This is a genomic window from Halomonas sp. AOP13-D3-9, from assembly GCF_052379125.1.
Taxonomy (GTDB): domain Bacteria; phylum Pseudomonadota; class Gammaproteobacteria; order Pseudomonadales; family Halomonadaceae; genus Vreelandella.
The window spans coordinates 114845-171593 of record NZ_JBQSYH010000001.1 but is presented as its reverse complement, the minus strand read 5'-3'; the positions used below and the strand labels follow the sequence as shown (position 1 = coordinate 171593).

The window sequence follows — 56749 nt, the reverse complement described above, 5'->3', positions numbered from 1 at the left end:
TGCTCCATGGTGTGCCATATGCGGCGGTAGTCAGTGGAGTAGAAGTAGGCCGCCAGACCAAACGGCGTATCGTTGGCCATGGCGATGGCTTCTTCATCGCGCTGGAAGCGGAACACCGGTGCGACCGGGCCGAAGGTCTCTTCGTCGGCTACTGCCATATTTGTGGTCACATCGGCGAGCACCGTGGGGGTATAGAAGCGCTCGCCCGCGGCATGGAGCTTGCCGCCGCACAGCAGGCGCGCGCCTTGGTTTACCGCGTCGTCCACATGGCGCTGCACTTTATCCACAGCGGCTTGGTTGATCAGCGGGCCGATAATGCTGCCTTCGGCTAGGCCGTCGCCTACTTTTAGCGCGTTCACACGCTCGGTCAGCTTGCTGACAAATGCATCGTAAATGCCGTCCTGCACCAGGAAGCGGTTGGTGCATACGCAGGTTTGCCCGGCATTACGGAATTTGGAGGCGATGGCGCCATCCACAGCGGCGTCTACATCGGCGTCGTCAAAGACGATAAACGGCGCGTTCCCGCCCAATTCCATGGCGGTTTTCTTCACCGTACTGGCGCACTGAGCCAGCAGGTGTTTGCCGACAGGGGTCGAGCCGGTAAACGAGACTTTACGCACTCGGGGGTCGGTGGTGAGCACTTCGCCTACCGCAGCCGGTTTTGATGCAGTAATGACGTTAATGGTGCCCGCTGGCAGGCCCGCTTCTAATGCCAAATATGCAGCGGCCAAGGCGGTTAACGGCGTGGCCTCGGCGGGCTTGATGACCACGGTGCACCCAGCGGCCAGGGCCGGGGCGCACTTGCGAGTGATCATCGCCAGTGGGAAGTTCCACGGGGTAATCGCTGCGACGACGCCCACCGGCTCGCGCAGCACTAGTAGGCGTTTATCCGCGCCATGGCTGGGCAGGGTTTCCCCTGCCATGCGCTTGGCCTCTTCGGCGAAAAACTCAATAAACGATGCACCGTAGATCACTTCGCCTTTGGCTTCCGCCAGCGGCTTGCCCTGTTCCAGCGTCATCAGGCGGGCCAGGTCATCGGCGTGCTCAATAACCAGATCAAACCAGCGGCGCAGCAGCGCAGAGCGCTGTTTCACTGGCGTGGCTCGCCAGGCGGCACCGGCGTTGTAAGCCGCCGCCACGGCGTCACGGGTATCGTCGGCGTCCATATCGGCCACCCGGGCAATCGTTTCACCGGTGGCGGGGTTATCTACCGCAAAGCTCTGCTTGCCTGTACGCCATTCAGTGCCAATCAGGGCAGGGACGCCGTCGTTCAACCACTGTTCGATAAAGCTCATAAGAGGCTCCTTAAGTCTCGGTGGACAGCTTACAGGTCAACTTTCATATGACGGTCGCTGTAATCACGGCCATAAGTGCGCAGTGCGTGAACATATAACGCGAGGCCTAATGCGGCCCAACCGGCAAAGATGGTCCATTCAGCGCCGCTAAGAGCCGCCGGGCTACCGGGCAGGTAGAGGCACGCCATCGCGAAAGAGAGAATGATCGCCAGAGTGCCGCATAGCTTGCCGTTGCTAACCTTGAACGGGCGCGGCATGTCTGGCTCGCGCACCCGCAGCACCACAAAGGAGATCGCCACAAACAGGTAGGCCAACACGATGCCTAAACCACCGGCGTTTACGATCCACACCAGCGCAGGACGGCCAAAGAAAGGCGCCACACAGGAGAGAAAGCCCATCATAAAGATGGCGTTAGTGGGCGTTTTATAGCGAGGGTGCAGCTTGGCAAAGGGGGCTGGCAGCATGCCTGCTTTAGCAAGGGCATAAATCGCCCGGGAGCCGCCAATATAGAAGGCGTTCCAGCTAGTGATAATGCCCGCAATACCCGCCATCACCATTAAGTTACTGGCCCACGAGGCGTTAAACAGGCTGCCCATGGCATCCGGCACGCTAAGCGAACTTGCTGCCAGTTCATCGCTGTTCAGCGCCAGGCTGGTGGCCAGAATAATCAGCGCGTACCACACCACCGCCAGAATGACCGACATCATCAGTACTTTGCCGATGGCTTTATAGGGCAGGTTGATCTCTTCCGCCGCCTGGGGAATAACGTCAAAGCCCACAAACAGGAACGGCACCATCACCAGCACCGCCACAATGCCTGCGAACACGCCGGTATCGGCCTGAGTGAAGAGCGGCATCATATTGATGGTTTCGCCTTCAAACAACGAACCAGTGACAAACATCACCCCCACCAGCAGAATCAACCCGGTGACGACCTTCTGTAGCAGCGCAGCAGTGGTCACGCCGAAGTAGTTGATCACCATCATGGCCAGCGAGCCGCCTACGCCGACCGCCACCCAAGTGGCTTTCACTTCCCAACCGGCAATCGTCCATAGATGACCAACGGCGTAGTTAGGCGCCAGGTGCTCGATCACCGTGGGCAAGGCAACGGCTTCAAAGGCCACCACGCTCAAGTAGCCCAAAATAATCGCCCAGGTGCATAAGAAGGAGGGCAAGTGACCTAAAGCGCGGTAGCTGTAAACGTGCTCGCCACCCACTTTGGGCATCGCAGCGGCAAGCTCTGCATAGGTAAGCCCGACCAAGACAATCGCTAAGCCGCCGATAATAAACGCTATAATGGCGCCTAGACTGCCTGCGGATTGAATCGCGGTACCGGTAAGCACAATCCAGCCCCAGCCGATCATCGCGCCGAAAGCCAGCGCTAGTACATCGCCACGGGCCAATACCCGGACGAGCCCTTCCTGTTCTGATGAGGGTGTAGTCATTGTAAATGTCCTGCGAGTTATTGGATGTTGTCGTAGGCGCTCAGGGGCGCAGTATCCTGATCCTGTTTGAATGGCCTCGCTTTTTAAACGGGCTTGTTAAACAGAATAGCAACACGCTAGCAGGCGGGAGCGAAAACGCGAATGCACCACTTTTGCGTTCGACTAGACCACTTTTTAGGCGCACCGAGAGGGTGCACTATTTTCATACTGCTTTCGTCTAAGAGCCCGCCGCTAGCGGGTTAAGCGGGATTAAGGAGGCATCCAGATGGATCGAAAGGAGGTCGTGCACCAACTTGTACAACTTTATGCACTCCAACCCGAGCGGTTGAGTAAGCAGGTACGTATTGAGCAGGCCTTGCGCCAAGCCATTACCCAGCAGTGGCCTTCCGGACTGCGGCTCCCCTCTCACCGACAGTTGGCGGATGCCCTCGGAGTTGCCCGTCAAACCCTGGCGCTGGCGATTCATACCCTGCTCGAAGAAGCGCTGCTTAAAACCGCCCATGGCCAAGGCACCTGGACGTGCCGCCCCATTACGCCAAGCCCTCCCCTGCGTGGCAATGCACAGCTCTCCTCTCGCGCCCAACGGGTGCTGGATGGCCCCGGCGCGAGCATGATTCAAAGCGGTGCCTTCGTACCGGGTATTCCCGATATCGCCCAGTTCCCGATGCGTAAATGGCGGCAGCTCTATGCCAGCGTTACCGTGCCACAAAACGCCCTGCTGCTCTCCTATTCCACCGGTGGCTACGGGCCTTTAAAGCGCGCGATACGCGATTTTTTGGCGCGCTGGCGCAATATTAACTGCGACACTGAGCAGATCATCATCACCGATGGTACCCATAACGGTATTGAACTATGCGCCATGGCGCTGGCCGATGTGGGCGACACCGTGGCCATGGAGTCGCCCTGCTACTGGGGGGCGCGCAACGTATTTACCGCTGTAGGGTTGGAAATCGAACCGGTAGCGTGGCACCCCGACCAGGGGCATTCGCTGCCTTCATATCATGGTCCGGTCAAACTGGCCTACCTGACCGGCTCGCACCACTACCCGCTCAGCGTGCCCACCAGCGCGATGGATAAACAGCGCTTATGCGACGCCTTAGCACCCACTTATATCGTCGAGGATGATTACGAGTTCAACCGCGACGACCACGCTAACCTGCTCTTCGACCCAAACTCCGAGCGCCACTTGCTGGTGGGCTCGTTTTCCAAGATGATGTTTCCTGGGCTGCGCTTAGGCTATCTAGTCGTCCCCCACCATTTAGCCGGGCCGATGAACCGTCTGCGCAGTGAGCTTTTCCGCGAAGGCCGTATGCTGGATCAAGCCGTGCTGGCGCAGTTTATTTTTGATGGCGATTTGGATGCCTGGTGTCGACGCATTCAGCGCGATTACTTAGGGCGCCAGCAGGTGATGCATGGCCAGCTAAGCTCGCTGCCTCAGGTGCGCAGCGTCTCGCCGCCCAGCAGCGCCATTAGCCTATGCGTGGAGTTTGAGTCGCCTATCAACGACGTACAGATTGCTCACACGCTGTTAAAAGAGCATTTGATTGTCCGCCCACTAAGTCCGGTATGCGCGAAGGGTGACTCACGTTCGGGGCTCGTGATGGGCGTTGGCATGCTCTCAGGTGAAACCTTGGTGCGTGAGGCACAGCGGCTACGTCGCTGCCTGGAGGCACTGCTGCGATAGGCGTGAGGGGGGGTTGCGTCACCTCTTTTGTTCAATAATAAAACTCACAGCTTATCCACAGGCTATCAATAACTTATTCATAGGCTCTTGTTTAGAAGGGCTTATCCACAAGGACATTTTATGCGTCACCCTGTTGATGGTTTTACTGCTGCTTTAACCGCTAGCCCCTCACCTCTCATCTCGTCGTCTGTCGCTAAGCTACGCCTGTGGGTAACGCTGAGCTTCGTGCTCCTCCTCTCTGGCTGCGCCACCTTTGCCCCCAACCCGCCCCAGGATCAAAGCAATATCTGCGAGATATTCCGCGAGCAGCCCAGCTGGTACGACTACGCACGGGAGTCTGAGGAAAAATGGGGCACACCCATCGCCACCCAGATGTCTTTTATTCAGCAGGAGTCATCGTTTCGCAGTCATATCCGCCCTGATCGCAAATACTATCTAGGCTTTATTCCCGGCCCCCGCCCCTCTTCTGCCAAAGGCTACGCCCAGGCCCAAGACCCGGTTTGGGAGGAGTACGAGGATCAAGCGGGCAGCCTGTTTGCCCGGCGTACCCATATGAAGCACGCCACCGATTTTATTGGCTGGTACAACCGCCGCTCCCAACAGCAGGCGGGGATATCGCTAAGCAACCCTGAGCACCTTTATTATGCTTACCACGAAGGCGCGGGCGGTTACCAACGAGGCACTTACCGTGGCAAGCCTCAGGTATTGAGTGCAGGCAGGCAAGTAGCGTCCCGCGCTAACCGCTATCAATCACAGCTCAACAGCTGTGAAGCAGAGTTTCAGTGCCGCAAGTTTTATCAGGTCTGGCCGTTTTGTCGTAGTTAAGAACGAGTAAGCAAGAGCAAGGAAGAGCGTTATGAGCTTATGGATAGGCATTGCTTTTGTTAGCGTGGTGTTTTTCACCTCGATGCTGTCGGGTGTGTTTGGCATGGCGGGCGGTTTGGTACTGCTGTGGTTTCTGCTGCTGATCTTTCCCGCAGGCACGGCGATGGCGGTACACGGCGTTATCCAGCTCACCGCGAATGGATCACGAGCATGGCTATCGCGGCGCTACATTGTCTGGCGTATTGTCGCCTTTATGACGCTGGGTGTACTAAGCGCCGCAGGCCTGCTTCTACTGTTCAACTACAGCCCCAATGCCGCCAGCGTATCGCTGTTGATTGGCCTAATGCCGATTCTGGTATGGACACCCAAGCGCTGGTTTCACCTGGATGCCAACCGCGCCAGTCACGCCCTTTGCTGTGGCATCGCCTCCGGTGGTTTAACCATTGCTGCGGGGGTTTCCGGGCCGCTGATTGATATTTTCTTTGTGCGCTCGCATATGGATCGCCGCCAAGTCGTGGCGACCAAGGCAATGATTCAGGTGGTGGCCCACAGTATTAAAATCATCTTTTATCTTGGTTCCGCGCTAGCGCTAAGCGCTGGGGAGTGGAGCATTATCTTGCTGGCCGCGCCATTCGCGATATTCGGCACCCACACCGGCAACCGCATTTTACACCGCCTCACCGATGCCAACTTCCGCACCTGGACACGCTGGATCGTCACCGGTATTGGGGCCTTCTACTTACTGCAAGGGGTGTTTCTAATCACTCGTTAGCGTTGAGGAAGAGCAAAGCGAGCTTCCGGCAGATGCCTATACTGTCCATAGCCATCAACGGAGGTCGCTATGGATTATCACCACTACCGCAAAGCCCTTGCGGAAACACTTGCTCAGAGTGAACTGCCCTTTCCCGCGGCTGAGTACGAAGCGCGCTTGGCAAAGGTTCGTCAGGCCATGGCACAGCAAACGCTAGACGCGCTGCTACTCACCGACCCCGCCGATATCAATTACCTCACCGGCTATCACACCTTTGAGGTTTCGGTTCACGCCTGCCTGGTCTGCACCCAAGAGCGGTTAGTACTGCAAGTCGCCTCGATTGAAACCGGTGCCGCAGTGGTCACCGCCCGGGTGGATGAGATCATCGGCTATCGCTGGGAAAACCTGGATGAAATCATCACCCCATTGGCAGATCTGCTTACCCCCTGCCAAAAAATCGGTATAGACGGTTGGAACAGCGGGTTACGCTTTGGCGTCATTGATGCGCTGATGCAGACTATGGGCCGTGAACGCTTTAGCGAGGCAGGCGCGTTAGTCGATGCCATCAGAATTGTTAAAAGCCCTGCTGAACTGGAGATGTTGCAAGAGAGCGCACGCATCACCGCTCTAGGATTAGAGATCGCCATACAGAGCATTCGCCCCGGCATGACCGATAACGCAATTGCCGCCGCGGGTGCCAAGGCGCTGCTTGAAAATGGCAGCGAATTTATGAGCCTGCAGCCCATTGTGACCAGCGGGCACCGCATTGGCGTGATTCACGTCAACCATAAACGGCGTGTTATCCAGGCCAATGAGCCGGTTTTCTTAGAGTTTGGCGCCGCTTATCAACGTTACACCGCCCCCATGATGCGCACCGCCGTTACGGGCCAAGCCAGCAACGAATTATCGTCTACGCGTGATCTGTGTCGCTCACTGTTTGAGTCGTTATGCGACAGCATGCGCCCTGGGAACACCTTCGACCAAGCGGCACAAGCCGCCGATGCCCTTCTCTCCCCGTATCGTGACCAGTATTTCTTCTCCGGAGTCTTTGGCTACGCCGTGGGCGCTCAGTTCCCGCCCAGCTGGGTAGAGGGCACCGGCTTTATCGCCAAAGGACAGGCGCGTACTTTTGAAACAAATATGGTTTTCCACCTTCCGCTCTGCCTACGTGTGCCCGGCCAGTGGGGCGTGGGCATTAGCGATACGGTGGTGGTGACAGAGCAAGGCGCCAAGCCACTGACCAATAACGACTGGCGTTTGTTTGAGGCATGCTGATAGTCACAGCATTGACAGCTCGATGGAGTAGCGCTATCGTCAACATAGATGCAAATGAGAAACACTATTTTTAGCTCTCTCATCTATATGAGGTGACGATCATTTGAGGTAAAGGTAAGCACTATGACCAGTGAGCAGCGCCAACTTCGTCAAACGTTGATATTTCTGCGCACCTCTTTTGAAGCGGTTCAGCACTCTATTGCTGGCCGCCTGGAAGACCCGCTGCCCTGCTGGATGGATACCAGCATGCTTTCCATGCTGGCGCGGGAGCTCACTCGCTGCTGCCAACAAGCCAAACCGCTGTTCGCCCCAGCCGTCACCGAACAGCTCTATATCGCCTCGCAACAGTGCGAGCTGCTACTCAAACAGTGCCCAGGGGTACTCAGCAGCGCGGTCTGCTATCGCCAGTTAGGTGCCATTATGTTGCCGCTTTCAAGCGCACTGCAGCAGATCGACACTCCCGCCAAACGGCGTTGGCCTTGGGCAAAGTGGCATTGAGCGAGCATTGGAGGGCCAGAAGAAGTATCTATTGGCGATTGCCAGCATGCCCCCGGTGTCAAGATAGCAGTCAATAGAGAAGCTCCAGACCCTGGAAGTGATAAGGGCGGTGTTTATTGATGCGTATTCTTGGTGGCAAGCACTTGCTTACCTAGGTCTGTTAATCGATATTTTTGGGTTGGACTACGCGGCGAGTCAGGTTGCGTCATTTCAATCAACCCTAAATCAAGCAGGGGATTCAGTACAGCCGCTCGAAACTTAGTTCTGTTGGAACGCCCAGTAACTTTCATCAAATGTGTAATTGGGGCTTCTTCAACACAGCATTGTAGCAGATCTACTTGTTCCTTACTTAGTCCCTGCTTAGTCCCTACTTGTTCGGTGACTTCGGGGGTGACTTCAGCCACGGCTTCTTTGTCGACCGAAAACCCTTGATGAACAGGTAAGCGAATTAAAAAGAAACTGCGCTCATCGTCGGTTTCGAACACTGGCTCTGGAGAGCCGTTCGCCTTCATTACCCGAAGTATTTTTGGTACACCCGTTGAACGGCCTTCGGTTAAATCCAACTCTTTCAGAAACTCGCCGATACGCCGGTTGCGTTAGCGACGGCTGGTCGAAGCTCGCCCTGCTTCTAAAAAAATAGCTCTCGCTTGACCCTGCTATTTATCATGATAAATTCAAGATGAGGCGCCAACGAGCGTCAACGCTGAGACACATCACAAGAAAGGGTATCCTCATGGCTGAACAACACACCGCGACAGCCTCTGGCTCGCGTAAAAAGTGGTATCAGGCGGTTCCCGACCCCATGGTGCTAATCTTTATTATTCTGGTTGCTACCTATTTTCTGACCTTTATTATCCCCGCCGGTGAATTTGAACGAGTTACCCAAGATGGCCGAACGGTGGTGGTGCCGGGCTCTTTTGCCTATTTAGAAGACGTTGCCAACATCCCACTATTCAATATTTTTGTGGCGATTCCTGAAGGGCTTATCTCCGCCTCGCAGTATCTATTTATCGTCTTTATCGCCGGTGGTCTGTTTCATATTTTGCAAAAGACCGGTGCGCTAGAGAACGCGATCGGCGTAGCGGTTAACCGTGTTGGCGTTGAGCGGCGTAACGTGATTATTGTCGTCGGTACCTTTATCTACGGCTTTTTTGGTGTCGCCGTCGGGTTTGAAAACAACATTGCATTAGTCCCCATTGCGGTTCTCATCGCCAGCGCCATTGGCTGCTCCAGTTTGGTGGGTACCGCTATGGCCGTTGGTGGTATTGGGATCGGTTTTGCGCTCTCGCCCATCAATCCCTATACCGTGGGGGTTGCGCAAGGTATTGCGGAGCTGCCGACCTTCTCTGGCGCTTGGCTGCGTACGTTGCTGGTGCTTTCGTCACTGGCACTGCTCTCGCTGTATATCTGCAAACGCGTCGTCAAAATGGAGTTTGAAGAGCCGGATAACGCGGAAGCACTGAGCAAACCGCTTAGCGAATACTCTCTCACCAAGCGCAACATTCTGACCATGCTCGTGTTCGTGGGTGGCCTGATCGCCATGCTCATTGGCGTGTTCACTCGCGGTTGGTATATCAATGAAATAGCAGGCACTTTCCTGCTCCTGGCGATCATCATTGGCGCCTTAAACGGCCTATCGGCCAACGGTATTGTTAAACAGATGATGGAGGGTGCTGCCAGCGTAACCGCAGGCGCGCTGGTGATCGGGGTGGCGGCCTCAATTCAGGTCATCCTTGAGCAAGCAGTGATTATTGACACTATCGTTAACTCGCTGAGCGCCATGATCGACGGCATTCCGTCAATATTTTCCGCGATTATGGCCAGTGTAGTGCAGGGTATTATCAACCTCTTCATACCTTCCGGTTCCGGTCAGGCACTGGTGACAATGCCCATTCTGATTCCAGTGGCGGATCTTGTGGGTATGAGCCGTCAACTGATGATCACTGCATTCCAAGTCGGCGACGGTTTAACGAACCTGATTGTTCCCACGTCTGGCGGCACACTCGCCATGCTGGCGCTGGGTCGCGTGTCATACGCCCAGTGGTTGAAGGCGATTATGCCCTTTATGGCGTTGGTGTATGTATTAGCCTGGGTAGGGTTGGTGATTGGCCACTTGGTGGGTTACTGAACAATAGAGGAAACCGCGATGACGCTTTCTCTCGTTCATTGCAATCCTGCCACAGGCACCGTTGCGGCCATCACCGCTACAGGCGGAGTGGCGGTGGGAGGCTATGTGCATCACTGTTGGCGAGGCACTGGGGCATGCGTCACCCAAGGGCGCTTTACCAACCCGTGGTACCCAGCTCGGATATATGAAGCACTTGCCGCGGGCGCCAGCGCCCGGCAGGCGCTTCGCGCCGCCATTAGCGAAGACAACGACTCGGGATCGCGCCAATGTTTGGTGATGGATTCTCACGGCCGCACATCAGCACATTCAGGTGCAGAGAATGTGCCGGAAGTGGCTGAAACCTGCTTCCCTAGCGTCGCTGCCGCTGGGAATATGCTGCAGAGCACCGAGGTCGTGAGGATTTTTGCAGAGCAATTTTTACGCCTTAGCGCCACTAATAGCAGCGCTGCCATTCAGCGCGACGAGTCGCCCCGCTTCCCTATTCATCACGACCAACATCTGCTTACGCATCTGATTGACGCTCTTGATGCTGCTCTATCAGCGGGTGGCGATAAGCGCGGTGCACGCTCGGCCGCGCTGCGTATCGAATCTTTTCATCAAGCGCCTATCGATTTGCGCATCGACTGGTCGGAGGACGTCGTAGGCGCATTGCGGGCGTTAGTCGATGAGTTTATGGCCGAGAACTTTCAAGCCTTTTGGCGTCAACTGCCGCTGCGCTAAAAGCATTTCTACTCTTTTGCTGGCCCCTCTGCCAGCGCCTATTGGAGAGTTTATGACCAACACGGTTGCTCACACTGCTTTTAACCAAGGCGAACTGGGAACGGCATTGATTGAACGCCTGGACGAAGCTGCCCAATACTCTGAGCCAGGCCCCGGCGTCACGCGTCTGTTCTGCTCCCAGGCGCATCGTCAGGTACTGCCGTTAATCAGTCGCTGGATGGAACACGCGGGGCTTACTCCCCAACTGGATGCCGCTGGCAATCTTGTGGGTCGCTGCCCCAAAGCTCAAGCGGGTGAGAAAACCTTCATTATGGGATCTCATCAAGATTCAGTAATAGAAGGGGGCAAATACGACGGCATGCTAGGCGTGGCCCTACCGCTATTGGCCTTGGAGGCGCTTAAACGCGAAGGCGTGACGCTGACATTCGGGGTAGAAGTAGTCGCGTTTGGCGACGAAGAGGGCGTTCGCTTCCCAACCACACTGGTCGGCAGTAAAGCGCTGGCTGGGAGCGTGACACCCGACCAACTGGAAACCCAGGATGCCGAGGGAATCTCTTTGCGAGAGGCATTAATAGCCTTCGGTTGCACGCCTGAGGACATTCCCGCTACTGCCCGAGAACCTGCCAACACGCTGGGTTTTTTAGAAGTACATATTGAACAAGGGCCAATCCTGGAACAGCGTGATCATGCAGTGGGGATTGTTACGGCTTTAACAGGCATTGAACGCCACAAGGTCACGCTAAGCGGCAAGGCCGGTCATGCCGGTACTACGCCGATGAACATGCGTCATGACGCACTAGTCGGCGCGGCGGAAATGGTGCTTGCTATCGATAGCGTACTGCAGAATACCGATGAGTTGGTCGGCGTGGTGGGCAGACTCGATGTCCATCCCAACGCGGTCAATGTGATTCCCGCCCAGGTAACGTTCACGGTAGAGCTACGCTCTCCAGAGTCGGCGACTCGCCAATATGGAAGGGAAGCCGTAACAGCTGCATTGGAGGCAGTGGCGAAACGCCGCGGATTACCCATTAATATTGAAAACACCTACAGCGCCGATGCGGTGGCCTGTGCCGACTGGATGATGACCGCCCTCGAGCAGGCGTGCACCCAGGTTGGCCAACCGGCAGAGCGAATGTTTAGCGGCGCTGGGCATGATGGCTTAGCGATGCAGGCATTAACCGATATCGGCATGCTGTTTGTACGCTGTAAAGAAGGGCTTAGCCACCATCCCGACGAAGCTATTACCGCCGAAGACGGCGAAGTCGCGACACGAGTGATCATGGCATTTTTACAGCAGCTGCCACGTTCATAGCGTTTTCCGCCCTTAGCCCGCTACGCTAGTGGCTCAGGTAAAAAGCCTCGGCGTACCTGAGCCTCCTGCTGATTCATCACTTGTTGGGCATCAAGCATATGCTCGCGCATGATGTTATAGGCGCTTTCAGCATCGCCAAGCTCAATGGCATCCAAAATTTCTGCATGATAGCGACAGCCAGTTTGGCCTAAATCGTGGGTAACGGGCTCATAGAGACGGTGATAAATCGTCAGATCTGAGAGAACTTGTATGGTGAAGCGGATAATAAATGTCAGCAACTGATTTCCACCAGCTAACTCGGCAAGCATTAGGTGAAAATGCAGCGAATCAAGATGCTGCTGACGCTCCGTCTCGCTATCGTCCGCTGGGTCTGCGTAGCTATGCAGGCTTTCACGTAAGCGTGCCATATCACTGTCGGCCACTTTCCCTGCCAAAGAAGCGGCTAGCTCAGGTTCTAACGCCAGCCGTATTTGATAAATATCCTTGATCGATATCTCTTTGAAAAACAGGTAATTGCTTAATAGCGATACGGCTTTGGCCTCGCTCATCTCACGCACAAAAGCACCGCCACCAGGCCCTGTGCGAGTTTCGACCAAACCCTGGGCTTCCAGTACCCGCGTACTCTCACGCACCGTCCCTTTCGACACCTGCAGGGTCTCCATCAGCTCCGACTCGCTAGGTAGTCGGTCACCTGGCTTTAGGTGCCTATCCACGATCCAGCATTTAATGGTTTCCGCCACCTGATAAGGGCGGCGCTGAGGGGCGTTTTTTAACATGCTATCAACAACATCCTTGGTAATAAGCAGCAAGAGTACCAGAGAGATCGCGAGTTTGGATGCCACATAAAAGGTTATCTAGCGCATAAATACGTTTAAAAATATCTGGCTGGCACTAACTAGTAAACTGGTCTATTCTAGGCCGTACGAATTAATCAAAGCATTCAAAAGGAGCTTAATTGATGGCTTTCGAAACACTGTTTACTCCCCTCCAACTGGGCAGCCTATCGATTCCTAACCGGGTTGTTATGGCGCCACTGACACGTGCGCGTACGCCCGATAGCGTACCGGGTGAAATTCAGGAAGCTTACTATGGCCAGCGCGCAGGAGCGGGGCTAATCATCAGCGAAGCCACCAATATTTCTCCCACTGCCCGTGGCTATGTGTATACACCCGGTATTTGGACGGATGCGCAGGAAGCGGGATGGAAAGGCGTCGTCAACGCGGTACACGCAAAGGGTGGCCGTATTGCCTTGCAGCTGTGGCACGTTGGGCGTGTTTCCCACGAAATGGTTCAACCTGATGGCCAACAGCCCGTTGCGCCGAGTGCGCTGAAAGGTGAAGGCGCCCAGTGTTTCGTCGAGTTTGAAGATGGCACCGCGGGTCAGCACCCCACCAGCACACCGCGTGCGCTGGAGACCGACGAGATCCCCGGCATTGTCGAAGACTACCGCCAGGCGGCTGAGCGCGCCAAGCGTGCTGATTTCGATATGGTCGAAGTGCACGCGGCGAACGCTTACCTGCTTAACCAGTTCCTGGCGACCGGCACCAACAAGCGTACCGACCAGTACGGCGGTTCACTGGAAAACCGTGCTCGCTTCCCGCTGGAAGTGGTCGATGCGGTGGTTGATGTCTATGGCGCTGATCGGGTTGGCATCCGCATGACGCCGTTTATCGAGCTATTTGGCCTGACCGACGATGAGCCGGAAGCGATGGCGTTCTATATGGCCGAGCAGCTCTCCAAGCGCGGCCTGGCTTACCTGCACCTGAACGAGCCTAACTGGGCCGGTGGCGATATCACCTTCCCTGACGGTTTCCGTGAGCAGATGCGTGAGCGCTTTAGCGGTAGCCTGATCTACTGCGGTAACTACGATGCAGAGCGCGCTGAGGCCCGCATTAGCGAAAACACTACCGATGCAGTGGCTTTCGGCCGCCCCTACATTGCTAACCCCGATCTACCCGAGCGCTTCCGCGTTAACGCACCGCTCACCGAGCCGAACCACGAAACGTTCTATGGCGGTGATGAGAAGGGTTACACCGACTATTCGTTTATGGATAATGGCTACGACCGTATGAGTTAAAACAGCACACTACTATTGCTGTTACTCCCTTACGTTGGAAAAGCATCACTTCGGTGATGCTTTTTTTATATCTGCCCATTGTAAAACACTGCTAGGCTATTGATTCTTTCGTATGAAAAGACAGGTGATCAATGTTTGGTTCGCTATTAGCGCTGCTGGTCTCTCTACTGCTTGTTGGCCTTACGGCCAGCACCGGCGCGCGTTTTCGGCCGGATGGCTGGTACCGTGCGCTGCGTAAACCCACCTGGACTCCGCCGGATATCGCCTTCCCTATTGCTTGGGGCATACTGTACTTATTAATGGCGATCGCCGCATGGCGGATATATATGGCCGACGAATCGGTATGGCGTACGGCAAGCTTAGCGGTTTACGCGTTGCAACTTTTAGTCAATGCAGCCTGGTCGTGGCTGTTCTTTGGCCGCAAGCAGATTGTCGCTGCGCTGGTAGATATTGTGGTGTTACTGGCGTTAATTACTATCGCCATCACACTGTTTTACCAAGTAAGCACGCTAGCCGCATGGTTAATGGTGCCTTACTGGCTCTGGGTAGCACTTGCACTGGCGCTCAATGCCAGCATTTTTCGCTTAAATAACGCCTGAGTGCTAATTAAAAAACAAAGGGTTTTGAGACTATGGATCGCACCACCACCATAATACTATTAGCCTTCGCGTCGCTGGTATTGGCCGCCATGGCAACGGCAATATTTATTTATGTCATTGTGCCTTGGCGCAGGAGGCGACGCGCAGCGAAAGCAGCAGCCTCTCGCCCGGCACAAGTAGATAGCTCTGAGAAAGAGCTGGAACCTGATATTCCCGCACCATCAAAGCAAACTAAAAAAGTTAAGCAGCATTCGCTTTTTATAATTTTTGATCAGCCTAATGAAGATTCAGACGAGCGCCTTACCCATTGGCTGCGGGAGAAAGGCGCCCACTACGACGCTCTCAAGAAGATATTTTTAATCGACGGTCAGCAGCCATCTAACCCCGTCACGGTCGCCAACGCCTTTCCACCTGGGGAAATGCCCGACCTGCTGCGTGGGGAAACCCATGAGCCTATTAAAGGTATTAGCCTGTTAGTGAAACCACCGCTACGTAAGCGGCGTAATCAACAGATGCACGTCTACGTAGAACTCGCCAAAGAGATGCAGACGGTGTTTAGCGGCAAAATGCTCAATGCCGAGCGCGAACCCGCCACTGACAGTACCTTTGAGCAAATTATTGGCGAATAGAATTGCAAAGCTATATTGGCATAAACAGGGTTGGCATAAACAGGGTTGGCATAAACAGCGTCACACCACTCCCTGGCTGCGCAGGTAGTCGTCATAACTACCGCTGAAATCGACAATGCCTTCCGGCTGCATATCAATAATGCGCGTGGCTAGCGATGACACGAACTCGCGGTCGTGGCTCACAAACAGCAGCGTGCCGGGGTAGTTTTCCAAGGCTAAGTTAAGCGCCTCAATAGACTCCATATCCAGATGGTTAGTCGGCTCATCCATCAGCATTACGTTGGGTTGAGTGAGGATTAGCTTACCGAACAGCATGCGCCCCTGCTCGCCACCGGAAATCACCTTCACCGACTTGCCAATATCATCGCTGGAAAACAGCATTCGCCCCAGAGCACCGCGAACTACCTGTTCGCCCCCCTGCGTCCACGCTGACATCCACTCAAACAGTGTAGCGTCGACGGCAAAATCATCGCTGTGATCCTGGGCAAAAACACCTACCTCAGCGGCTTCGGTCCACTTCACTTCGCCCGCATCCGGGTGCAACTCGCCCGCCAGGGTCTTCAGCAGCGTGGTTTTGCCAATGCCGTTGGGGCCGATAATCGCAATCCGCTCACCGGCTTCTACTGTCATGGAGAGACGCTCAAACAACGGCGGGCCGTCATAAGCTTTGGTAATCGCATCCACGTTAACGGCGTTACGGTGGATCTTCTTGGCCTGATCAAAGCGGATAAAGGGGCTAACCCGACTGGATGGCTTAATATCTTCCAGCTTGATCTTATCGATTTGACGCGCCCTAGACGTGGCCTGCTTAGCCTTCGAGGCGTTAGCGGAGAAGCGGCTAACGAACTGCTGCAGCTCGGCAATCTGGGCCTTTTTCTTGGCGTTATCCGAGTGCTGACGCTCACGAACCGCGGTAGCGGCGGTCATGTAATCATCGTAGTTACCTGGGAACAGGGTAATTTCGCCGTAGTCCAGATCCGCCATATGGGTGCAGACGCTGTTCAGGAAGTGACGGTCGTGTGAGATGATGATCATGGTGCTGTTGCGCGCTTTAAGAATATCTTCCAGCCAGCGGATAGTGTTGATATCCAGGTGGTTGGTAGGCTCATCCAGTAGCAGCACGTCCGGGTCTGAGAACAGCGCCTGAGCTAGCAGCACCCGCAGCTTCCAACCCGGTGAGACTTCGCTCATCGGGCCGGTATGTTGCTCAATGGGAATCCCCAGGCCCAGTAACAGCTCCCCCGCGCGGGGTTCAGCCGTATAACCGTCGAGCTCGGCAAAGCGTACTTCCAGATCGGCGACGGCCATGCCGTCCTCTTCGCTCATCTCTGCCAGTGAATAAATACGCTCGCGCTCAGCCGCGATCGACCAGAGTTCTACGTTACCCATGATAACGGTATCGATCACCCGCTCATTTTCAAACGCGAACTGATCCTGGCGCAGCTTACCCAGCCGGGTACTGCTATCCAGCATCACCTGGCCGGAAGAGGGCTCCAAATCGCCACCGAGAATTTTCATAAAGGTGGATTTGCCGCAGCCGTTCGCACCGATCAGGCCGTAACGGTTGCCGTTATTGAATTTAACGGAGACATTTTCAAACAGGGGCTTAGCCCCAAACTGCATGGTGATATTGGCGGTTGCGATCACAAAAAGGAGCCCGGTTAGCGTGTCATTAACAATAATAGAAAGGCTCGCGATTCTACGCGCTATTTGGCCTGTATTCACCCATCAGACTTTAGTCACATCAGCTGATTGCCGGGATATCGAGTAGAAAGCGTTCATCATCAATCGCTTGACGCAATCGCGTGTGTAAAATATCGACGATCCCTGGATGCTCCCCCACCAGCTTCGTGGTGGTAACAGTAAGGCCAGGATACAGCTGTTCAGCAGTGGCGCATATTTCTGCAATATCACCGCCCTCACCAGCATGGCGTCCCGGTGAAAGAAACAGCATCGCCAATATAACGGGACCTGTCTTAAACTCAGGTAGCGCCAGCAAGTTTTCCAGCAGCGGTTCGTTAAAGCGGTACTCATCGCCCGCGCGGCGCTCCATAGAGGCAGCGGCAACACAGGCGACGTCATCGCCAAGTAGTACGCTAAGTTGCCCTGCCAGGCGGCTTCGTACGGCGGTGACTTCGGGAATCGGGCTACCGTGATCCACCAACGCCACGTGAGGCTTGGAACCTGATCGAAGCTGGTCGCGCACGTTGTCGGCCAGCAGGTGGGCCAAACGCAGGTCATTACCCCCGAACTCATCCACCAAGGGCTGGGCCACCCGCACCTTCACATGGGGGAAACGCTCCTGCATAGTTGCCATGCGCTCTGGCAGGTAACCCGTCAGCGCTTTGCTGGGGCCGAAAAAGAACGGCAGGACAATGATCTCCGCTGCCCCCTGCTCGGCGCTGCGCTCAGCGGCGGGGCCAAGCGTTGTCGCGGGAATCCCACCCACCTCTTCTGCGGGAATCTTATTGGAGTGCAGCAGCGAAGCCGCCTGCACGGCTTCGCCAATCAGCTCGCTAAGCGAAGCCGCCAAGCGGCGTAAATTGAGCGTTGCCTGGGGCCGCAGGGAGCCATTATCGACCAAAAAAATCGCGCGCATGTCTGTCTCCCAAGTGATCGTCAATGACATGATAAGATGGACGTTGGAACAAATACGCCGAGAACATGATGCTTGATACTGATGTTTGACACCACTGCCTTAAATCAGCAAAGAAACTTCTTCGAGGGCCAGGCGGCTATATGGCTGTTTGGCTACGGCTCCCTGATTTGGAAGGCTGACTTTGCCTACTTGGAGCGCCGCCCGGCTTATATTCACGGCTGGGAGCGTCGATTTTGGCAAGCCTCCCACGACCACCGCGGCACCCCTGACGCACCTGGCCGCGTGGCGACGCTGGTTCGCGCCAAGGATTCGATTTGCCACGGCATGGCCTACCGCATTACCCCAGAAGTTCTGGCACCGCTGGATGTGCGGGAGAAAAACGGCTATTTGCGGGAAAAAGTACCGCTGACCTTTGTTGATCACAATGGCAACGGGACGGAACAGAGTGAAGGGCTTATTTACTTGGCCAGTGATGATAACCCCGCCTTTCTGGGCGAGGCGCCGCTTGCCGAGATCGCTCAGCAAATTGCCAACGCCCATGGCCCCAGCGGCCCCAACCGCGAGTACCTAGTGAATCTAGCCATCGCGCTACGCGAGATGGGCGTGGAAGATGCGCATATTTTTGCGCTAGAGCAGCAACTGAGGCGTTGTTGAACTCACTAGGCAGTTTTTTTAGCTATTAACCATTTTTTTATAACAATTTTATAAACAAATCCCAGGCTCGCTCGTCTTATTAGACAGGAAGACTTAATCCTCTCTGTGTGCCTACATCATCAGCCAGGAAAGAATAAACAGCCCTAACACGGTACGCACAATACCGCCTAACAGCGAGCCGCGCATAAACGCGCGCAAACCGCCCCACAGGATCAACAGCCCGATCACCAAGACGGCAATGCTGAAAAACGAATCGTTAATTCCCAAAGACCTAGTTAGGCCATCAATAAAATCGCCGAACGCACCGAAAAAATTGGTGAAAATACCTAACAAGAAATCCACTACTACGCGGATAGCTTCGCCGATAGTCTGGCCGATTTCGTCAAAAAAGCCGTTTGCCTGCATCGCGTTTGCTTGCATTGATAGTACTCAATAATGAGAAAGATAAGCAGCATTGTCGGTTAAATACGCTGACTGAGCAAAGCAGTACAACATCTCGCTACCCTTCGCCTTCAATTTTTAGCGTCTTTCCTGCCAAGCAACTACTATAAGAACTATAAAACGTTCGTTTAAATAAACACAATTATCGTCTTTACGCGCTAGGTTATTGCTATGACTCACCACTATCCGCTTGCCGAACAACTCCAAGCCAGCACCCATCAAGTGGAAAACCAGCCACCTTCGCTGGAAAACTACAACAGCTACACAACTGATCGCGCGCTTCAGGAAGGCGTTAAACGGGAAGGCGGATCTGACGACGACGCCCGACTCAAAACGTTTGGCCAATGGGCGGGCTCCGGCGAAGCAATTGCCCTGGGGTTTGACGCCAACCGCCATTCCCCCCAGCTGGTGACCCACGACCGACAAGGCCATCGGGTTGATTTAATCGAGTTTCATCCCGCCTATCATCAGCTTATGCAAACGGCGATAGAGCACGGCTTGCATGCTAGTCCTTGGCGAAACCCTCAGCCGGGTGCCCATGTTACGCGCGCCGCCAACTACTATCTCAACACTCAGGTGGAAGCGGCCCACGGCTGCCCGATCACCATGACCTTTGCCGCCCTGCCCGCCCTTCGCCACCAACCCAGCCTTTTTGAGAGCTGGGGCGATAAAATCACCGCACTCCGTTACGACCCGCACAACGTACCCTATTTTGAAAAACAGGGCGTCACTCTCGGCATGGCAATGACCGAGAAACAGGGCGGTTCCGATGTGCGCCTGAACACCACCCGCGCTTACCCGATTGACCAAGGCGGGCCCGGCGAAGCTTACGAGTTGGTGGGGCATAAATGGTTTGTCTCCGCGCCGATGTGCGATGCTTTTCTGGTGCTTGCCCAGGCGCCCGGCGGCTTGAGCTGTTTTTTGCTGCCTCGCTGGCGACCCGATGGCAGTAAGAACCCACTCCGCATCCAGCAGCTAAAGCGCAAAATGGGCAACGTGGCGAACGCATCCAGTGAAACGGAACTGCGGGGCGCCTTTGCCTGGATGGTGGGCGATGAAGGCCGCGGTGTGCGCACCATTATTGAGATGGTGGCCATGACCCGCTACGACTGCATGATTGGCTCCGCGGCGGGGATGCGCCAGGCCACTGCCCAGGCAATTCACCATGCCTCTCATCGCCATGCCTTCGGAGCACGTTTGAGCGAGCAGCCACTGATGCAAAACGTGCTCGCCGACCTGGCCATTGAGAGCGAAGCCGCGACTACCCTGATGCTGCGCATGGCCCGAGCAATGGATCAGCAAGACAACGAGCACGAGCGCTTGCTTGCTCGCATTGCCACGCCGGTCGGCAAGTACTGGATCTGTAAGCGCACGCCTCATCACGCCTATGAAGCGATGGAAGTCATCGGCGGTAGCGGCGTCATGGAAACCCATATGATGCCGCGCCTATTTCGCGAATCGCCCATCAACGCCATTTGGGAAGGCAGTGGCAACGTTCAGTGCCTGGATATCCTACGCGCGATTGAAAAGCAGCCTGAAGTGCTCGATGCCTACTTCGCCGAACTTGCCAAAGCGCAAGGCGCCGACGGGCATCTTGACCGCTTTATTCACCAATTACAGCGTTCAATGCAGGATACCCAAGCCCTTCAATACCGCGCCCGCCAGTTGGCGGACAGCATGGCCCTGGCGTTACAGGGCGCTCTGCTGGTACAGCACGCTCCCACCTATGTGGCCGATGCATTTTGCGCTGGGCGACTAGCTGAGCGCAGTGGTCTCAATACAGGCACGCTGCCCACCGGGCTGGATTGCGCGGCGATCATCCAGCGTGCCCGACCTGTGGAATAAAGCCCTTGGAATGAGCCCCGTGGAATAAGCGTTCACGACCTTAGTCGACTTCTATGCTAAAACTAGTCACGTTACAACTGACAGTGTTAAAGACAATAAGTAACAAGGTAATAGCGGGAGAGCTTGACGCATCTGACAGCAATCACGATGACGCCAGCGCCGAAGGAGCAACTGCCCCGGAAACTCTCAGGCAACCGGACCGCTATCACCCTCGCTTTCCGAAGAGCGGCTGATGACTGCGTCACTCAGCCCACCGAAGGAGCAAGCGCACCCAACGGGTGCGTGAATCTCTCAGGTTCCATGACGGAAGGGGTACGCCCAGCAGCTTACGCCGTTAGGTGGGATTCCCGACGCTCATACAATCTGGAGAGAGTTATGCAACGCATTGCCGTTATCGGTGGTGGTATCACCGGTATTACCAGCGCCTACGCCCTGGCTAAACGTGGCTTCGACGTCACCGTGTTTGAAAAGCACCGCTATGCAGCGATGGAAACCTCGTTTGCCAACGGAGGTCAGCTTTCGGCGTCTAACGCCGAGGTGTGGAACCACTGGCCGACGGTGGTCAAAGGGCTCCGCTGGATGCTTAGAAACGACGCTCCGCTGCTGGTTAACCCCCGCCCGAGCTGGCACAAGCTCAGTTGGTTTGGCGAGTTTATCGCCTCAATCCCCCGCTACTCCGCCAACACCACGGAGACCGCACGGCTGGCCATTGCCGCCCGCGAGCACCTGTTTCAGTGGGCGCAGGATGAGCAGATCGATTTCGATTTAAAGCAGAAAGGTATCCTGCATATCTACCGTGACAAGGCGGGCTATGAGCATGCCGCGCAGGTCTCCAAGCTGCTTAGCAAAGGCGGCCTGGAGCGTCGCGCAGTAACGCCTGAAGAGATGCGCGCCATTGAGCCCACCCTGGCGGGCAACTACTACGGTGGTTTCTATACCGAAAGCGATGCCACCGGTGATATTCATAAGTTTACCCACGGCTTGGCCCAAGCCGCCGAACGCCGCGGCGTCACGCTTAAATATGGCCACAGCGTGCAGGATATCGGCGCGGACGAACAGCACGCCTGGATCACTGCCGATGATATGACCGATCTCGGCAGTGAACCGGTGCGCGAAACCTTCGATAGCGTGGTGGTATGCGCCGGGGTGGGCAGCCGCGCCTTAGCGACCAAGCTAGGCGATCGGGTCAATATCTATCCGGTCAAAGGCTACTCGATTACCGTACAGCTTGATGATGCCGCCTCCCAACAGGCCGCCCCCACTGTTAGCTTGCTAGACGATGAAACCAAGCTGGTCACGAGTCGTCTGGGCGATGAGCGTTTTCGTATTGCCGGCACTGCCGAGTTTAACGGCTTTAATCGCGATATCCGCGATAACCGCATCCGCCCGCTGATTCGCTGGGTGGAAGAGTGCTTCCCCGGCGTAAGCACCCGCCGCGTGGTGCCCTGGGCGGGTCTGCGCCCGATGCTGCCCAATATGTTGCCCAAAGTTGGCCCCGGCAAACTGCCCACCGTGTTCTACAACACCGGCCACGGCCACCTGGGCTGGACACTCTCCGCCATCACCGCTGATATGTTGGCGGATGCGGTGGAAGATAAAAACGCCCGCATTCAGCAAGCAAGTCAACCGCTCACCTAGCCATAACCCACCATGACAACCGCACCTGAACGCTCCCCAGCATGGTTCGTTCAGGTGAGCCTTTAGGTATTGCGTAGTTAACACCTGCATACCTATTCTTATAGTAGGCACTCCTTATAAATCTAATAACGCGCCTTTAGCGCCCCGTAGCTCACGACAATAAACCAGGAGACTTACGATGTTTACTCAGCACTTTTTACCCAAACGACTCATCTCGGCTTGCCTGATTGGCTCTGCTTTTATGGCAGGAAACGCCCTTGCAGCCACCACCGTTAATCTGAGTTACAACGGTGCCCCAGATCCCGAAAAGAATGCTGTCCACGTCTTTGCAGAGAATCTTAAAACGTTGGTAGACGAAAAAACCGACGGTGGGATCCAGCTTCAGCTCTACCCCAACAGCATGCTGGGCGAAGAGCAGGAGCGCATGGAGCAGACCATGAGCACGCCGATGCTCAACGTGGCGTCATTTGCGGGTGTCTCGCCTCTCGTTGATGAGATCTTTGTCAGCGCTATTCCGTTTCTGTTCGACGATTTTTCTGCAGCCCGCACATTCTTCGATGAGGGTGAGTATTGGCAGGAAGTCAGTAATGCTCTGCAGGAGCGTGCGGGTATCGATATGCTGGCGGTTGTCGAAGAAGGCGGCTTTTTGGCGTTCACCAATAACGAAAGGCCGATCAGCCACCCTGACGACTTCGAAGGTCTCCGCTTCCGCGCCATGGATCCTAGCCAGGTCGCTCTCTATGAGGCCTTCGGCGCCTCAGGCACGCCCATTCCTTGGACAGAAACCTACATGGCACTGCGCACCGGGGTGGCTGACGGCCAAATGAACCCGCCGATGTATATCATTCTAGGCAGCCTTTACGAAGTGCAGGACTACCTGACCCTCGCCAATATCCAGTACTCCGACCAATTCCTGGTAGGCAACAGCGAAATGATCGCGGGTTGGGATGATGAGCTTCGTAGCGCCTTTATGGAGGCCGTCGCCGAAGCCAATCACAATGCCCGCGAGCATAACGAAGAGCAGGTCGAGGCGCGCATTGCCTATCTGGAAGAACAAGGAATGGAAGTGATTCGTCCTTCTGAAGAGGAGCTCACCGCTTTCCGCGAAATCGGTCAGCCTGCTTACCTTGAATGGCTCGGAGAGCGTGATATCGAGCAACGCTGGATCGATATGGCGTTGGAAGATGCAGGCATGAGCGAACTGCTCGACTAACGGCTGTTAACAACAGGGGCTGGTACCTTACCGGCCCCCTATTTTCCGTACTTAATATCCCAGTACTTAATGTTCTAGTGCTTAATGTTCTAGTGCTTAACGTTTCTGTGCTTCATGGAAGGCTGCCATGCTCAATACGCTTCGATCCCGTCTTTTAGCGATCAGCCGCCCTGTTACCCTTACGCTTGCGGGCGCGCTGTTATCTCTCAATGTTGCGGCCATTCTATTTGGGGTGTTTTCCCGCTATATCGCCGGTGGCGCCCCCATCTGGACAGATGAACTGTCGCGTTTCTTAATTATCGCCACGGTGATGCTTGCAGCTGGGGCCGTCTGGTCGGAAGGAGGGCATATGCGCGTTGGGCTGTTGGAGAAACTGCTGCCTACCCCCTTCGCTCGTTTGCTCAATGTGTACCAGTGGGTACTCACTCTGCTGATTGCCGCAGGGGGAGCATGGGTAAGCTACCGCTATGCACTCTCGGTCAGCATGTTTACCACTTCTGGGCTTGGCATTAGCCGCACGGTGCCACTGCTCTCGCTACCCTTGGGCTTTTTACTACTCGCTTGGCACGTGCTTCTTTATGGCCCTGCGCCGCTCAAGACCGTTGAGGGCTCTTTATGAAGACCGTTGAGGACTCTTTATGCAAAGCCGTTGAGGACTCCCTATGATTGTGACCATGCTGGCGGTGTTCCTAGGCCACGTTTTGCTTGGGCTGCCTCTGTTTATCGCGCTGCTGACCACCGCGATAGTAGGCTTTCTGTTTGTCGACCCTTCGATGATTCCGCGTATGTTGCCCCAGCAATTCTTTAGCGGTATCAATGTTTTCTCCCTGATGGCTATTCCGTTATTTATCTTCGCTGGCAACCTGATGAACGTCAGCGGCTTAACCGAACGCTTGATGGGGCTCGCCCGCCTGATGGTAGGGCATTTGCGGGGCGGCATGGGTCATGTCAATGTGGTTTCAAGCGTATTCTTCGCAGGCGTCAACGGCTCAGCTGTGGCCGACACCTCGGCGCTAGGGTCGCTGTTAGTACCCGCCATGGAGAAGGAGGGCTACTCACGGGCCTTTGCCGCTGGGTTGACCGCTGGCAGTTCGCTGATCGGCCCAATTATTCCCCCCAGTATCTTTATGATCCTCTACGCCTCACTGACAAACACCTCGGTAGGCGATCTATTTCTGGCGGGCGTCGTACCGGGGTTGCTACTGGGCGTTGCCTTTATGGGCATGAACGCTTGGTATGCCTGGCGCCACCGGTTACCCATAAGTGGCCAACTGCCTTCGCTCGGCCAACTTGGCATAGCCTTCTTAGCCGCCCTGCCTGCACTTATCGCCCCCTTCATTATCGTTGCGGGCATCGTGCTGGGCTTTGTAACGCCGACCGAGTCGGGCGCATTAACAGCGCTGTACGTAGCCCTGTGTGGCTTTGTGTTGGGTGGTTTACGCATTCAACAGTGTTGGCAAGCCATCGTCGATACGGCTCGCTTAACCTCAGCGATCTTTTTGATCATGGCAGCCTCGGCCACGATTAGCTGGCTGCTCTCCTATGCGCAGCTGCCCGCGCAATTTGTCTCGCTGTTATCTCCTTACATAGACAACGCAGTATTGATTCTACTGTTACTGAGTGCCATTACCTTTATAACGGGCATGTTTATGGAAGAGGTGTCGGCGTTGATGCTACTGACGCCTATCTTTGCGCCGGTGGCCATGATGGCGGGTATCGACCCCATTCACCTGGGCGTCATCATTACGCTGAACATTACCATTGCGTTGATCACGCCACCGCTGGGCGCCTGTGTATTCGTGGCTGCCGCGGTCAGTCGGCTTGAGATAGTGTCGCTATTTAGAACCATTTGGCCCTTTGTACTGACGGCGATTGCGGTGCTTATTCTATTAATCCTTTTTCCATCGCTGACGTTATGGCTGCCGACTCAATTTTGATAACCCCCTCTTTGGATAACATGATGCCTTTGAACACACTCTTGAAGGCTTTGCCGCCGATACCCAGCCACCCAGCCCCCTGCTGGGAGCAGTTACGCCGTGCGCCTATTGAAGATAACGGCGAGCGCCTGGTACCAATGAGCCTAGCCCCGGCACCGGTCAGCGTATTCCCCGCCTATGCACGGCTGGGCATTCCGGGTGCAGTACCGGAGTGTTTTGTACGTGAGGGGGTTTATCGGGCGCTACTCGCTGCGGCTCGCAGTTTACCCGACGGCATCGGTTTAATCGTACTGGATGGCTGGCGGCCATGGCGGGTACAACAGTACTTGTTTAATACCCTGCATGAGGCTATTCATCACCATCAACCTAACCTCAGTGAAGCGGAGTTACTGGAGCGCACCAGGGAGTTTGTCTCGGTACCCAGCCGCGACCCTTTAGCCCCCAGCCCGCACCTCACCGGTGGCGCCGTGGATGTCACGCTTTGTGATGCCGACGGCCTGCCGCTGGATATGGGCACCCTGTTTGATGAGGCGATACCCGCCTCCCATAGCGACTATTTCGAGCATCTGGAGACGCTTACCCCGCAGCAACATAAGGCGCGGGATAACCGCCGCTTGCTGTATCACATCATGAGCGAGCAAAGCTTCACCAACCTACCCAGCGAGTGGTGGCACTTCGATTATGGCGATCAACTATGGGCCTACTACGGGCCCCATGATCATGCCCTTTACGGCCCAGCAGAGCTGGATACCATAGAGAGCCGCTGGCGCAGGCAGTTGGGGTAATGATTTGCTAAGGGTATTCCTGGCGTGCATGCAGAACGTTAACTATCTCAATACAACCTGTCGCTATGCGGTAAACCACAATGTAGTTGGGGTGCACCACAGCTTCTCGGGTACCCACAACGCGACCTGGGCGATACAGGTAGGGATGCTGGGGTAGCGCCTCAGTGGCTTCTTCAATGGCTTGATAAAGCGCTTCGGCAGCAAAGGGGTTACGTTGGCTGAGATAGTCGAGTATCGCCCACAGCGATTCGCGAGCCTGGGGGCGCCATTCAACTAGCAGCATTACGACGCTTAGCGATAAGTTCGCGCATCTCTCCCATGACGTCGTCGTGAGGGATTGAAGGCCTTGGATCATCCAAGCTGGCTTGCACACGCTCGCGGAACCAGCGTTGGTAGCTGTCTGCCTGCTCCTGAGTTTCAAATTCGCTGACAATCGGATCCAGTGGGGTGCTCATAACGCGCCTCCTGTGTATATTTTCTTCAGTCTAGTGCAATGCCCCCTCTCTGTCAGCCTGGATGACTCCGTTGAAGCTGCTCACACCACCGGCGCCTCAAGCTCCAAAAAGCGCCGTACCCGGTCGGTTTTAGGGTTCTCAAAGAACTCGCTTGGGTGAGATTTTTCAATAATGATGCCTTTATCGAGGAACACCACTTGATCGGAGACCGCCCGAGCAAACTCCATCTCGTGTGTCACCAGCACCATGGTGTAGCCCTCTTTGGAGAGGTCTTTGATGACCCCTAGCACTTCGCCGACCAGCTCCGGATCTAACGCTGAAGTGGGCTCATCAAACAGCATCACCTTGGGCTGCATGGCGAGCGCCCGGGCAATCGCGACCCGCTGCTTCTGCCCGCCCGAAAGCGTGTAAGGGTACTGCTCGCGTTTGTCGGCCATACCGACTTTTTCGAGCAGCGCCATGGCCCGCTCTTCAGCCTCGGCTTTACTTAAGCCCTGAACGTGAATTGGCGCCTCGGTGACATTGCGCAGCACGCTTAAGTGGGGCCAGAGGTTAAAGCCCTGAAACACCATGCCTAAGCGCGCGCGCATACCCGCCAGCTCACGGCGCGACATCGATTTGCCGGTATCGCTAACGCCGATGCGGTCACCGTCGATACGAATATCGCCGCGGTCGGGCTGCTCGAGCCAGTTAATGCAGCGTAGCAGGGTAGATTTACCCGAGCCCGAGGAGCCTAAAATACTCACCACTTCACCGGGCTGCACTTCCAGCGATACATCACGCAGCACCTCAGTGCCATCAAAGCTTTTGGAGAGGTTACGAATACTAACAGCGGCGGTCTCAGGCATTTTCGAATCCTCGCTTGGCGCCAAAACGGCCAATCATTTTGATAAACAGTTCTAAACCAATACTGATCAGCCAGTAGAAGCCAATCACCACAATGAACGCTTCCATGGGAATGAAATAGGTACTCGACAGGCTGCTCGCCGCCGCGGTGAGTTCGCGCACGGTGATAATCACCAGAAAGGCGGTGTCTTTGAGCAGGATAATCAGTTGATTGCCCAACAAGCCGCGGGTTTTTAATATCAGTTGCGGCAAGATAATGCGCATAAACATTTTAGGCTGAGAAAACCCTTGGGCGACGGCTGCTTCTACTTGCCCTTGGGCAAAAGTAGCACGGCAACCACGTAGAATTTCTGCAAAGTAAGCGCCGTGGTAAATCACCAGGGCAATAATCCCGGCCGTCCAGGCACTCATGCGGATGCCTGCGCTGGGTAAACCGTAATAGAGCAGATACGCTAGTATCAAAAACGGCAACATGCGCATGCCATCAATAAAGATCCGCAGCGGAATCTTCATACGCGGGCGAGATCCTTCCAACAAGAACACCATGCTGCTGCCCATTAAAAAAGCTAGCACGGCGGATAAACCAAACAGTTTTAAGGTGTTATAAAAACCACTTAAAAACACATCGTAAGATGACCAAAGAATTTCCCAGTTGCTCATAGAGACTCCCTAAACGACCACCTTAGACGGCCAGCCGGCTGGCTTTGCGCTCAGCCACACGTTGAAACCACACCAACAGACTGATAATCAGCATATACAGCGCCGCAGCCGCTAAAATGGGTGGCAGTGGGTCGTAGGTAACCGCTGAAATACGGTTGGTCACACGGGTCAGGTCGACCACGCCGATGACGGCAATGGCGGGGCTGCCTTTGATTAGGAACGACATCTCGTTGACCAGGCCCGGCAGGCTAGTAATGGTAATTTGTGGCAGCATGATGCGGCGGAAATAGACCCATGGGGTCATGCCAATCGCCAGCGCAGCTTCGCGCTGCTCTTTGGAGAAGTTGTTGAACGCAGAGCGCCAAATTTCGGCGTTAAAGGCAGTGGTATTGAGGGTTAGCGCAATAATACCGGCCACATTGCGGTTGAGGTTAACACCCATGGTCGGCGCGGTTAAGAAGATAAACAGCACCAGCGTCACCAGTGGCGTTGCCCGCGCCAGGCTAATGTAGACGCCTAGCAATTGATGCAAAACGGGGATTTTTGCCACCCTAAGCAATGCAATCAAAAGCCCCATTACCACACCGATGGCAATGGAGATGCCGGATATCCACAGCGTTGTCCAGGCACCCTGAATGAGAAGTCCCCATGCGCTACTGTCCATGCTCACTCACCCCCCTGATTCGCTTGATTGGATAGCAGCCGCCCGGCTAATGCCCAGGCGGCTGGCGAAGGTGATGGCTTACATACCGGCCATTTCGTGGAACTCTTCCACTGAGGTGATCGGCGTTGTCGGTAGGTCGTCAAAGGACTCGCCAAACCACTTTTCCTGCAGCTCGGCCAAGCGGCCAGAATCACGCAGGTGGCTCATAAAGTCAGTGATATAGGCCAGCAGTTCGGGGCTATCTTTACGCATCGGCCAAGCCACATAGCCTGGGCCGGAGACGGCTTGGCCTGCTTCGAATACGTCAGGGCGCTCACTGATCAGATCATTTACCGGCACGATGGAGTTGATAACGTAATCAACACGGCCATTGGCGAGATCAGCGTAGATTTCTGGATAGGCTTCATACTGCATGACGTCGCCCAGTTCGCCACCGCTCTCTTCCAGCATGACTTCCAGCTCTGGCAGGCGCGATAGCAGTGCGCTACCCGCTTGAACGCCTAGCGTCATACCGCTTAAATCTGCAACGCTATTGATACGGTCATCGCCCGCCCGCTTGATGTAAAAGTGCTGGGCAGAGGCAAACGGCGGCGCGTAGTTAAACACCCGCAGGCGCTCATCGGTCACCGAGGCGCCGGTCAGTGCCATGTCGTACTGGCCCGACGAGACCGACGCGAGCAGTCCTGTCCAGGGCAGAATATCCTGGCGGATTTCGAAGTCAGCGTACTCCTCCAGTTCAATCAATATATCTTTGATAAAGCCGTCCGGGTCGCTGCCACTCATAAAGTTAAACGGCGCGTAATTATCTTCAGTGGCCACGGTCATGTAGCCACGGCTCTCGATTTCCTCTAAATCCGCAGCGGTAACGGTAAGCGGAACGCTTAGCGCCAGTACTCCAATACTCAACACTGAAGCCAATGCCGTTATTTTTTTCATCGTCCGATACTCCCAGAGTGTTCAAAAAAACAGGTCAAAACATCACTCGCCTGTCGTCATCAGCCATGCCGCTGCGAACATTTCGGTGATGTGAAGAAGCTGATTCACCCTAGATTTTTATCATCGCCGGGATTAGAGCCAGTTAGCGTAAATTAAAAGGACAGCTGCGAATCAGAAAACTGGCATGAAAGATGCAGTGCAGTGATGGTTTACCGCCTATTGATAAGGCAAGAGATCATAGGAGTGCTGGATGACAACGCTGTGTCTTGAGGTCGACCCTAACGCTGCCCCCTGCCTGCAAGAACAGCTGCGTAAAACGCTGTTAGAAGCCATTCGCATGGGCAGCTTACCCACCGATGACGCACTCCCCTCCTGCCGCAAGCTTTCCCAACAGCTGGGTATTTCGCGCAATACGGTCGCGATTGTTTACGAAAAACTGGTCGAAGACGGCTATCTGATCAGTCGCCCTCGTAGCGGTTATTACTTACACCCTGATTATAATGAGCCTCAATCAGCGCTTAATGCCTCTTTAACCGCGATCACTGAGAGCAGTAGCGCCTCAACCGCTGCACCAAACTGGCACAAACGCATTTCCCAGCGCCCTACTAACTACCAAGGCATTCTCAAACCCGGCAATTGGTCAGAGTATGCCTATCCGTTTATTTATGGTCAGTTAGATACGCGCCTCTTCCCACTCGCTCAATGGCGCGATGTGTCCCGGCGTTTATTAAGCTCCCAGCGTGATAAACCGTGGCTGCGCGACCGCATTGATCAGGATGACCCTTTACTCATTGAGCAACTGCGTAAGCGTATTTTGCCGCGGCGAGGTATTTTTGCCCGACCGGAAGAGATACTGATCACCATGGGAACGCAAAATGCGCTCTATTTGATTGCGCAACTGCTTTGCCATCGGGGCACGAGCGTGGCCCTGGAGTCTCCGGGTTATCGCGAGGCGATGAACGTATTTGCCCAGCGCGGCGCCAGCCTGCAGTTCCAAACTGTGGATGCAGACGGCATGCGCCTGGAAGGGTCTCAGCAGTGTGACTATCTGTATGTGATGCCCAGCCACCAAGTTCCCACGGGCGTGACCATGAGCCGCGAGCGACGCGAGGCGCTATTGGCCCAACTCCCCTACCGCGACCAAATCGTGATTGAGGATGACTACGACGCCGAGATTCACGGCGACCAGTTTGCACTGCCAGCGCTTAAAGCCAGTGCGCAGAGCGCGCGGATTATCTACATGGGCAGCTTATCCAAGGCGCTTTCGCCTGGGCTGCGCATGGGTTACGTAGTGGCAGATGCAGAGTTAATTGACGAGCTGCGGGCGCTACGCCGCATGATGTATCGCCACCCGCCCGCGGCGTTGCAGCACCAACTGGCGCAGTTTATTTCTCAAGGTTATTACGAGCGCTATCTCAAACTGCATGTGGAAGAGATAGACCAGCGCCGGGATGCCATGCGACTCGCCATTGAACAGGCCTTGCCTGGCTGCCAGAGCCACAGCAGCAATCGTTCAAGCGCCTTCTGGATGGAAGCAGACGCCAGCATCGATACTCAGCGGCTGGCCTGGCATGCCGCTCAACGTGGTGTGTTGATTGAACCCGGTTTTCAACACTTCTTCGATGCCGCCCCGCCACGGCGCTTTTTCCGCTTGGGGTTTGGCGCCATCGAAAGGGAGCGTATTGACCCAGGCATACAGCGCCTGGGCCTCGCTTACGATAACGCTTTAAGTACTTAAGCAATTATTATCAGCTAGATAAAGCGTAGCTTTCAAAAACACGTTCAAGAATTGCCAAGCCCTCTTCGATCTCCGCTGCTGACACAATGCACGGCGGCACAACATGAATGCGGTTTTCGACGGTAAACACCAGCAAGCCTTGCTCCATCAGCTGTTGTTTTAGTTTTAGCACTTCCGCTCCAGGCAGGGGCGTTTTGCGTACTGGGTCGCTGACCAGCTCCAAAGCGTGAAATACGCCCAAGCCACGCCAATCGCCGATCACCGCATGGCGCTCGGCAAGCTGCTGTAACCCTTCCGCTAACAGGCCGTTCCCGATCTTATCGGCATTTTCAACGATGCCCTCTTCTTCCATGGCGTCCAGGGTCGCGACTATCGCCGCCATTGCCAACGGATGACCGGAATAGGTTAGGCCGCCGACAAAAAAGTGGTCATCGAAGTAGTCTGAAATAGGTGCTGAAATAATCACCCCACCGGCAGGTACGTAGCCTGAGTTGACCCCTTTGGCAAAAACAATCAAATCCGGCGCCATATCGTAATGCTCAAAGGCGAACCAGCGCCCCGTACGCCCGAAACCCGCCATCACTTCATCGAGAATCAACACAATGCCAAACTCATCGGCCAGCTTTCTAACGCCCTGTAGGTAGGCCTTGGGAGGTAATAACACCCCTGCGGTACCGGGAATGGTTTCGAGCAGAATGGCCGCGACGGCGTTGGCGCCTTCGCACTCAATCACCCGACGCAAATGGGTCAATGCCCGCTCACACTCTTCATCCTCGTCCCGCGCCCAGAACTCACTGCGATAGAGGTAAGGGTTAAAGAAGTGTACGTGCCCGCTGGCATACTCATTGGGCACACGCCGCCAGTCACCGGTGGCGGCAATCGCTGAGCCGGTATTGCCATGATAGGAGCGGTAGGCAGAGAGTATTTTGCTGCGCCCGGTATAAAGGCGCGCCATGCGAATGGCATTTTCATTGGCATCGGCCCCGGCATTAGTGAAAAACACCTTACTGAAACCAGCAGGTGCTTTGGCAATAATCCGTTTGGCGGCCTCACCGCGGGCTAAATTGGCATGTGCCGGGGCAATTGTACATAGGCTAGCGGCCTGGGCTTGAATCGCACTCACCACTTTAGGATGCTGATGGCCGATGTTGGTATTAACGAGCTGGCTACTAAAATCCAAATACGAATGTCCCGCATAGTCCCAAACGCGGCAACCTTCAGCACCCGCAATGACCATGGGGTCTAAACTGCCTTGCTGGGCCCAGGAATGGAACACATACTGGCGATCCAAGCCGTGTACATAGCGGTTATCTACATCACGGGTGGGTGGATAAGAAGCAGCAATAGTGGCATTCATAGCAGGCACCCTGTTTTAATCCATTAGGAAATAGTGTGCTTGCCAGCCTAGTGAGTTTGATCCTTGAGGCTGTAGGGCCAGTCGCAACACATCAACGGGACAGACAATGTCACATCGGCTGTTGTTAACTGGCCCTAATGGCTTGGGCCAACGTTGCTTACAGTGAAACAAGCACGGGCAATGTCGCCCTATTAAGCATTAACTAACATGGAGATAGTGCAATGCCTAGCGTACTTATCACGGGAGCTACTTCGGGGTTTGGTAAAGCGGCAGCGCAGCGCTTTGCCAAAGCAGGTTGGTCGTTAATTCTAACGGGCCGTCGTGAAGAGCGCCTAAAAGCACTAGAGGAGGAGCTTTCCAAACAAGTGCCTGTGCTAACGTTGGCCCTTGATGTACGCGATAGTGATGCAGTCACTGACGCCATTAGCCACCTGCCGGAAAGCTTCCTACCACTGACGTGTTTGATCAATAATGCGGGCTTGGCCCTGGCACCGGAACCGGCGCAAAAGGTGGCGCTAGAGGATTGGCACACCATGATCGACACCAATATTACCGGGTTGGTCAATGTGACACACGCGGCGCTGCCACTGCTGCTGAAAACGGGTAAAGGCGCGAGCATTCTCAATCTCGGCTCGGTGGCGGGACAGTGGCCGTACCCAGGCGGGCATGTGTATGGCGCATCGAAAGCCTTTGTGCAGCAGTTCAGCTATAACCTGCGCTGCGACCTGTTAGGTACTGGCGTTCGCGTCACCGATCTTGCCCCCGGCATGGCCGAAACCGAGTTTACGCTGGTCAGAACCAAAGGCGACCAGGCCGCTTCGGATGCGCTTTACCGAGGCACAACGCCACTTCAAGCAGAAGATATCGCCGAGCAGCTTTACTACCTAGCGACGCTGCCCGACCATATCAACATCAATCGCTTGGAAATTATGACCGTTCGTCAGGCATGGTCATCGTTTGCTGTAGATCGCGACCCGGCTTAAGCCTGCTTCGCCGATTTTAATAGGCCACCCGTTGAAACGCGATCGCGCCCTTTCTCTTTGGCTAGATAAAGGGCGTTATCCACTCGTTTCATTACGCTTTTGACCGACTCTTGTGAATGCACCTCGACAACACCAAAACTTGCCGTGACGCTGCCTTGAATAGGGAAAGCGGTGTGCTTAATCGCACCTCGAATTTTGTCAGCAAGGCGCACCGCCTGTTCAAGAGAGGTTTCAGGCGCTAGCAGCATAAACTCTTCACCACCCCACCGTGCGCAACAATCCGATTTACGTAGATTGCACTTAAGTAAACCGGCAAGCGCTACCAGCACCTGATCACCGACATCGTGCCCGTGGCAATCATTGATCTGTTTAAAATAATCGATATCCAACATGATCAATGAGAGCGGGCGGGCGTAGCGGTTTCGGCGACTGATCTCACTTTTCAGTAACGCATCAAACTGTGACCTATTCACTAGCCCCGTTAGCATATCGGTGGTGGCTAGCCGCTCAAGCTGCGCCTCTTTTTCCATCTGCTCGGTCACATTGCGCTGGGTTAACACGAGTGTAATGCTGTCATTGTGGCGCACACCCATCGCCGTAATTCGCCATTCAACATAGCGACGCGACCCATCATGGCGGCGATTTAATTCCAGCCCACCAATACCCTCAAAAAAATTTTCCGCATCATTGAGCAAGGGATTCAGCGCATCGTGCAACTGATCAAAAATTTGCCGGTTGGCTGCCTCTTGCTGAACGATAATCGGCGCTGCTCCCAGCCAATCTTCACGACTGCCACCCCATAACCGCTGATAGTCGGTATTAACGTCGACAATATGTATTCCAGGCGAGCTTCCTTGAACGCTGAGAATGGCCACCGCATGGCCTGGCTCCTCACCATCGGCGTCCTGCCCTGGTCTCGCATAGTGCTGATACATGCTATTTACTCATCCTTGTAAAATAGTCGTGAGGTCATGGAGCTAAACGTTAACTGGCCGCGATACCCAAAGCCGATATAGCGCTGGGGTAAAGAAAAACGACACTAGCGTCGCTAAGAGTAGTCCAAAACCCACCGTTTGCGCGAATGGTGGCCAAAGGCCTCCAGAAGCCACCATCAGCGGTATTAAACCAGCAAAGGTGGTAATCGTGGTCGACACGATATGTCGGCTGGTGGGGCCGCTGATCACCGCCAGCATGGCATCGATATCGCCTCGGCGGGCGGCTTCATCGTCATCCAAGGCGGCAATAATGATAATGGTGGCATTAATCGCTACCCCCACCAGCCCCATGATGCCGACAATAATCACAAAGCCAAAAGCATGCCCACTTAGCAGTAGCGCCACAATGCCCATGCCCATCGCTTGCGCTCCGGCAATAAACACAATGGCGGCCCGCCGGAAAGAGTTAAAGGCCAGCACCACGGTGGCCACCATGGCGATAACCAGCAACACCACCGAGGCAAGCAACTGGCCCACGGCTTCATCACGCTCGGCGGCTTCGCCGCCGGTTTCGATTCGGTAACCTGGGGGCAATTGAAACGCCCCCGACGCCAGCGCCGCCTGAAGTTTGTCATCCAACTGGGCCATGGAGACCGCTGGCAGAGCGTCAGCCACCAGGTACCCTTGCACCAGCTGTACCCGTTCCGCGTTACGGCGGGTAATAACGCTCCAGGCAGGCGTGAGCGACACCTCTGCCACCGCCGCCAGTGGCAGACCCTCAGCCACCTGATCGCTGACCAGGCGCAGCGCCGCCAGTTGTTCAGCGTTAGTGCGCCACTCATCGGCGTAGCGCACCCGCACAGGCAGTTGCTGGGTATCCTCCAGCAGCATGCCTGCCGACTGTCCCGAGAGCGCGGCGCCCACCTGCTCCGCTAACTGCTGCGGCGTTAGTCCCACATCACTCAGTGCCGTATGGTCGATATCCAGGGTTAACCTGGGCAAATCACGCTGCATGCCAGCGCGTACATGAGTCACCTGAGGCAGTTGGTGCATTAGACCCGCCAATTCAAGCCCCAGCGAAGAGAGCACCTCTAGATCATCACCATAGACACGAAGTTCAATCGGGGCTTTAAACGGTGGCCCCTGTTCATACTTGCGCACCACGCTTTGGGCCTGTGGGAAACGCTGATCAAGCGCCTGCTGCAAGGCGGGCACTCGTTGATTCGTGGTCTGTAAAGACGCCGTGTCCACCACCAAGTGCAAAAACGCGGGGTTGTTATCCTCATTAGTGAGCACGTTGTAATACATCATCGGTGCACTTTCCCCCACAAACGCCGAGACGCGGGTGACGCCTGGCAGCTCACGAATCATCGCCTCGACCTCATGGGCCAGGGCTTCGCTGTTGGCCATACTGCTAGCAGGGGGCAGGCGCACCTCGATGTGAAATTGGTCGCGGTCGGCGGGTGGGAAGAACGCCACGTCCAGGGTGGGCATCAACGCCATGCCGCCCACCGGCACACATAGGGTGATGATCATCGCAGCCCAGGGGTGACGCAGCGCGCTGCGTACCGTTCGGCGAAAGCCGCGCTTAACCATCCCACTGACACCTTTATTTCGAGGCGTTGGTGGTTTATCAGCGACTCTGGCTAACAGCATGGGAGAGAGTGCCGGCACCAGCAGCAACGAGACCAGATAAGAGCTTACCAACGCGACCATCACCGCCATGGCCAGGGGCCCCACGAACTCCCCCGCAGGGCCGGGCATCAGCACAATCGGCATAAACGCCAGAATGGTGGTTAAGGTGCTGGCCAGCAGTGGCACCGCTAAGTGGCGCAGTGTGTCCCGGGTAGCGGCAAGCGCTGAATCGCCTTTTAAAAAGCGCTCGCGTAGGGCGTTGGTCATCACAATGGCGTTATCGACCATCAGCCCCAGCGCCACGATAATGCCGGTGATGCTCATCTGGTGGATATCGATACCCAGCGGCCTGAAGAGCGCCAGGGTGAGCAGGGCCGTGGCGGGAATCGCTAACCCCACCGTCACCGCCGAGCGCCACCCCATGGTGAGGAACAAGATCGCCACCACCAGCACCAGCCCCATCAATAGGCTGCCTGCCACGTCACTTAAGCGTTGGTTGGTGTAACTGGCCTGCTCAAAAACCTCTTCAACCGCGATACCGACAGGCAACTCATCGGCGAACACCGCCAACTGCTCTTGTGCTTTTTCCACCCAGCTATCAATACGCTGGCCGGGTACCATACGTGCGCCCACAAACACCGCACGTTCGCCGTTTAGCAGTGCCACCGCGGCGGGCGGGTCTTGCACGCCGCGGCGTAGCTCAGCCAACTCGCCAAGCCTGACGGTTTGCCCTTGACGAGTCGCTACTTCTATTTCGCGTAGCCTGTCGAGCGCATCGAACTCCCCGCTTAGCCCTACCGTTAGCCGGTGGCCATCGGTGACCACTTCACCTGCGGTACGTCGGCCATCACTTGCCTCAATGGTGGCCGCTAACTGCCCGACGGAGAGCCCCAAGGCGTTCAGCTCAAGCGGGTCAACTTTTACTTCTATCTGCTCCCCCGCCACGCCAAAGCGGTGGGTATACTCCGTGCCCGGGACGTTTCGAAACGTTGCTTCCAAGCGCTCGGCGTAGCGCTCCATCAGTTGGGGGTTGGGTGGGGAGTCCAGCGTCCAGCGCAGTGCGGCCACGATGCTAAACGCGTAACCGCGATCATCCAGCAGCTCCGGCGTTTGCACGCCATCAGGCAGTGAAGGGACGACATCAGCCAGCTTGTCGCGCACGCGGCTCCACACCGGCGTTACATTGGTCACGGCATCCTCAAGCTCAAGGCTAATCACAGCAATGCCCTGGCGTGAGGTGGATTCCAGCACGTTAATCTCGGCGATGGTGCGTAGTTCATCCTCAATGGGTCGCGCCACCAAGGCTTCGACCTGCTCGGGAGTGGCACCAGGGAAAGGCGCAAGCACTGTGGCCATGCGGGCTACCAAGTGAGGATCCTCTGCACGTGGCAACGTTTGAATGGCCGACAGCCCAGCAACCACGAGAAGGCCCAGAGCGAGCGCTAACAGTCGCCGGTTAAATAACCACTCAAGGCGCTTCATCGGCCACTCCTTCGCTTAGCGTGACCTGCTGACCTGGCGTAATTCGGTGGGTGCCGCTGGTAATCAGCCGCATACCTGGCGCCAGCGTGCCGCGCACAAAGGCTTGGTCGCCTTCACTATGCAGCAGCTCCACGCTGGCCTGGGCTACACGGTAGTGATCGTTCTCTAACGGCTCGGCCACCAGTACGTTCCACAGACCACGGTCAGCGGCTTGTAGGGAATCCAACGGCACCCAGTAACCCTTTGCGGGCTCTGTGATCCTGTAGCGCAGCTCTGCCAGATCGCCGGGCACGGCGTGATCTGGGGCTTCCAGCGACACCACCAGCGTCTGGGTACGGCTGTCGCTATCAACCTGGGGGAGCCGGGCACGCACCACCCCGTTGACCTCCTCGCCATTGACGTTCAGCTCAACGGCCTCATTTGGAGTAAACGTCGCGGCCAGCGCTGCGGGTAGGCCAAGATGCGCTTCTAACTGCTCGATATCGATAAGATCGAAAGCGGTAGTACCGCTACTCACCAGGCTACCGACACTGACGTGGCGCTCAATCACTCGTCCGGCAAAGGGCGCTTTCAACGTACTGTCATCCAAATCGGCGGTAAGGCTATCGCGCTCGGCTGCCAGCGCCGCAAGGCGAGCCTGAAGGGTCAATCGATCTGTCCGGGCCTGATCCAGCGCCGTGCGGCTGGCAAAGTTATTCTGGTTTAGCTGCGCTTCACGCTCCTCCTGGCGCTGAGCCAGGTTGAGGCTGGCACGGGCTTCTTCACTGCGCGCGGCTACCTCCGCTAAGCGGCTTTCCAAGCGACGGGTATCCAGTGTGGCAAGTACATCCCCTTGCTCAACCGCATCGCCTCTGTCTGCTGCTACAGCGCTTACTCGGCCAGCAGGCTCAAAGGCCAGCGATACCGACTGGCGCGCCACCACGCGACCGGTTAAGCGCACATCGCGCTGCAGTTGTTCGGCTTGCTCCAGGGCCTGGGTCGCCACCTGTAGCAGAGCGTTATCAGCGCCTTGCTGGCGGGCCTGCTGAGCACTGCTGTGCTGACTGGATAGAAAAAACACCGTCGCCAGTGTGGCACCTACCATCAACAGCGCTGCCAGCATGCCGCGAAACCGGTGGTTCCAGGAAGTTTTTAGAGGAGTGCCCATGTTGGCCTCGAAATGGTTTATTCTTGAACGATACCGTTCACTATAATATCTGTACGCTCACGTTCAAATATTTATTTACTCCAATGGGCATGGATTGCACCGAATGACAGAGCCACAACCTACATCGCCTGAACCAAAGCGCCGCGCTGGCCGACCTAAAGATATGGCAAAACGGGATGCCATGATGGATGCGGCGGCGTGCCTGTTTTTTCGCTACGGCTTAGAGGGGGTAACGATGGAAGCCGTTGCCCGAGAAGCGGGTGTTTCCAAAGTCACAGTCTACGGCCACTTTGTGACTAAAGAGGCGCTGTTTGGCAGTGTGATACGGCGCGAAACCACCACCATCCGCCGCGGGTTAGACAAACTGCCCGATACCCACCAAGCAGTGCGCCAATCGCTGGTAGAGGCTGGCATAAGTCTTGTGCGATTTTTGTTGGAACCTCAGGTTTTGGCAGTGGAGCAGGCATTAAGCGCCCAGGGCGAGCAGTACCCGGAGCTGCTCCAGGCGTATTTCGAGGCAGGCCCCTGGGCAATGCAGCAATGGCTACAAGAGAAGTTAGCAGGACTTGCCGACGCCGGACATTTAACCCTTGGTGCCCCCACCCTTGCCGCCGACCAACTGTGCAGCATGTGGCAAGGTATGCTGGTCAAAGAAGTTCGCTTGGGCGTGCGTAAACCACCCAACGACGATGAGCTCCACCGCCAGGTCAGTAGCGCCGTGGATGTGTTTTTGGCGGCGTATGGGGCGCCCGCTCGGGATAGCGCCTGCTAAGTGAGTAGCTACTTTAACGCCGCTCCAGCACTCCAATTAACGCTGGTATTGGCAGGCTTTGATCCTCAACAGACCTGTAGAGATTGCGAACGGCTTCAGCGATACCTCCCTCTACGGCGAGATCTTCGGTCATAGTGTGGTAGTAACCGAGATCCTTGCTGGCATTGGCAACGGTAAACTTGAAGCCTGAAGGGTCATTATCAGCGATATAGGGGCGCAGCCGTTCGAGCACGACGCCACCACCACCTCCAGCCCCTAATACCTCCAGCAATGCGCTATCGCTAATACCCGCTTTACGAGATGCCGCTGTAGCTTCGGCCAATACTGCCGAAAATCCCAAAGAAACAAAGTTATGCAGCAGTTTAAGGGTATGCCCTGCGCCTACCTCGCCCGCATGGGCAATGTTTTCGGCAAAACCCTCCAATAGTGGCAGCGTTTCATCAAACAGCGCCTTCGGCGCGCCGACGATCAAGTTGAGCCGCCCTTCCGCCGCCTCTTTTGGGGTGCGCGTCATGGCCGCATCCATAAAGCGCCCACCCGCCTCGGTGACTCTGGCAGCGACGTTTTCCGTTGAACTGGGCAAGGCCGTGGAGCAGTCCACGACGATACTACCGGGCGTTAGCCCTTCCAAAACGCCGTTAGGCTCAAACAGCACCGTTTCTACTTGGGGTGAGCCGGTTACGCACAGAATCACCACCTCTGCGCTCTGTGCTACCTCCCGGCCTGAATTCAACGCGGTGGCACCGGCGGCCAGCAGGTCATCTACGGGCTGGTTGCCCGAGTGATTAAGAAAGCTGACTTGGTGGCCTGCGCGCAGCAGGCTGCTGGCAATCCCATGGCCCATCAGCCCCACGCCGACGATGCCCACCTGGCGAGATGTTGTCATTGTCATAGCTCCATTCATGGTGATTAGTCGTGCTTGATAGCAACCGTCTTAATTCGGGTATAGCTACGCAGACCTTCAAAGCCTTTCTCTCGGCCATGGCCGGAGCGACCAACGCCACCAAAAGGTAGCTCTACGCCACCGGCGGCGCCGTAGTTGTTGATAAATACCTGGCCACTGCGAATACCTTTAGCCAAACGGAGCTGGCGACCACCATCCCGCGTCCAAATACCGGCACAGAGTCCAAAATCGGTAGCGTTGGCCAGCGCCAGGGCTTCGGCTTCATCCTCAAACACCTGCACGACCAGCACTGGGCCAAATAGCTCCTCGTGAAGCACTTCATGCCCTTCAGGAATATCGGTGAGTAGTTGGGGCATGACGAAGTGGCCGCCACTTGGCGCGCTTGCCGCTAACAGGCCTTTTGCCGCCACGCAAATACCGTCGGCTTCGGCGGCCGCCAAGCGCGCTTCCAGCTTGGCTTTTTGACGCGCATTGATCAGTGGGCCACAGTCAGCGTCCGCTTCGCCTGCATCACAGCGCAGGGCAGCGAAGCGCTCGCTTAGGTTAGCGACCACACTCTCAGCGATCTCCCGCTGCACCAACAAACGGCTGCCTGCGGAGCAGGTCTGCCCGGCATTCTGGATAATCCCGCGCACTACTGCGGGCAGCGCGGCATCAAGATCCGCATCGGCAAACACTAACTGAGGAGATTTGCCGCCAAGTTCCAGAGTGACGGGTACATGGTGCTGCGCAGCCGCCTGGGCGACATGAGTGCCGGTCTCTGGCGAGCCGGTAAAGGAGAGGTGATCAATGCTTGGATGGGCAGCAAGGGCAGCGCCCGCTTCAGCGCCAAGCCCTGGCACTACGTTGAGAGCACCTGCCGGAAGGCCATGATCCACTGCCAGTTGCGCTAAACGCAATACGCTCAAACAGGCATCCTCTGCGGGCTTGAGCACAACGGTATTACCTGCGGCCAGCGCCGCCGCAACGCAGCGCCCGAAGATCTGCGAAGGGTAATTCCAGGGAATAATTTGCGCACACACGCCGTAGGGCTCACGCAGGGTCATTACCGCGAAGTCGGTCTCAAAGGGGATGGTTTCACCGTGAAGTTTATCCGCCGCCCCGCCATAAAAGCGAAAGTAGCGTGCGCAAGCACCAATATCGCCTCTGGCTTGAGTCATGGGCTTCCCGGTATCAGCACACTCAAGCTGTGCCAATTGCTCATGGTGCGCCTCGATAATATTTGCAAAGCGTAGCAACCATTCGCTGCGCTGCCTGGCAGACCATCGGGCCCACTCGCCTAGCTGGCCAGAAAAGGCCCGCCGTGCGGCTTGTACCGCCGCTTCTACATCGTCTATTTGGCAACGGGCGATACGGGTCAGCGGTTCACCACTGGCCGGGGCTTCCACCTGTAACGTTGTGGTGGTGTTCACCCACTCTCCAGCCACCAGCGCCTGCTGCGGTGGCAACGTTAATGCATCTGGCATATCGCACTCCTCTTATTATGATTGTTTGATTAACGCTAAAAACGGCGGGGTTAACCGTAAAAAGCAGTCACCAGCCCCATGGAAATCCATGGCATGTAAGTGATAGCCATTAGGCAGGCCAGCACCACCAAGACAAAGCGCAACAGCCATGGCAGCATTTGATCGATCGAGATTTTGGCGACCGCACAGGCAGCAAAGAGGTTTACGCCTAGCGGTGGCGTAATCATGCCAAGCGCCAGATTAACCACCATCACCAGCCCAAAATGGACGGGGTGGATGCCGAACTGCATTGCGATGGGGGTCAATATCGGCGCCAGCACTAGAATGGCGGCGGAGGTTTCAATAAACATACCGACGACCAGCAGCAGCGCATTCACCACCAGCAGGAACATAATGGGGTCATCAATGGTATTGGTGACCAGGGTGGCAATTTGTGCAGGAAGCCCGGTGCGGCTGAGCAGAAAGCTAAACAGCGAGGCGGCGGCAATAATCAACATAACAGCGGCCGTAGAGACCACGCTCTGGCGTAAAATCGGCCACAGGTCGTCTAGCTTCAGCTCACGGTAGTAAAAACCGCCAACGATCAGGGCAAAAAATACCGCCACAGCGGAGGCTTCGGTGGGGGTAAATATCCCGCCATAGATACCGCCGATCACGACCACCGGCATCAGCATAGCCACCCAGGCACGCTTTACCGAGATCATAAAGCCGGTGCTGTCTTTATAGTCGTCCTTGCCGTAACCGCGCACTTTGCAGAACAGGTAGAGAAAGAGTATGAGCGCGCTGCCAATCAATATGCCGGGGCCAATGCCTGCGAGGAACAGCTGACCAATGGACGTATCGGTGCTCACGCCATACAGAATGAGAGGAATCGACGGGGGTATAAGCACGCCCAGCTCAGCGGATGACGCCTGAATGGAGGCAGCCAAGGGCTTAGGGTAGCCATGCTTCACCATCGCCGGAATCAAGATGGCGCCAATCGCGAAGGTGGTGGCCACACTGGAGCCTGACACCGCCGCAAACATCATGCAGGTCAGCACGCAGGACATCGCCAAGCCGCCCTGCACCCGCCCTACGATGGATTTGGCTAAGTCCACCAGGCGCTGGGAGATGCCCCCTGCGGCCATCAAATTCCCGGCAAGAATAAAAAACGGGATCGCCATCAGCGGGAATTTATCGATACCAATAAACATCTGCTGCGGCACCAGCAACAGTGGCAAGCGAGTAAAGAACTCAATGCCGATAATTGACGCCAGGATAATCGAAATCGCGATCGGCACGCCGAAGGTGAAGAGAATGATCAGCGACAGGCCAATAACCATATTCATGGCTTCGCCCCTTCTTCAGATAGCTGCCCATCCTGGGCGTCAGGTACTATTTCGCTATTCTCCGGCCCCACTTTTTCGCGGCCGCTCAGCTGGGCCAGCAGACGGGCAGCGACGGCGAGAATGGCAAAACTTGAGCCCGTCGGAATCGCCGCATAGGCCCAAGACATGGAAATATTCATCCCCGATATGGTTTGATTGCTCACCCGCATCGTCATCTGGATGCCGTAATGGATCAGCACCCCAAGCACCAGCAGGCAGCACACCACAATGAGCACCTCTAAAAGAGTGAGAAAACGTGCAGGCACCACTTTATAAACGACTTCCACCGCCATCATGTAACCGCCCCGAAAGGTGGCTGCAGCGGCCATAAACACGCACCAGATCATGGCGGCGCGGGAGGCGACTTCCGTCCAGGTAGAAGGGGCGTTAAACACAAAGCGGGTGAGCACCTGATAAAAGCTGAGGGTTACCGATATCGCCAGCATCACCACTGCGATCAGCATTGCAAACCGGGTTAACTGATGCTCAAAACGAAGAAATACCGCTAGCATAAGAGATCACCATGCCAAAGCGGCCTCCGGCTACGCCGAAGGCCGGGGAGGAAGAAGCGCTCAGCAACTGCTGGCTTTGTCCTGAATGCGCTCCAGCATTTCGGTACCGTACTCAGAGGTAAATATTTCATAGGCGGGCTGAACCGCTTCCTGGAAAGGAGCAACATCAATGTCGGTCTTTACCGTCATACCGTTCTCTTCCAGCAGCGCCACACCTTCACGCTCTAGCCGCGAGACCTCTTCACGGGTTGCTTCAGCAGATGCAACAGCGGCTTCCTTAAACCAGCCGCGCTCTTCATCACTCAAGCCGTCGAGCAGAATCGGCGACCCCAGTACGATGGCCGGCGAATAGACGTGCCCGGTTAGCGATAGGTAGTCCTGCACTTCCCAGAAATTGGTCGCCACGATGACGGTAATTGGGTTCTCCTGACCATCGACGGTGCCTTGCTGAAGTGCGGTGAACAGTTCCGGGAAAGCCATCGGCGTTGGCCGGGCACCCATTTGGCGGAACGCCTCCTGATGTACGGCGTTCTCCATGGTGCGTACGCGCAGCCCTTCGGCGTCGGCAGGGGTGGCGATTTCTCGCTGGCTATTGGTCAGATGGCGGAAGCCATTCTCTGTCCACGCTAGGCCGATCAAATCGTGATCGCCCATTTTTTCCAGTAGTTCGTCGCCAAGCTCACTATCCAGCACGCAGCGCGCCTGGTCGTAGTTCTCAAACAGGAACGGCAGGTCGAGCACATAGGTTTCGGGAACGAAGTTACCCAGCGGGCCAGTGGAGGTAATCACCACATCGACGGTGCCGATTTGCAATCCTTCGATCATCTCCCGCTCACCGCCCAGCGACCCTGAGGTGTGCTCGGTCACGGTGAACTCGCCATCAGATAAACGCTCCAACGCCTCTTTAAAGGCATCTGCACCCACTGAGTAGTGGGAGTTGTCTGAAAGGGTGTGCCCCAGGTTCACTTCCGTCGCCGCATGGGCTTGTAGTGCAATGCCAACGGTTGCAATACCGCTAATCGCCGCCACCAGGGCATGGCGTGTAAGTGTTGGTGTCGTTGTAAAGTGTTGCTTAGTCATTGAAGTGCCCTCTTTATGTTGTTGTGAGGGTGGAGTGCGGAGCGACACAGGCTATTGCTAGCGTCGCCCCAGGCTGTTGTCTGCCGCATGCGGCAGACCGGAACTCACGACGGTTCAGTAACGAATGCATCAATAATCTGTTTAAAGTTGTCATCGCCCACAAAACCAAGCTGCTTGGCTTTCGCGGTTTCAAAACGCGCAGGCCAGCTCGCCACAATGGCTTCAATGCGCGGGTCAGGCTCATGGCGTACCAGCGCAAACGCTTGCTCGCCGGCCACATCGCGCAGTGCAGCCAGCATATCGGCCACCGTGACGGTAATGCCGGGTAGCATAAAGGCACGAAAAGGGGACAGGGCTTCGCTTGGTACTTCCGCACCATGGATCAGCGCCGCCACCACTCTGCCCGGTGACATCACAAACATCGGCAGCTCGGTAGGCACCTGGCAAACCGCCTCTTCGCCATTGAGCGGCTCACGCAGAATGCTGGAAGCAAAGCTGGAGGCCGCGGCATTAGGGCGGCCGGGGCGAATCACAATCGTCGGCAGGCGCAGCACTAGCCCATCAATGAGCCCACGGCGACTGTAATCGTTGATAAGCAGTTCGCACATGGCTTTCTGGGCGCCGTAGGAGTTTTGCGGATGGAGTGCCGTCATATCATCCAGCACCTCCGGCAACTCACCGCCGTAGGCCGCCACGGAGCTGGCCATAATCAAGCGGGTATCGACCAGGCCCTGTTCCCGACAGCCTTCCAGCAGCGCCCGGGTAGCATCAAAGTTAACCCGCATGCCGAGTTCTAAATCGGCCTCTGCTGCGGAGCTGACAACCGCGGCTAAGTGATAAATAACGTCGGGCCGTTGCGCCAGCACGCCATCCAGCGCGCCTGGCGCGGTAATATCTAGCGCCATTGATTTAACGTCGACGCTTCCCGCGGCGGGCTGCGGTGCTTCCACTTGGTCAAGGAGCGTTAAGCGGGTAATCGGTTGCTGGCGAAGCTCACCACGCTCAAGCAGTTGCTTGACTAAACGCTGGCCGAGAAACCCGGCTGCACCGGTAATGGCAATATGCATCGTGAGGATCCTATTGTGGTGTTGTTATTGTTCATTCAGTTGGGGGCAGATTAGTGTGTGATTAGGCCCCACGCCTCACCCCACCCCAGCCCCGCGCGAGTGTCGGCCTGGGGGCGATACTCGCAGCCGACCCAGCCCCTATAGCCCAGCGCGCTTAAACGCTCGAAGATGGCTGGGTAATGCACCTCCCCCACATCCGGCTCGTGGCGCCCGGGGACGCCTGCGACTTGAATATGCCCGATGGCGCTGAACTGGCGTTCAAGGTGGCTAATCAGGTCGCCGTTCATAATTTGGCAGTGGTAGAGATCAAACTGTAGCTTTAGATTTTCTGCCCCAACCTCTTCCAATACCGCCATGGCCTGCGCCTGGCGAGAGAGAAAAAAGCCGGGCATATCACGCGTATTAATCGGCTCGATCAGTATTTCCCGACCAACCTTGGTCGCTTCACTCGCAGCAAAGCGCAGATTGCGGATATAGGTGGCGTGGTGTTCAGCCTGGGTCGCGGCATCGGCACCTCCCGGGAGCAGTCCCGCCATGGCATGCACCCGAGGGCAGTTGAGCGCCTCGGCGTAACGTAACCCTTCAACCACCGAGTCACGAAACTCCCCTTCTCGACCCGGCAAGCTCGCCAAGCCTCGCTCACCAGCATCCCAATCGCCTGGCGGCAGATTAAACAGCACTTGCTCCAACTGTGATTCTTGCAGTGCCTGATGCAGCTCTTCCGGGGAAAATGCATAGGGAAACAGATACTCAACGCCCTTAAAGCCCGCGCTCGCCGCGGCGGCAAAGCGGTCTATAAAAGCGTGCTCGTTAAACAGCATGCTAAGGTTGGCGGCTAATAGAATCATCGTGGTGCTCTTGTTGTTAAGTACGCCATTGTTAAGTGCGTCGTTAATCCCGTGGAAAACGCGCTTCCAGCTCCGCCACCTGCTCAGGTGTTAATCCTCTTGGGTTCTCGCCCCGCAGCAACAGGTAAAGCTTGGCGGTCTCTTCCAGTTCTTCGGTGGCGTAGATCGCTGCTTCGAGGTTTTTCCCCGCCACCACTGGGCCGTGGTTAGCCAGCAGCACCGCGCTATGCTTACCCGCTAATCCCCGCACTGCATCGCCCAGTTTGGGGTCGCCAGGAATGTGATACGGCACCAGCGGCAGCTTGCCCACCCGCATCACGTAGTAGGCAGTGAGTGGTGGTATGCAGTCGCAGGGATTCACATCGGGCAGGCAAGAGACCGCCACCGAATGAGTGGAGTGCAGGTGCACAATCGCGCCGGATTGCGGGCGCTCCTCGTACATCGCCATATGCAAAAACTGCTCTTTGGTAGGCTGATCGCCACTCAGCAGTTGGCCGTTGTTATCTAGATGAGAAATCCGCGCAGGATCCAGCCGCCCCAAGCAGGCGTTGGTCGGCGTCATTAGCCAGCCGCCGTCATCCAGACGCACACTGATATTGCCGCTGGAGCCCATGGTCAGGCCGCGTTCAAACAGCGATTTCCCTAGAGTGCTGATCTGCTCCCGCAAACTGTTCTGGGGATGGCGATGCAAGTGGATGCTCATACCAGCACCTCAAACGCCCGGGTAAAGAAGTCGACGCCACCAAAGTTGCCGGATTTCAGCGCCAGCGACAGCGGCGTCTCGCGACCCGCCACTGAGGTTTGCGTCCAGGGCACGCCAGGGTCGATCTGCTCACCAATGCGCAGGGTGGTAATGCCCAACGCCGAGACTACTGCACCTGACGTTTCGCCACCGGCAACCAGCAACCGGCCAACGCCTTCATCTACAAGTTTGACAGCCAACTGGCTCAGCGCCTCTTCCACCAGCGCCCCTGCACGCTCTACCCCCAAGGCTTGCTGGACGGCCCCCACCTTGTCGGGAACAGCCGATGCGTAAAGTAATACCGGCGCCTGGGCAGATAGCCGCTGCCGAGCGAATGCCAGCACCTGCTCCTGCTGTTTTCCTCCTTCGGACAACGCAAAGGGATCAAGGGCGAAGCCACCATCAGGGTGCTTGGTCAGAAAATCCGCCACCTGAGCCAGCGTGGCGCGGGAGCAACTACCGGAGAGCACCAGCGTTCCGCCCGTAGCAGGCGATAGGCGCCCCGGCTTATTGATCGTGTCTAGCCAACCCTGGGCACGGTACTGAGCAGGCAGCGCCTGCCCTAGCCCTGAACCGCCGGTAACTAAAGGCAACGTAACGGTAGCTTCGGCAAGTACATCCAGATCCTGCTCATCCAGGGAATCACAGATCACATGGCGAAACCCCTGATCTGCCAGCATCTTTAAGTGAGCGCGGGTCGCGTCTGCGCCTTGAACCAGCACCGTGCGGTTGGCTAAGCCCACCGGGTGCGGCGTTTGGCGTGCGAGTACTCGCACGAGATCCGCGTCCTGCATGGGATTCAGTGGGTGGTGCTGCATACCGCTATCGTTGAGCAAGCGGTCGCCCACAAACAGGTGGCCCTGGTAGACCGTACGGCCATTAATCGGGAAGGCAGGCACCATCACCGTTTGGTGCGAACCCAGAGCTTCCAGCAGCGCATCCGCCACCGGGCCGATATTGCCCTGAGCGGTGGAGTCAAAGGTGGAGCAGTACTTGAAGAACAGCTGCCGGGCGCCCTGCTGGCAAAGCCACTCAAGGGCAGCCAGTGAGTCCGCCACGGCTTCGTCTACCGGGCAGGAGCGCGATTTCAGCGCCACGACCACCGCATCGATATCAGTGAGGTCGACCTCTTGCTGGGGCACGCCAATCACCTGTAGGCAGCGCATACCGCCGCGCACCAGGTTATTGGCAAGATCGGTCGCCCCAGTGAAGTCATCGGCAATGGCGCCCAGTACGATGTTCGCTCCCATTCCCATTTTATTCGGCTCCCTTGGCGTCGTTAGCGGCTTCTGGCAACGCGATGCCCGATAGCCGCTGGTAGACTTTAATCACCGCCGAGTCATCTTCGCGACCAAAACCTGCACCGCTGGCAGCGGTAAACTGCTGCAGAGCGCTAGACGCTACCGGTGTTGCCAACGCCAGCTCGCGGCCGGTTTGATGCACGATATTGAGATCTTTGACGAAGATATCCACCGCCGAAAGCGGCGTGTAGTCACCACTCAGGATATGCGGCACGCGATTTTCGAACATCCAGGAGTTGCCCGCCGAGTGGGTAATGACGTCATAAATAACCTCTGGGTCGAGCCCCATGCGAATGCCCAGCGCCATGGCTTCAGCGGCGGTGGCGATATGCACACCTGCCAGCAGTTGATTGACCAGCTTCATACTTGAGCCAACGCCAGGAGCATCGCCAAGGCGATAAACCTTGGCAGCCATGGCGTTTAGCACCGATTCGGCGTAGGTAAATGCCTCCGTTGCCCCAGAGGCCATTACCGATAGTTCACCACTTTTGGCTTTAGCAGCACCGCCGCTAATCGGCGCATCCAGCAGCAGCAATCCCTCTGCCGCCACACGCTCACCAAGCTGTTTCGCCTGACTGGGCGCCACCGTGGCGCACTGTATGATCAGACTGCCCCGGGCCAAGTGACTTACCACCCCCTGCTCACCGAACAGTACTTGCTCAACCTGCGCTCCGTTAACGACAACCACCAACACGATATGGCAGTGAGCCAGCTCAGCAGGAGTGGCTACGCTTTGCCCCCCTGCTCCCGCGAAGGCATCGCGTGCCCCAGCGGAAATATCACACCCGGTCACATTAAATCCCTGCTTGAGCAAAGCGGTGGCCGTACCCATGCCCATAGCGCCCAGGCCAATAAGACCTACTTGAAGTGATTGCTTGTCGTGTTGACTCACCAGCCGACACCTCGCGGTTGTTGTGTATTGCGGTTGTGTGTCTTGCTATCGTCGCGGTGCTTTTCTCTTTCCTTGTCTTTCCTTTCTTCATCATTATCAGGGAAATGGTAGCGCTGTCATGATAGCGCTACCATTCGTTTTAGATTATTGTTGCCGTTACGACAAGCTGAAAATCAGGGACGTGCGACCAATGTCTAAAGACTCTCCCAACGCTGCCTCTCCCAGCCCTGCCAGGCAGCGCCGAAGCTCCGATCAGGTCACGCTCAGCCAAGTGGCGCAAGCAGCAGGGGTATCACCGATTACCGCATCGCGAGCACTCAACTACCCTGATAAGGTCAGCGATAGCGCACGCCTGAGTGTTCTACAAGCCGTAGAGAAACTGGGCTACGTACCCAACTTGGTAGCCGGTAGTCTGGCCTCCTCCCGCTCGCGGCTGATTGCGGTGATTGTGCCGTCGCTAATCAATAGCGTGTTTGTGGAGGTCATCAAGGGGCTGCAGGAGACACTGGAAGCCGAGGGCTACCAGATACTGCTGGGTAACACCGACTACGATCTAGACCGCGAGTATCAATTGGTGCGCACTTTTCTGGGCTGGTCATGCTCGGCACTGGTCACCGCTGGGCTGCGTCATAACAAGGCGTGTCATACGCTGCTGACCAACTGGGATCACCCCATTATGGAGGTGATGGAGCTGGGGCAAGGCATGGACCTGAATGTCGGGCTGGATCATGTGGCTGCTGGCCGCTGCATGGCCAACCACCTTTTCGACCAAGGCTACCGCCATATCGTGTATGTGGGTGCGCGGCTTGCTCACGATTACCGCGCAGGCATGCGATATGAAGGACATAAAGAGGTGCTACAGGCGAAGGGCATAGAAGCCCCCTTAGTGGAGCTCGACACCCTGGGTAGCCTGCAAGCGGGAGCGGACAGTCTGACCGAGGTATTAGCGAACTACCCTCACGCCCAAGCCATCCACTTTGCTAATGACGACTTAGCAGCAGGCGCTCTGCTAGCGGCTCAACGTCAAGGGCTAAACGTGCCAGGCGATATCGCCATTGCCGGGTTTAACGGCCTACCGCTTGGCCAGCACGTCACGCCCCAGCTCACCACCATTCTCTCCCCTAGAGAAGAGATGGGCCGCTTAGCCGCCAAAGAACTTATCCGCAGGCTAAGCGGTAAAAACGTCTACCGCCGTCAGCACGATGTGGGCTTTACGCTTCAAGTCGGCGGCAGCACTTAGGCCGCATCAGCGTTCACACTGATGGCGGTTGGCCAAGAATCTCCAAGCCTGAGCCCAACTCATTTTCAATCGCCTGACCAATGGCTAAAAGTTTCGCGTCCTGCCACGGCCCGGCGAGCACTTGCAGGCCAACCGGCATGCCTACCGCGTCTTTCCCCACCGGTAGCGTCAAAGCACACAGACCGAGAAAGTTGGCAATCACCGTGTTGCGCAGGGCGTGCATATTGGCTTTGGGGTAAGCACCTTCTGGCTCAAGGCTTTGGATGGTGGGCGGGGTGATTGCCACCGTAGGGGTGAGCACCGCATCAACATCGGCCATACGGGCAGCCGCAGATTGATAGAGCGAATCCAGTATTGTGCGACGACGCACATACTCCCAGGCGGGCATATCATCAGCCGCTTTGACCCGGGCCGAGACGTTAGGGTCGAGAGAGTCGATCATCTCAGGCAGTTCGGTTTTTAGAAACGCCGCCAACTCCGGCGCGGCCACACCGCCCAGTGTGAACAACTCATAAGCTTCATCGATGCCAGGCAGTTCCAAGGTGACTATTCGTGCACCGGCGGCTTCGAGCTGTTTGATCGCCGCGCGAACCGTTTCCGCGATACCCGGGCTGCAGTCATCCCAGAAAAACGTTTCCGGCACACCGAAGGTAAGACCAGCCAGAGAGGGCGTCGCCGGAACACTTTGATCTTTACCGCTAAGACCAGGATCCAGTGCATCAAACGCAAAGGCGATATCGTCTACCCGACGCGCCAGCAGCCCTGGCGTATCCAGCGTGGTGGATAGCGGTACAATCTGCTCGGTCGACCAGCGCCCGGCGGTGGTTTTCAATCCCACTACGCCGGTCATAGAAGCAGGAATACGCACTGATCCGGCGGTATCGGTACCCAACGCCAGGCTTGCCGTCCCGCTCACTAACGAAACACCTGCCCCAGAACTGGAACCGCCAGGCGTGCGGTGCTGAGACGTATCCCAAGGGTTGCGCGGCGCTCCCCAGTGGGCGTTGGTACCCAGCCCGCCAAAGGCAAACTCAACGGAGTGGGTTTTACCCATCACGGAAGGCAATTGCTTTAGCAAAGCGCTCACTACCGGGCCGGGGCGCTCCCAGCACTTGGGCAGGCGTTGGGAAGAACCCGCATAGGTGGGTAGCCCTGGCACGGCGTAGATATCTTTAATCGATACCGCCATGCCCATTAACGCCCCCGCATCTCCACCTTGGGCGAGTACAGCGTCGGCAGCTTTGGCCATCGCCAGGGCCTGTTCGCCGTTCCAGGTGAGGTAGGCGTGATCGTGTTGGCCGCGCTGCTGGTAAGCGGCGAGTGATGCCTCGGCAAGGGCTGTTGCGGTAAGAGTGCCTGCCCGCAGGTGTGCGCGCTGCCCACGTAACGGTAGAAATATAACTGAATCCTGCATGCTTCACTTACCTCCGGGGTAGTGCTTAACGCACTTCAAAAATAGCTTCGACTTCCACCGCTGCATTGCCGGGTAGAGTAGCCACTCCAATGGCGGTTCTAGCATGGCGCCCTGCGTCGCCAAACAGCGCGACAAATAGCTCTGACGCGCCGTTGATCACCAGCGGGACATCGTGAAAGCCCGGCGCCACATTGACGAAGCCGTTCATACGCACGCAGCGCACCACACGAGAGAAGTCGCCATCAACAGCATCGCTCAATTCAGCCAAAAGGTTTAAAGCACACGCCTGGGCCGCCAGTTTCCCGGTTTCAAGATCGAACTCACCACCCACCTTGCCAGGATAGAGAACATCACCGCCACGTTCGCAAATCTGGCCCGCTAAAAACAATTGGTTGCCTAACCGGGACCAGGGCAGAAATAGGCCGCGCGGTGTTGGAATCGCCGGTAACGTAAGTCCCTGCTCCGACAACGCCTGTTCAATCGTTTTACTCATTGTTGGTTATCCTTATTGATTAGCACAATTACACTACTTGTTAGTAAATAAGCGAGGGAAGCCAAGTGCTGAGCCAGGGTATGTAGGTAATAATGATCAATGCGATTAGCATCAAAGCAATCAACGGCAAGCAGGCTTTAAACACTTCCTGCAGCGACATTTTGGATATCGCCATAGCGACAAACAGGTTCAACCCTACCGGCGGCGTAATCATCCCCACCGAGAAGTTGATCAGCGTGATCACCCCAAAATGCACCGGATCCACGCCTACCTGGGCCGCAATAGGCTGCAGCAGCGGCGAGAGCACGATGATGGCCGAGGCGCTATCGAGAAAGAAACCGGCAATAATCATCACCACGTTAAACAGCGCCATGACCTGAAAGGGATCGTCCGTCCACGACAGCACCTGCCCCGCCAGTTGGCTCGGCGTGCCGGTAATCGCCAGCAGCCATGAGAACGCCGAGGCGCCAGCGGTGATCAGCAACAGCGTGGCGGAAATCAGCCCTGAGCTTCTTAACGTCCCCGCTAGCGCTTTAAGGTTGATGGTGCGATACACCACCATGCCGACAAACAGACCATATACGCAGGCCACCGCTGCCGATTCAGTCGGGGTGAATACGCCGCTGTAGATGCCCCCCAGCAGAATCACCGGCAGGCCAAGGCCCCAGGCGGCGTCTTTAAAGGCCGCAAAAATTTGCCGTAGCGTTGGGAAAGGCGAGCGCTCATAGCCTTTGATGCTGCTAAAAACAATGCAGTAGGCGATCAGTATCGAAGCGATAACGATGGCCGGTAATAAGCCCGCCGCAAACAGTCTCCCAACAGAGGTGCCGGTCACCGAGCCGTAGATAATCAGTGCAATACTCGGTGGCACGATGGGGCCTAGCGTACCGGCGGTGGCAATCAAGCCAATCGCAAAGCGTTTATCGTAGCCAGCCGCCACCAGCGCCGGGAACATGATCGAACCAATCGCCACCACCGTGGCCGGGCTTGAGCCCGAAATGGCCCCAAAGAATAGGCACGAAAGCACCGTGGCCGCTGCTAAACCGCCGGGCACCCAACCGACCAATGCCTTGGCGAGATTGATCAGCCGGTCTGAAAGACCGCCAATGCGCATTAGCTCCGCCGCCAAAATAAAGAACGGAATCGCCATCAGCGAGAAGTTGTTCATGCCGGTAAACATGCGCATTGGCACAATCACCGGGTTGGTGGTTCCAAAAAACTCAATGGCGAGAAACACCGCTAACGCGAGCGAGGCAAATATCGGCAGTCCCAACAATAAAACGGCAAAAAAGATCGGTAACAACGCAGTAATCATGGTCGCTCTCCAGGGGTTAAATGAGCTTATCCGATCCGGCTACAAGCTCTTCGGAGAGACCTACCGGAGGCTTTTTCCAGACTTCATTGATGACCCATAGATAACGCAGAATCAGCAGTACACCGGAAATGCCAATCGGTAAATAGAACCATGCCATCGGCAGGCGAAGTGCAGCGGTTAACTGCCCGCGATCCAGCGTGCTGAAATAGAGAACAAAGCCGTAATAGGTCATAAAGCCAGCGAACACGATACCGATCAGCGCTGCGACAAGATGCAGCCAGCGATTAACGGCGGGCGAGGCAATCGCATTCAGCACATCAACCGAAATATGCGTTCCATGACGCACACCCATACTGGCGCCTACAAAACTCATACAGATAATGGAGTAAATAACGACTTCTTCAGCCCAAAATAGCGAACCGCTAAAGCCGTAGCGATACACGACTTGGATGGTGGTGAGGATGGTCGCAATCGACATGAAAACGACCATCGCCACACTTTCCAAGCGATCAAGACATTTATTGAGCGCTTCGAACATGAGATATCCACACCCTTAAAGGGGGTAAGAAGAGAGGAGCCAGGTCTTAGCCAAGCCGTTGGATCAATACTCGATGCCCACAGCGTCATATACCTTATGCAGCAACTCGGTGGTGACGATTTCTTCATACTCTTCGTGCACCGGCATGCTGGCTTCAATAAAGGCTGCGCGCTGCTCTGGGGTGAGTTCGTTGATCGCAATTTCGTCTTTAATCTCCTCCATGATGGTCTCTTCGTCCTGCAGCGTTAGCGCTCGAGACGTGTCTCGACCATTGTCAAAGGCTTCCAGCATGACCGCTTGCAGATCTTCCGGCAGCGAATACCAGGAATCCTGATTAATCACCGCCGCATAGGCGTGGTAGGCATGATTGGTCAGCGAGAGATAATCCTGCACCTCGTGGAAACGCATAGTGTAGATATTGGCCAACGGGTTTTCCTGACCGGATACAACGCCCTGCTGAAGGCCGTTATAGACCTCAGTAAACGCCATGGCGGTGGCGTTAGCGCCCAGGTTTTCATAGGTGGAGATGATGATCGGCGCCTGCATGGTGCGCATGCGGATACTCTCCATATCTTCTGGGTTTTCGATCGGCCGATCATTGTTGGTTATATGGCGGAAACCCGCTCCCCAGAAATTGACGCCGTACATATTATGGCCATTCAGGGTATCGAGGATTTCGCGCCCCACTTCACCATCCAGGGTTTCCACCATGGTGTCGTAATCAGCAATCAAGAACGGCAGATCCAAAATCTGCATGCGCGGCTCAAAGTTGCCCAGCGTGGCCGTTGGCGGGATACCGATATCGACCAAGCCCATCTGAATCTGCTCAATGATTTCAACGTCGCCACCCACCTGGGCGGCTGGCAACACGTTAATCTCGATACGGCCGTCTGACTTCTCCTCTACCTCCTCTTTAAAGCGCAGCGCCGCCTGGCCGTTCGGCGTCTCTTCAATCAACACATGGGCGAAGCTGAAGGTATAGTCGGCCGCATGGAGTTGCGCCGCACTTAGAGAAGCAACGGCAATAGCAGCAGAGAGGGTGGCTTTTGTCAGCGTTAGTTTCATGTCCAGCACCTTATTTAGTTATGGTGAATTGCTTTTTTAGTTTCCTGTTACTGTGTATTGAGCAAAGTTGAGAGGCCGCTCACGCCATTAAGCGCTCCATCGCCTGACCCAGCGCATCGCGCGGAGTACTACTCAGCAGCAAGGCAAGTACAAGCCTTGCCTTACGTGCACTGATATCGTTGAGTGCGATCACCCCAGCCGACACTAAATCGGCCAGGCTGCCGCTAAATTCATAGCTGGTATTCACCGGCCCTTGCGCGCAGCTACTCACGACCGCTATCGGGACGCCCGCGCTAACCAGTTCTCTTATTACGTTCATCCAGCTTGGCGGCACATGTCCACGACCCAAGCCATCGATCACTACTGCTTTTGCCCCGCTCTCAACAGAGGCTTTCAGTAACGCGGGAGAGGCATCTAAATAGGCGGGTAGCAGATCAACCCGTGGTAGCGGCAAATCCCACCCTTCAATCGGGAGCGCGATCGACGCTTCCGCGTAATAGAGCTTCACCCGCTGCCCGTCGATATAACCCAGCGAACCAGCGCCA

At 56.1% G+C, this 56749-nt stretch carries 55 protein-coding genes and 1 riboswitch (2 of these 56 cut by a window edge); of the genes, 22 read left to right on the top strand and 33 right to left on the bottom strand.

The genetic code is table 11. The features are described 5' to 3' along the window. Together ACT3UM_RS00785 and ACT3UM_RS00780 are read right to left on the bottom strand one after the other, a co-directional pair. On the bottom strand, positions 1–1295 hold the 5' portion of the coding sequence (locus ACT3UM_RS00785; protein ID WP_498895208.1) for an NAD-dependent succinate-semialdehyde dehydrogenase. It extends 157 nt beyond the left edge of the window; only the first 1295 of its 1452 coding nucleotides appear in the window; the start codon lies at positions 1293–1295; the stop codon falls past the left edge of the window. A gap of 29 nt (positions 1296–1324) precedes the next feature. Beyond that, complete coding sequence (locus tag ACT3UM_RS00780) at positions 1325–2740, bottom strand: APC family permease (protein WP_498895206.1); 1416 nt, start codon at positions 2738–2740, stop codon at positions 1325–1327. A gap of 265 nt (positions 2741–3005) precedes the next feature. Between ACT3UM_RS00780 and ACT3UM_RS00775 the strand changes: the two genes are divergently transcribed. The 5 genes from ACT3UM_RS00775 to ACT3UM_RS00755 all read left to right on the top strand — a co-directional run bounded on the left by ACT3UM_RS00775 (position 3006) and on the right by ACT3UM_RS00755 (position 7773). After that, the gene (locus ACT3UM_RS00775) at positions 3006–4424 is read left to right on the top strand and encodes an aminotransferase-like domain-containing protein (protein ID WP_035581039.1); all 1419 of its coding nucleotides are present in this window, start codon (positions 3006–3008) and stop codon (positions 4422–4424) included. A 120-nt stretch (positions 4425–4544) separates the two neighbouring features. Continuing rightward, on the top strand, positions 4545–5249 hold the full coding sequence (locus ACT3UM_RS00770) for a transglycosylase SLT domain-containing protein (RefSeq protein WP_197671975.1): 705 nt from the start codon (positions 4545–4547) through the stop codon (positions 5247–5249). A gap of 31 nt (positions 5250–5280) precedes the next feature. After that, the gene (locus ACT3UM_RS00765) at positions 5281–6021 is read left to right on the top strand and encodes a TSUP family transporter (RefSeq protein ID WP_498895203.1); all 741 of its coding nucleotides are present in this window, start codon (positions 5281–5283) and stop codon (positions 6019–6021) included. Between the two features lie 69 nt (positions 6022–6090). After that, positions 6091–7275, top strand: a complete 1185-nt coding sequence (locus ACT3UM_RS00760) for a M24 family metallopeptidase (protein ID WP_498895201.1) — start codon at positions 6091–6093, stop codon at positions 7273–7275. A 123-nt stretch (positions 7276–7398) separates the two neighbouring features. Continuing rightward, the gene (locus ACT3UM_RS00755) at positions 7399–7773 is read left to right on the top strand and encodes a hypothetical protein (protein ID WP_498895199.1); all 375 of its coding nucleotides are present in this window, start codon (positions 7399–7401) and stop codon (positions 7771–7773) included. Between the two features lie 113 nt (positions 7774–7886). Here ACT3UM_RS00755 and ACT3UM_RS00750 read toward each other — a convergent pair whose 3' ends face one another. After that, positions 7887–8357: a Fic family protein gene (locus ACT3UM_RS00750; protein WP_498895659.1), complete on the bottom strand. Its 471-nt coding sequence runs from the start codon at positions 8355–8357 to the stop codon at positions 7887–7889. Between the two features lie 149 nt (positions 8358–8506). Between ACT3UM_RS00750 and ACT3UM_RS00745 the strand changes: the two genes are divergently transcribed. The 3 genes from ACT3UM_RS00745 to ACT3UM_RS00735 are packed head-to-tail and all read left to right on the top strand — an operon-like array spanning position 8507 to position 11933. Beyond that, positions 8507–9901 (top strand): YfcC family protein, encoded by a 1395-nt coding sequence (locus ACT3UM_RS00745; RefSeq protein ID WP_498895198.1) that lies wholly within the window; start codon positions 8507–8509, stop codon positions 9899–9901. An 18-nt stretch (positions 9902–9919) separates the two neighbouring features. Further along, a complete protein-coding gene (locus tag ACT3UM_RS00740; protein WP_498895196.1) occupies positions 9920–10621 on the top strand; it encodes a DUF1028 domain-containing protein in 702 nt (233 codons plus the stop codon). Positions 10622–10673: 52 nt separating this feature from the next. Continuing rightward, positions 10674–11933, top strand: a complete 1260-nt coding sequence (locus ACT3UM_RS00735) for an allantoate amidohydrolase (protein ID WP_498895194.1) — start codon at positions 10674–10676, stop codon at positions 11931–11933. Positions 11934–11953: 20 nt separating this feature from the next. On the opposite strand, the gene ACT3UM_RS00730 is transcribed toward ACT3UM_RS00735, so the two are convergent. Further along, positions 11954–12709 carry a FadR/GntR family transcriptional regulator gene (locus tag ACT3UM_RS00730; protein WP_498895192.1) on the bottom strand — a complete coding sequence of 252 codons (756 nt, stop codon included), beginning with the start codon at positions 12707–12709 and terminating at the stop codon, positions 11954–11956. A 182-nt stretch (positions 12710–12891) separates the two neighbouring features. Between ACT3UM_RS00730 and ACT3UM_RS00725 the strand changes: the two genes are divergently transcribed. The 3 genes from ACT3UM_RS00725 (at position 12892) to ACT3UM_RS00715 (ending at position 15238) form a co-directional block, all read left to right on the top strand. Beyond that, positions 12892–14010, top strand: a complete 1119-nt coding sequence (locus ACT3UM_RS00725; RefSeq protein ID WP_498895190.1) for an alkene reductase — start codon at positions 12892–12894, stop codon at positions 14008–14010. A gap of 131 nt (positions 14011–14141) precedes the next feature. Continuing rightward, positions 14142–14609: a TspO/MBR family protein gene (locus tag ACT3UM_RS00720; RefSeq protein ID WP_498895188.1), complete on the top strand. Its 468-nt coding sequence runs from the start codon at positions 14142–14144 to the stop codon at positions 14607–14609. Positions 14610–14641: 32 nt separating this feature from the next. Then, on the top strand, positions 14642–15238 hold the full coding sequence (locus ACT3UM_RS00715) for a cell division protein ZipA C-terminal FtsZ-binding domain-containing protein (protein ID WP_498895186.1): 597 nt from the start codon (positions 14642–14644) through the stop codon (positions 15236–15238). Between the two features lie 60 nt (positions 15239–15298). On the opposite strand, the gene ACT3UM_RS00710 is transcribed toward ACT3UM_RS00715, so the two are convergent. Both ACT3UM_RS00710 and ACT3UM_RS00705 read right to left on the bottom strand, forming a co-directional pair. After that, positions 15299–16885 carry an ABC-F family ATPase gene (locus ACT3UM_RS00710; RefSeq protein WP_498895184.1) on the bottom strand — a complete coding sequence of 529 codons (1587 nt, stop codon included), beginning with the start codon at positions 16883–16885 and terminating at the stop codon, positions 15299–15301. Between the two features lie 97 nt (positions 16886–16982). Beyond that, positions 16983–17837: a sirohydrochlorin chelatase gene (locus tag ACT3UM_RS00705; protein ID WP_498895182.1), complete on the bottom strand. Its 855-nt coding sequence runs from the start codon at positions 17835–17837 to the stop codon at positions 16983–16985. Between the two features lie 81 nt (positions 17838–17918). Between ACT3UM_RS00705 and ACT3UM_RS00700 the strand changes: the two genes are divergently transcribed. Further along, positions 17919–18491, top strand: coding sequence for a gamma-glutamylcyclotransferase (locus ACT3UM_RS00700; protein ID WP_498895180.1), 573 nt, complete (start codon positions 17919–17921; stop codon positions 18489–18491). Between the two features lie 111 nt (positions 18492–18602). Here the strand turns inward: ACT3UM_RS00700 and ACT3UM_RS00695 are convergent, their stop codons facing one another. Continuing rightward, positions 18603–18896, bottom strand: a complete 294-nt coding sequence (locus tag ACT3UM_RS00695; protein ID WP_498895658.1) for a hypothetical protein — start codon at positions 18894–18896, stop codon at positions 18603–18605. 207 nt (positions 18897–19103) lie between these two features. Between ACT3UM_RS00695 and ACT3UM_RS00690 the strand changes: the two genes are divergently transcribed. The 6 genes from ACT3UM_RS00690 (at position 19104) to ACT3UM_RS00665 (ending at position 26350) form a co-directional block, all read left to right on the top strand. After that, entirely contained in the window at positions 19104–20777 is a 1674-nt protein-coding gene (locus tag ACT3UM_RS00690) for an isovaleryl-CoA dehydrogenase (protein ID WP_498895178.1), read from the top strand. A 104-nt stretch (positions 20778–20881) separates the two neighbouring features. Beyond that, positions 20882–20989: riboswitch (glycine riboswitch) on the top strand. A 163-nt stretch (positions 20990–21152) separates the two neighbouring features. Continuing rightward, on the top strand, positions 21153–22415 hold the full coding sequence (locus ACT3UM_RS00685; protein WP_498895176.1) for a D-amino acid dehydrogenase: 1263 nt from the start codon (positions 21153–21155) through the stop codon (positions 22413–22415). A gap of 178 nt (positions 22416–22593) precedes the next feature. After that, on the top strand, positions 22594–23628 hold the full coding sequence (dctP, locus tag ACT3UM_RS00680) for a TRAP transporter substrate-binding protein DctP (protein ID WP_498895174.1): 1035 nt from the start codon (positions 22594–22596) through the stop codon (positions 23626–23628). A 127-nt stretch (positions 23629–23755) separates the two neighbouring features. Further along, positions 23756–24247, top strand: coding sequence for a TRAP transporter small permease (locus ACT3UM_RS00675; protein ID WP_498895172.1), 492 nt, complete (start codon positions 23756–23758; stop codon positions 24245–24247). Between the two features lie 43 nt (positions 24248–24290). Then, positions 24291–25565 carry a TRAP transporter large permease gene (locus tag ACT3UM_RS00670; RefSeq protein WP_498895170.1) on the top strand — a complete coding sequence of 425 codons (1275 nt, stop codon included), beginning with the start codon at positions 24291–24293 and terminating at the stop codon, positions 25563–25565. Positions 25566–25585: 20 nt separating this feature from the next. Further along, positions 25586–26350 (top strand): M15 family metallopeptidase, encoded by a 765-nt coding sequence (locus tag ACT3UM_RS00665; RefSeq protein WP_498895168.1) that lies wholly within the window; start codon positions 25586–25588, stop codon positions 26348–26350. 7 nt (positions 26351–26357) lie between these two features. Here ACT3UM_RS00665 and ACT3UM_RS00660 read toward each other — a convergent pair whose 3' ends face one another. From ACT3UM_RS00660 to ACT3UM_RS00635, 6 genes are all read right to left on the bottom strand, one after another. After that, positions 26358–26633 (bottom strand): type II toxin-antitoxin system RelE/ParE family toxin, encoded by a 276-nt coding sequence (locus tag ACT3UM_RS00660; RefSeq protein WP_498895166.1) that lies wholly within the window; start codon positions 26631–26633, stop codon positions 26358–26360. Then, positions 26620–26805 (bottom strand): type II toxin-antitoxin system RelB family antitoxin, encoded by a 186-nt coding sequence (relB, locus tag ACT3UM_RS00655; RefSeq protein ID WP_498895164.1) that lies wholly within the window; start codon positions 26803–26805, stop codon positions 26620–26622. Before relB ends, ACT3UM_RS00660 begins: the two co-directional genes overlap by 14 nt. A gap of 80 nt (positions 26806–26885) precedes the next feature. Further along, positions 26886–27653, bottom strand: a complete 768-nt coding sequence (locus ACT3UM_RS00650; RefSeq protein WP_498895162.1) for an amino acid ABC transporter ATP-binding protein — start codon at positions 27651–27653, stop codon at positions 26886–26888. Further along, entirely contained in the window at positions 27646–28311 is a 666-nt protein-coding gene (locus tag ACT3UM_RS00645) for an amino acid ABC transporter permease (RefSeq protein ID WP_498895160.1), read from the bottom strand. Before ACT3UM_RS00645 ends, ACT3UM_RS00650 begins: the two co-directional genes overlap by 8 nt. A gap of 22 nt (positions 28312–28333) precedes the next feature. After that, a complete protein-coding gene (locus tag ACT3UM_RS00640) occupies positions 28334–28975 on the bottom strand; it encodes an amino acid ABC transporter permease (protein WP_022521643.1) in 642 nt (213 codons plus the stop codon). A gap of 78 nt (positions 28976–29053) precedes the next feature. Further along, entirely contained in the window at positions 29054–29911 is an 858-nt protein-coding gene (locus ACT3UM_RS00635; protein ID WP_498895158.1) for a transporter substrate-binding domain-containing protein, read from the bottom strand. A 250-nt stretch (positions 29912–30161) separates the two neighbouring features. Here ACT3UM_RS00635 and pdxR point away from each other — a divergent pair, with 250 nt between their 5' ends. Beyond that, positions 30162–31649 (top strand): MocR-like pyridoxine biosynthesis transcription factor PdxR, encoded by a 1488-nt coding sequence (pdxR, locus tag ACT3UM_RS00630; protein WP_035581099.1) that lies wholly within the window; start codon positions 30162–30164, stop codon positions 31647–31649. 10 nt (positions 31650–31659) lie between these two features. Here pdxR and ACT3UM_RS00625 read toward each other — a convergent pair whose 3' ends face one another. Next, positions 31660–33006, bottom strand: coding sequence for an aspartate aminotransferase family protein (locus ACT3UM_RS00625; RefSeq protein ID WP_261377541.1), 1347 nt, complete (start codon positions 33004–33006; stop codon positions 31660–31662). Positions 33007–33227: 221 nt separating this feature from the next. Here ACT3UM_RS00625 and ACT3UM_RS00620 point away from each other — a divergent pair, with 221 nt between their 5' ends. After that, on the top strand, positions 33228–33989 hold the full coding sequence (locus tag ACT3UM_RS00620; protein WP_498895155.1) for an SDR family NAD(P)-dependent oxidoreductase: 762 nt from the start codon (positions 33228–33230) through the stop codon (positions 33987–33989). Here ACT3UM_RS00620 and ACT3UM_RS00615 read toward each other — a convergent pair. From ACT3UM_RS00615 to ACT3UM_RS00605, 3 genes are read right to left on the bottom strand one after another with little or no spacing between them, the layout of a single operon-like run. Further along, entirely contained in the window at positions 33986–34924 is a 939-nt protein-coding gene (locus tag ACT3UM_RS00615) for a GGDEF domain-containing protein (RefSeq protein ID WP_498895153.1), read from the bottom strand. The two genes, ACT3UM_RS00620 and ACT3UM_RS00615, sit on opposite strands and share 4 nt — an antisense overlap. Before the next feature lie 42 nt (positions 34925–34966). Further along, on the bottom strand, positions 34967–38041 hold the full coding sequence (locus ACT3UM_RS00610) for an efflux RND transporter permease subunit (RefSeq protein ID WP_498895151.1): 3075 nt from the start codon (positions 38039–38041) through the stop codon (positions 34967–34969). Continuing rightward, positions 38028–39188, bottom strand: coding sequence for an efflux RND transporter periplasmic adaptor subunit (locus ACT3UM_RS00605; protein ID WP_498895149.1), 1161 nt, complete (start codon positions 39186–39188; stop codon positions 38028–38030). Before ACT3UM_RS00605 ends, ACT3UM_RS00610 begins: the two co-directional genes overlap by 14 nt. Before the next feature lie 103 nt (positions 39189–39291). On the opposite strand from ACT3UM_RS00605, the gene ACT3UM_RS00600 reads away from it, so the two are divergent. Next, positions 39292–39960 (top strand): TetR/AcrR family transcriptional regulator, encoded by a 669-nt coding sequence (locus ACT3UM_RS00600; RefSeq protein ID WP_498895147.1) that lies wholly within the window; start codon positions 39292–39294, stop codon positions 39958–39960. 13 nt (positions 39961–39973) lie between these two features. Here ACT3UM_RS00600 and ACT3UM_RS00595 read toward each other — a convergent pair whose 3' ends face one another. The 10 genes from ACT3UM_RS00595 to ltnD form a co-directional block, all read right to left on the bottom strand. Then, positions 39974–40846 (bottom strand): NAD(P)-dependent oxidoreductase, encoded by an 873-nt coding sequence (locus ACT3UM_RS00595; RefSeq protein WP_498895145.1) that lies wholly within the window; start codon positions 40844–40846, stop codon positions 39974–39976. Between the two features lie 23 nt (positions 40847–40869). Beyond that, positions 40870–42330 carry an aldehyde dehydrogenase family protein gene (locus ACT3UM_RS00590; RefSeq protein WP_498895143.1) on the bottom strand — a complete coding sequence of 487 codons (1461 nt, stop codon included), beginning with the start codon at positions 42328–42330 and terminating at the stop codon, positions 40870–40872. Between the two features lie 50 nt (positions 42331–42380). Beyond that, positions 42381–43658 (bottom strand): TRAP transporter large permease, encoded by a 1278-nt coding sequence (locus ACT3UM_RS00585; protein ID WP_498895141.1) that lies wholly within the window; start codon positions 43656–43658, stop codon positions 42381–42383. After that, entirely contained in the window at positions 43655–44209 is a 555-nt protein-coding gene (locus ACT3UM_RS00580) for a TRAP transporter small permease (protein WP_498895139.1), read from the bottom strand. Before ACT3UM_RS00580 ends, ACT3UM_RS00585 begins: the two co-directional genes overlap by 4 nt. A 60-nt stretch (positions 44210–44269) precedes the next feature. Then, positions 44270–45289 carry a TRAP transporter substrate-binding protein gene (locus ACT3UM_RS00575; protein WP_498895137.1) on the bottom strand — a complete coding sequence of 340 codons (1020 nt, stop codon included), beginning with the start codon at positions 45287–45289 and terminating at the stop codon, positions 44270–44272. A gap of 104 nt (positions 45290–45393) precedes the next feature. Continuing rightward, positions 45394–46356: a D-erythronate dehydrogenase gene (denD, locus tag ACT3UM_RS00570; protein ID WP_498895135.1), complete on the bottom strand. Its 963-nt coding sequence runs from the start codon at positions 46354–46356 to the stop codon at positions 45394–45396. A 50-nt stretch (positions 46357–46406) separates the two neighbouring features. Further along, on the bottom strand, positions 46407–47204 hold the full coding sequence (gene otnI / locus ACT3UM_RS00565; protein ID WP_498895133.1) for a 2-oxo-tetronate isomerase: 798 nt from the start codon (positions 47202–47204) through the stop codon (positions 46407–46409). Between the two features lie 43 nt (positions 47205–47247). Continuing rightward, on the bottom strand, positions 47248–47907 hold the full coding sequence (otnC, locus tag ACT3UM_RS00560) for a 3-oxo-tetronate 4-phosphate decarboxylase (RefSeq protein WP_498895131.1): 660 nt from the start codon (positions 47905–47907) through the stop codon (positions 47248–47250). Next, a complete protein-coding gene (gene otnK, locus ACT3UM_RS00555) occupies positions 47904–49202 on the bottom strand; it encodes a 3-oxo-tetronate kinase (protein ID WP_498895129.1) in 1299 nt (432 codons plus the stop codon). Before otnK ends, otnC begins: the two co-directional genes overlap by 4 nt. A 1-nt stretch (position 49203) precedes the next feature. Further along, complete coding sequence (gene ltnD / locus ACT3UM_RS00550) at positions 49204–50139, bottom strand: L-threonate dehydrogenase (protein WP_498895127.1); 936 nt, start codon at positions 50137–50139, stop codon at positions 49204–49206. 190 nt (positions 50140–50329) lie between these two features. On the opposite strand from ltnD, the gene ACT3UM_RS00545 reads away from it, so the two are divergent. Then, positions 50330–51379 carry a LacI family DNA-binding transcriptional regulator gene (locus ACT3UM_RS00545; protein ID WP_498895125.1) on the top strand — a complete coding sequence of 350 codons (1050 nt, stop codon included), beginning with the start codon at positions 50330–50332 and terminating at the stop codon, positions 51377–51379. 13 nt (positions 51380–51392) lie between these two features. Here ACT3UM_RS00545 and ACT3UM_RS00540 read toward each other — a convergent pair whose 3' ends face one another. The 6 genes from ACT3UM_RS00540 to ACT3UM_RS00515 all read right to left on the bottom strand — a co-directional run. Further along, positions 51393–52793, bottom strand: coding sequence for an amidase (locus ACT3UM_RS00540; protein ID WP_498895123.1), 1401 nt, complete (start codon positions 52791–52793; stop codon positions 51393–51395). A 25-nt stretch (positions 52794–52818) separates the two neighbouring features. Next, entirely contained in the window at positions 52819–53286 is a 468-nt protein-coding gene (locus ACT3UM_RS00535) for a RidA family protein (RefSeq protein ID WP_498895121.1), read from the bottom strand. Positions 53287–53326: 40 nt separating this feature from the next. After that, the gene (locus ACT3UM_RS00530) at positions 53327–54601 is read right to left on the bottom strand and encodes a TRAP transporter large permease (RefSeq protein ID WP_498895119.1); all 1275 of its coding nucleotides are present in this window, start codon (positions 54599–54601) and stop codon (positions 53327–53329) included. Between the two features lie 16 nt (positions 54602–54617). Then, complete coding sequence (locus tag ACT3UM_RS00525) at positions 54618–55139, bottom strand: TRAP transporter small permease (protein ID WP_498895117.1); 522 nt, start codon at positions 55137–55139, stop codon at positions 54618–54620. A 63-nt stretch (positions 55140–55202) separates the two neighbouring features. Then, the gene (locus ACT3UM_RS00520) at positions 55203–56204 is read right to left on the bottom strand and encodes a TRAP transporter substrate-binding protein (protein ID WP_498895115.1); all 1002 of its coding nucleotides are present in this window, start codon (positions 56202–56204) and stop codon (positions 55203–55205) included. Positions 56205–56283: 79 nt separating this feature from the next. Further along, positions 56284–56749 carry the 3' portion of an asparaginase gene (locus ACT3UM_RS00515; protein ID WP_498895113.1) on the bottom strand. The gene runs 530 nt beyond the window's last position, so the window shows 466 of its 996 coding nt (coding positions 531–996); its start codon lies off the right edge, out of view; the stop codon is at positions 56284–56286.

Coding starts and splice junctions, on each gene's coding strand:
- ACT3UM_RS00610 (WP_498895151.1), bottom strand. CDS start 38,041: ATGAAGCGCCTTGAGTGGTTATTTAACCGGCGACTGTTAGCGCTCGCT.
- ACT3UM_RS00745 (WP_498895198.1), top strand. CDS start 8,507: ATGGCTGAACAACACACCGCGACAGCCTCTGGCTCGCGTAAAAAGTGG.
- denD (WP_498895135.1), bottom strand. CDS start 46,356: ATGCATATTGCCATTACCGGTGCAGCCGGGTTTCTCGGCCAGCGTTTA.
- ACT3UM_RS00670 (WP_498895170.1), top strand. CDS start 24,291: ATGATTGTGACCATGCTGGCGGTGTTCCTAGGCCACGTTTTGCTTGGG.
- ACT3UM_RS00620 (WP_498895155.1), top strand. CDS start 33,228: ATGCCTAGCGTACTTATCACGGGAGCTACTTCGGGGTTTGGTAAAGCG.
- ACT3UM_RS00735 (WP_498895194.1), top strand. CDS start 10,674: ATGACCAACACGGTTGCTCACACTGCTTTTAACCAAGGCGAACTGGGA.
- ACT3UM_RS00615 (WP_498895153.1), bottom strand. CDS start 34,924: ATGTATCAGCACTATGCGAGACCAGGGCAGGACGCCGATGGTGAGGAG.
- otnK (WP_498895129.1), bottom strand. CDS start 49,202: ATGGGAATGGGAGCGAACATCGTACTGGGCGCCATTGCCGATGACTTC.
- ACT3UM_RS00530 (WP_498895119.1), bottom strand. CDS start 54,601: ATGATTACTGCGTTGTTACCGATCTTTTTTGCCGTTTTATTGTTGGGA.
- ACT3UM_RS00525 (WP_498895117.1), bottom strand. CDS start 55,139: ATGTTCGAAGCGCTCAATAAATGTCTTGATCGCTTGGAAAGTGTGGCG.
- ACT3UM_RS00780 (WP_498895206.1), bottom strand. CDS start 2,740: ATGACTACACCCTCATCAGAACAGGAAGGGCTCGTCCGGGTATTGGCC.
- ACT3UM_RS00625 (WP_261377541.1), bottom strand. CDS start 33,006: ATGAATGCCACTATTGCTGCTTCTTATCCACCCACCCGTGATGTAGAT.
- ACT3UM_RS00585 (WP_498895141.1), bottom strand. CDS start 43,658: ATGAATATGGTTATTGGCCTGTCGCTGATCATTCTCTTCACCTTCGGC.
- ACT3UM_RS00595 (WP_498895145.1), bottom strand. CDS start 40,846: ATGACAACATCTCGCCAGGTGGGCATCGTCGGCGTGGGGCTGATGGGC.
- ACT3UM_RS00660 (WP_498895166.1), bottom strand. CDS start 26,633: ATGCTGCTAGTTGAATGGCGCCCCCAGGCTCGCGAATCGCTGTGGGCG.
- ACT3UM_RS00775 (WP_035581039.1), top strand. CDS start 3,006: ATGGATCGAAAGGAGGTCGTGCACCAACTTGTACAACTTTATGCACTC.
- otnI (WP_498895133.1), bottom strand. CDS start 47,204: ATGATTCTATTAGCCGCCAACCTTAGCATGCTGTTTAACGAGCACGCT.
- ACT3UM_RS00700 (WP_498895180.1), top strand. CDS start 17,919: ATGTTTGACACCACTGCCTTAAATCAGCAAAGAAACTTCTTCGAGGGC.
- ACT3UM_RS00705 (WP_498895182.1), bottom strand. CDS start 17,837: ATGCGCGCGATTTTTTTGGTCGATAATGGCTCCCTGCGGCCCCAGGCA.
- ACT3UM_RS00695 (WP_498895658.1), bottom strand. CDS start 18,896: ATGCAGGCAAACGGCTTTTTTGACGAAATCGGCCAGACTATCGGCGAA.
- ACT3UM_RS00635 (WP_498895158.1), bottom strand. CDS start 29,911: ATGAAAAAAATAACGGCATTGGCTTCAGTGTTGAGTATTGGAGTACTG.
- ACT3UM_RS00720 (WP_498895188.1), top strand. CDS start 14,142: ATGTTTGGTTCGCTATTAGCGCTGCTGGTCTCTCTACTGCTTGTTGGC.
- ACT3UM_RS00725 (WP_498895190.1), top strand. CDS start 12,892: ATGGCTTTCGAAACACTGTTTACTCCCCTCCAACTGGGCAGCCTATCG.
- ACT3UM_RS00755 (WP_498895199.1), top strand. CDS start 7,399: ATGACCAGTGAGCAGCGCCAACTTCGTCAAACGTTGATATTTCTGCGC.
- otnC (WP_498895131.1), bottom strand. CDS start 47,907: ATGAGCATCCACTTGCATCGCCATCCCCAGAACAGTTTGCGGGAGCAG.
- ACT3UM_RS00760 (WP_498895201.1), top strand. CDS start 6,091: ATGGATTATCACCACTACCGCAAAGCCCTTGCGGAAACACTTGCTCAG.
- ACT3UM_RS00600 (WP_498895147.1), top strand. CDS start 39,292: ATGACAGAGCCACAACCTACATCGCCTGAACCAAAGCGCCGCGCTGGC.
- ACT3UM_RS00685 (WP_498895176.1), top strand. CDS start 21,153: ATGCAACGCATTGCCGTTATCGGTGGTGGTATCACCGGTATTACCAGC.
- ACT3UM_RS00580 (WP_498895139.1), bottom strand. CDS start 44,209: ATGCTAGCGGTATTTCTTCGTTTTGAGCATCAGTTAACCCGGTTTGCA.
- ACT3UM_RS00545 (WP_498895125.1), top strand. CDS start 50,330: ATGTCTAAAGACTCTCCCAACGCTGCCTCTCCCAGCCCTGCCAGGCAG.
- ACT3UM_RS00650 (WP_498895162.1), bottom strand. CDS start 27,653: ATGCCTGAGACCGCCGCTGTTAGTATTCGTAACCTCTCCAAAAGCTTT.
- ACT3UM_RS00690 (WP_498895178.1), top strand. CDS start 19,104: ATGACTCACCACTATCCGCTTGCCGAACAACTCCAAGCCAGCACCCAT.
- ACT3UM_RS00765 (WP_498895203.1), top strand. CDS start 5,281: ATGAGCTTATGGATAGGCATTGCTTTTGTTAGCGTGGTGTTTTTCACC.
- ACT3UM_RS00715 (WP_498895186.1), top strand. CDS start 14,642: ATGGATCGCACCACCACCATAATACTATTAGCCTTCGCGTCGCTGGTA.
- ACT3UM_RS00645 (WP_498895160.1), bottom strand. CDS start 28,311: ATGAGCAACTGGGAAATTCTTTGGTCATCTTACGATGTGTTTTTAAGT.
- pdxR (WP_035581099.1), top strand. CDS start 30,162: ATGACAACGCTGTGTCTTGAGGTCGACCCTAACGCTGCCCCCTGCCTG.
- ACT3UM_RS00675 (WP_498895172.1), top strand. CDS start 23,756: ATGCTCAATACGCTTCGATCCCGTCTTTTAGCGATCAGCCGCCCTGTT.
- ACT3UM_RS00740 (WP_498895196.1), top strand. CDS start 9,920: ATGACGCTTTCTCTCGTTCATTGCAATCCTGCCACAGGCACCGTTGCG.
- ACT3UM_RS00605 (WP_498895149.1), bottom strand. CDS start 39,188: ATGGGCACTCCTCTAAAAACTTCCTGGAACCACCGGTTTCGCGGCATG.
- ACT3UM_RS00520 (WP_498895115.1), bottom strand. CDS start 56,204: ATGAAACTAACGCTGACAAAAGCCACCCTCTCTGCTGCTATTGCCGTT.
- ACT3UM_RS00540 (WP_498895123.1), bottom strand. CDS start 52,793: ATGCAGGATTCAGTTATATTTCTACCGTTACGTGGGCAGCGCGCACAC.
- ACT3UM_RS00770 (WP_197671975.1), top strand. CDS start 4,545: ATGCGTCACCCTGTTGATGGTTTTACTGCTGCTTTAACCGCTAGCCCC.
- relB (WP_498895164.1), bottom strand. CDS start 26,805: ATGAGCACCCCACTGGATCCGATTGTCAGCGAATTTGAAACTCAGGAG.
- ACT3UM_RS00590 (WP_498895143.1), bottom strand. CDS start 42,330: ATGCCAGATGCATTAACGTTGCCACCGCAGCAGGCGCTGGTGGCTGGA.
- ACT3UM_RS00640 (WP_022521643.1), bottom strand. CDS start 28,975: ATGGACAGTAGCGCATGGGGACTTCTCATTCAGGGTGCCTGGACAACG.
- ACT3UM_RS00535 (WP_498895121.1), bottom strand. CDS start 53,286: ATGAGTAAAACGATTGAACAGGCGTTGTCGGAGCAGGGACTTACGTTA.
- dctP (WP_498895174.1), top strand. CDS start 22,594: ATGTTTACTCAGCACTTTTTACCCAAACGACTCATCTCGGCTTGCCTG.
- ACT3UM_RS00575 (WP_498895137.1), bottom strand. CDS start 45,289: ATGACTAAGCAACACTTTACAACGACACCAACACTTACACGCCATGCC.
- ACT3UM_RS00730 (WP_498895192.1), bottom strand. CDS start 12,709: ATGTTAAAAAACGCCCCTCAGCGCCGCCCTTATCAGGTGGCGGAAACC.
- ACT3UM_RS00665 (WP_498895168.1), top strand. CDS start 25,586: ATGATGCCTTTGAACACACTCTTGAAGGCTTTGCCGCCGATACCCAGC.